Source organism: Streptomyces sp. NPDC104581, from assembly GCF_055583685.1.
This window is the reverse complement of the sequence record NZ_JBVJNN010000015.1, coordinates 39,726-97,396: the sequence shown is the minus strand read 5'-3', so window position 1 is coordinate 97,396 and position 57,671 is coordinate 39,726. Positions and strand designations below refer to the sequence as shown.

Genomic DNA, 57,671 nt, shown 5'->3' with positions numbered 1-57,671 from the left:
ACGCTGCTGCTGTGGCTGGCCACGGCGCTGCTGCTGGTGATGCTCGTGATGATCCGCAACGCGTACGGGGCGCTCACCGTCGTCGTGACGGGTGCGGCCTTCCTGCTGATCTCCTGGCTGACCGGGCCGACGGTGCAGGCCGCCTTCGCGTACGCGGCGGTGTGGTTCCTGCTCCTCGGCGGCGTACGGCCGGCGTTCGAGCTCCAGTCCAAGCGGCGGCACGGCGGAGCCCCCGACTCCGACGCCGACCAGCTCGCGCGGCTGACGCACGTGCCGGCCGCGATGTGGCTGTTCCTCTTCCACGCCGTCTCGCTGTGCTCACTGATCGGCGGGGGCAGCTGGCTGCTCGGCCTGTAGCGCCCGCGCCGGCGCGGAGGACGCGGCCGTGGGAGCCATCGGGACCGCGGGGCGGACGCGGCACTTCCGCGAGCCGGTCGACGCCCCCATACCACCTTCGTATTACGCCCCGATTTCAACGTATTTGATCGAGATCGGGGCCGTTGTACAGCCATTAAAGTAAAGGCCATGACCGAAAGCGCCGTGCACCCTGCCCCCTGGCCCGCCCCGTACGCGAGCGGGGCCGTCGATGCGACGGTCACCGTGCCCGGATCGAAATCGGTCACGAACCGCGGACTCGTGCTCGCGGCGCTCGCCGCCGAACCCGGCTGGCTGCGCCGCCCCCTGCGCTCACGCGACACGCTCCTGATGGCGGACGCCCTGCGCGCGATGGGCGTAGGCATCGAGGAGACGGTCTCCTCCAGCTCGGCCGCGGCGGGCTCAATGAACCCCGCGCGCGGCAGCGGGGACCCGTCCTTCACCGGCGAGGCGTGGCGGATCTTCCCCAACGGACTACACGGCCCGTCCACGGTCGACGTCGGCAACGCGGGCACGGTCATGCGCTTCCTGCCGCCCGTCGCGACCCTCGCCGACGGCCCGGTCCACTTCGATGGCGACCCCCGCTCCCACGTACGCCCGCTGGGCGGCGTCATCGACGCCCTGCGCGCCCTCGGCGCCCGCATCGACGACGAGGGCCGCGGCTCGCTCCCGTTGACCGTGCACGGCGGCGGCGCGCTGGACGGCGGCACGGTCGAGATCGACGCCTCGTCGTCGTCCCAGTTCGTCTCCGCGCTGCTGCTGTCGGCCCCGCGTTTCAACCAGGGCGTCGAGGTACGGCACGTCGGCGCCACCCTCCCGTCCCTGCCGCACATCCGGATGACCGTCGACATGCTGCGCCGGGTCGGCGCCCAGGTCGACGAGCCGGAGACGGGCGGCGAGCCCGATGTGTGGCGGGTCTCCCCCAGCGCGGTCCTCGGCCGCGACCTGACCGTGGAGCCCGACCTCTCCAACGCCCAGCCGTTCCTCGCCGCCGCCCTCGTGACCGGCGGCCGGGTGACGGTACGGGACTGGCCCGCCCGCACCACACAGCCCGGCGACGCGCTGCGCCGCATCTTCACCGAAATGGGCGGTTCCTGTGAACTGACCGAGCAGGGGCTGACGTTCACCGGCGGCGGCCGGATCCACGGCATCGACGTCGACCTGGGCGAGGTCGGCGAGCTGACCCCCGGCATCGCCGCGGTCGCGGCCCTGGCCGACGGCCCCTCCACCCTGAGCGGCGTCGCCCATCTGCGGCTGCACGAGACGGACCGGCTGGCCGCCCTCACCAAGGAGATCAACGAACTCGGCGGCGACGTCACCGAGACCGCCGACGGGCTCCACATCCGCCCGCGCCCCCTGCACGGCGGCGTCTTCCACACGTACGAGGACCACCGCATGGCGACGGCCGGATCGATCATCGGCCTCGTCGTCGACGGCGTGGAGATCGAGAACGTCGCGACGACCTCCAAGACCCTGCCCGATTTCCCGCTGATGTGGACCGAGATGCTCGCGGGAGCGGGAGCCTGACGCGATGCGCCGCTACGGCAAGAACCCGGACGAGGACGACATCCGCTCCCGCCCCAACCCCAAGGGCAACCGACCGCGTACGAACATCCGTCCCAAGCACGAGGACGCGGCCGAGGGCATGGTCCTGACCGTCGACCGGGGCCGGCTCACCTGTCTGGTGGGTGACACCGTCGTCCTGGCGATGAAAGCACGCGAACTCGGCCGCAAGGCCGCCGTGGTCGGGGACCGGGTGTCGCTCGTCGGCGACCTGAGCGGGAAGAAGGACACGCTCGCGCGCATCGTGCGGATCGAGAAGCGGCGCTCCGTACTGAGGCGCACCGCGGACGACGACGACCCCTTCGAGCGCGTGGTCGTCGCCAACGCCGACCAGCTCGCCGTGGTCACGGCGCTCGCCGACCCCGAGCCCCGGCCCCGGCTGATCGACCGCTGTCTGGTCGCGGCGTTCGACGCGGGTCTCGAACCCCTGCTGATCCTGACCAAGTCCGATCTGGCGTCGGCGGACGAACTGCTGGAGACCTACCGGCCGCTGGGAATCCGATACGTCGTCACGCGCCGGGACGAACTGGCGAGCGGCGAGGCGGCCGACCGCGTACGCGAACACCTCGAAGGACGGACGACCGCGTTCGTCGGCCACTCCGGTGTCGGCAAGACGACGCTCGTCAACGCCCTCGTACCGGACGACCGGCGGCGCACGACCGGGCAGGTCAACGCGGTCACCGGGCGTGGCAGGCACACCACCACCTCGGCGCTCGCGCTGCCGCTGGAGAAGGCGGACGGCTGGGTGATCGACACTCCCGGCATCCGCTCCTTCGGCCTGCACCACGTCGATCCCTCGCGCGTCATCCTGGCCTTCCCGGATCTCGTACCGGGCACGGAGAACTGCCCGCGCGCGTGCAGCCACGACGAACCGGACTGCGCGCTCGACGCGTGGGTGGCCGAGGGCCACGCCGACCCGTCGAGGCTGGACTCGCTGCGCCGGCTGCTCTCCACCCGGGAACGGCGCGAGGGCGACTGATCCCGCCCCGTTCTCCGCCCACAACCACCCTTAAGTGCATAAACTCACCACGTCCCGGCAAGCCCTGCCAAGGGTTGCCGAGGCGTGGAAGAGACGCGGTGGGCGATACGGGGAGACAGAGACGATGGCATGGGTGCTGGTCGTGGTCGCGGGGCTGCTCGAAACGGGCTTCGCCGTCTGTCTCAAGCTCTCCCACGGATTCACCCGGCTCTGGCCGACCATCGCCTTCGCCGTCTTCGCGCTGGCCAGCTTCGGTCTGCTGACCCTCTCCCTCAAGAAGCTGGACGTCGGACCGGCGTACGCGGTGTGGACCGGCATCGGCGCGGCGGGTACGGCGATCTACGGGATGATCTTCCTGGACGACCTGGTCTCCACGCTGAAGATTGTCTCGATCTCACTGGTCATCATCGGGGTCATCGGCCTCCAGCTCTCGGGGTCGTCGCAGCACTGACCGGCGCCATCGGCCCGGTGACGGCCGCGCGCACCAGACGTCCGACGGGCTCCCCGTCGGGCGCGACGACATGCGCCAGCGCGAGGCGTACGGCCAGCTCGCAGCGGAAGGCCAGCTCGGCGGACTCGTCCTTCGTACGGAGGGCGGGGTCGGCGGCGCGGGCCGGTGCGACGGAGCGGCCGTTCTCGGGCCGGAGGGGGTCGGACCGGAGCTGCTCGGGCCGGGCCCGCTCCGCTCCGGGGTGGGCAGGCGTACGCCCCTGCTCGGCGCGCGCCTGCTCCGCCCTCGCCTGTTCGGCGCGCGCCCGCCGCACCCGCCCGGCCTGCGCGCGCAGCGCGTCGGTACGCGGTGGGTCGCTCCTGAGCTGCTCCGTACGGCCCCGGCGGTCCGGCCGCGCCGGGTCCAGCGCGGCCACGGCCCGGTTCCGTACCGCCGCCACCAGCTCCGCGGGCGCGGGCGGCCCCGCGTCCGCGCGGCGCTGGGCGGGCGCGCCCCCCGGAGGGGCGGCAGGGCGCAGGGGACGCGGCGCCGGCTGGCGCTCGGTCCAGCCGTCGGTGAGCAGGGCGCGCAGCAGGGGTCTGGAGCGGGCCTCGGACACCGTCCACTCGGCGACCGACACCAGCCGGTCCACCGGGTCAGCCGGCTCGGCCAGCAGCCGCTCGACGCCGTACAGGTAGAGATCCGCCTCGCGCCGTACGAGCGCGCGGGCGAGACCGTCCTTGCTGCCGAACTCGTTGTAGAGGGTCTGCCGCGAGACCCCGCCGGCCGACGCGACGTCGACCATCCTGACGGCGGACCAGGACTGGTCCGTGAGCGCAGAAAGAGCGGCGTTGAGTAGGGCTTCACGCGCTGTAGGCATCGTCGCCTCCCGGGCCGTTCGGCTCCGCACTCAGAGTTGACGCAGCCTCGGGCGCTGTCAAGAGGACCGGATACGGGTCCGGCCGCCCGCCGGCCGGCCGCGGCAATGGCCCGTAGCCCGATCTCGGACGCTGTCGATACTGTGATGACCATGCCCGATTACCACGATGATCTGCGACTCGCCCATGTCCTCGCGGACGCGGCCGACGCCGCGACGATGGACCGGTTCAAGGCCCTCGACCTGAAGGTCGAGACCAAACCGGACATGACCCCGGTGAGTGAGGCCGACAAGTCGGCCGAGGAGCTGATCCGCGGCAATCTCCAGCGCGCGCGGCCCCGTGACGCCGTGCTGGGCGAGGAGTACGGCATCGAGGGCACCGGGCCGCGCCGCTGGGTCGTCGACCCGATCGACGGCACCAAGAACTACGTGCGCGGCGTGCCCGTCTGGGCGACGCTGATCTCGCTGATGGTGGCGGGCGAGGGCGGCTACGAACCGGTGGTCGGCGTGGTGTCGGCGCCCGCGCTGGCGCGCCGCTGGTGGGCGGCGAAGGGCGGCGGCGCGTACTCGGGCCGCAGCCTCTCCGCGGCGACCCGGCTGCACGTCTCGAAGGTCTCGCGCATCGGGGACTCCTCGTTCGCGCACTCGTCCCTGAAGGGGTGGGAGGAGCAGGGTCGCCTCGACGGGTTCCTGGATCTGACCCGGGCCTGCTGGCGCACGCGCGGGTACGGCGATTTCTGGCAGTACATGATGGTCGCCGAGGGTTCCGTGGACATGTGCGCGGAGCCGGAGCTGTCGCTCTGGGACATGGCGGCGCCGTCGGTCGTCGTCCAGGAGGCGGGCGGGCGGTTCACGGGCCTGGACGGGCGTCCGGGGCCGCACAGCGGCAACGCGGCGGCGTCGAACGGGGTGCTGCACGAGGAGCTGCTCGGCTATCTGAACCAGCGCTACTGACCGGCGCCCGCCGGCGCCGAGCCGAGATTTTACCGTCGGCGATAGGCCATCCGGGGGATGAGGAATCCTTGGGGCGCCGGGGGCGTACCGCTCCGATCATCGCGCGCCGGGTCCCTCGCCCCGTCCGCCCCCTTGTTGACTCACCGTGCCGGTGCCACTCTGAGACTACCCCCACTTGTGAACTTGTGAATCCGTTCTCCAGCAGAGGGACCGGATCACCTAGGAGGTGGCTCCATCCATGCTCGTCCGTGACGCCATGAGCACGGTGGTCCTCACCATCGGGCCCACCCACACACTCCGCCAGTCCGCCCAGCTGATGGCGGCACGCCGGGTCGGCGCGGCCGTCGTCCTGGACCCCGACAAGAGCGGCCTCGGGATCATCACCGAGCGTGACATCCTGATCTCGATCGGCGCCGGCCAGGATCCCGAGGAGGAACTCGCCGGGACGCACACCACCACCGAGGTCGTGTACGCCTCACCGGTCTGGACCCTGGAGGAGGCGGCCGAGGCGATGACGCACGGCGGCTTCCGTCATCTGATCGTCTGCGACGACCGGGAGCCGGTCGGCATCGTCTCCGTGCGCGACATCATCCGCTGCTGGGCCCCGGCGGCGCGGCGCCCCTCGGCACTGACCGGCTGAGATCACGGCGGGCCGGGAGACGCCGGCGGGACGGTGGTGGAAATCGGGTCCGTCCCGGAACCCGGCCTCCACCACCTCATCGGCGAGGGCCGTCAGCCGCGCAGTGCCTGGACCGCGCTGTCCAGCCTCTTGCCGAAGTCTCCGTCCGCCCGGCGGAAGTTGCCGATGGCCCGCTCGGCGATGTCGTCGCGCGAGACCTGGGAGATGAACCGCGCGAGGTTGTCGACGAGCCGGGCCTTCTCGGCCTCCGGCATCAGCCGGTAGAGATTGCCGGCCTGCACGAAGTCGTCGTCCTCCGCGTGGTGGGGCGCTTCGGTGCTGCCGGTGGTACCGGTGACCGGGAGGGGCTGCCAGAGCGGCCTGTCCGTCTGGAACGGGCCGCCGAAGCTGTTCGGCTCGTAGTTCTTGGCGCCCTTGTGGCGGCCGTCGTACAGGAAGCCGTCGCGGCTGTTCGTCCGCGCCTCGGTGGCGTGCGGACGGTTCACCGGCAGATGGTCGGCGTTGACGCCGACGCGGTAGCGGTGGGCGTCGCCGTACGCGAACAGCCGGCCCTGGAGCATCTTGTCGGGCGACGGGCCGATGCCGGGCACGAAGTGCGCCGGGCTGAAGATCGACTGCTCGACCTCGGCGAAGATGTTCTCCGGGTTGCGGTTGAGCTCCAGCTTGCCGATCTCGACGGGCGGATAGTCCTCGTGCGGCCAGACCTTGGTGAGGTCGAACGGGTTGAAGCGGTAGCCGGCCGCGTCCGCCGCGGGCATGACCTGGACCTGCACGGTCCAGGACGGGAATTCGCCGCGCTCGATGGACTCGCGGAGGTCGCGCTGGTGGCTGTCGGGGTCGGCGCCGGCGAGCGCGTTCGCCTCGTCGGTGGTGAGGTTCCTGATGCCCTGGTCGGTCTTGAAGTGGTACTTGACCCAGAAGACCTCGCCGGCCTCGTTGTTCCACTGGTACGTGTGCGAGCCGTACCCGTTCATGTGGCGCAGCGTGGCCGGGATGCCCCGGTCGCCGAAGAGCCAGGTCACCTGGTGTGTCGACTCGGGGCTCAGACCCCAGAAGTCCCATACGTTGTCGGCCTCCTGGCTGCCGGTGTACGGGTCGCGCTTCTGGGTGTGGATGAAGTCGGGGAACTTGAGGGCGTCCTTGATGAAGAACACCGGGGTGTTGTTGCCGACGAGGTCGTAATTGCCCTCCTCGGTGTAGAACTTCAGCGCGAAGCCGCGCGGGTCGCGGACCGCGTCGGCCGAGCCGAGGTTGCCGGCGACGGTGGAGAACCGCAGGAAGGTCTCGGTCCGCTTGCCGGCCTCGGAGAGGAACTTGGCACGCGTCCACCGCGACACGTCACGGGTGAGCGTGAACGTGCCGTACGCACCGGCGCCGCGGGCGTGCACGACGCGCTCGGGAACGCGCTCGCGGTTGAAGTGGGCGAGCTTCTCCAGAAGCGCCTGGTCCTGGACCAGAACGGGGCCACCGGCGCCGGCCGTCTCGCTGTTCTGGTTGTCGGCCACCGGCGCGCCGGCCTCCGTGGTGAGCGGTCCCTGCGTCACGTGCGCCTCCTGGTCTGCCTGCTGAACCCGTCCCCCGGCGGTTGTCTGTCACGATCCTACGGTGGACTTTGTCTAAGTCAAGCAGGGGTCCAACTCCACACTCGTTCAGGATCTGGGCGGCTTCACTGTTAAGCTGATCCTCATGAGTGACCTGTTGGAACGACTTCGCGAACGCGGCTGGCGGATGACCGCCCAGCGCCGTGTGGTGGCCGAGGTCCTCGACGGGGACCACGTGCACCTCACGGCGGACGAGGTGCACGCGCGGGCCGTCGCCCGGCTGCCCGAGATCTCCCGAGCGACCGTCTACAACACCCTGGGTGAGATGGTGGCGCTCGGAGAGGTCATCGAGGTCTCCACGGACCGCCGCGCCAAGCGGTACGACCCGAACGCCCACCGGCCCCACCACCATCTGGTCTGCGCGCGGTGCGGCACCATCCGCGACGTGCACCCGGTGGGCGACCCGCTGGCCGACCTGCCCGCGACGGAGCGCTTCGGCTTCGCGGTCTCGGACGTGGAAGTGACCTATCGGGGCACCTGCCCCAACTGCGCGCGGGCCTGAGCCCGTTGGCCCCGGCCGGGGCCGAGCGCACCGTCCGCCCCGGCGCACGACGAAGGCCCGGATCCTGGATCGGATCCGGGCCTTCGTCCTACTTCAGTAGCGGGGACAGGATTTGAACCTGCGACCTCTGGGTTATGAGCCCAGCGAGCTACCGAGCTGCTCCACCCCGCGTCGGTGAACTCGACATTACGTCACCCTGTCGACCAGCGCAAATTCCTTCGCGGCGGCGGGAGGACGGCGGTCGCCCGACGGCGACCGCCGCTCACGCGGTCAGCTCCTGGTGCAGCGCCTCGCGCAGCCGCGCGGCCCGCTCGGCCACCTCGGACGGCCCCAACTCCACGGCGCGGGCGCACCAGCGCTGCCCCTCGGCCAGCTCGCCCCGCCGGGCCGCGAGCAGCGCGAGCCGCAGGGCCGCGCGCCCGTGGCCGGCCTGCGCCGCGCGGGACCACCACAGCGCCGCCTCCCGCTCACTGCCCTCGCGGGCCAGCAACAGCCCCAGGTTGAAGGCGCCGTTGCGGCTGCCCGCCTCCGCCGCCTCCCGGTACCAGCGCGCCGCCTCCGGCACGTCGCCGCGACCGGCCGCGAGCATCCCGACCCGCACCTGGGCGCGCCGGTGACCGTGCTCGGCCGCCCGCTCGTACCACTGCTCGCACTCGGTCTTCTCCGGCTGCGACTCGCCGAGCGCGGGCGCGCCCGGCGGTGGCTGCCGCGCGTCCAGCACCGTCGCCAGCCGGAAGGCCGCCTCTGTGCTGCCGCCGCCGGCCGCGCACCGCAGATGCCGCTCCGCCGCCTGCTCGTCGCCGTCCCTGAGGCAGGCGATGCCGACCTGGAGGGCCGCTTCGGTGTGCCCGGCAGCCGCAGCCCGCTCGTACCAGACCAGGGCCGTACGGTCGTCGTCCCGGCCCGCGTGGAGGATGCCGAGGTTGAACGCGGCGTCCACGCTGCCCGCCTCGGCCGCCTTGGAGAACCACGGCTCGGCACCGGTCGGGTCACCGGCCTGGAGCAGCAGGACGGCGAGGGCGTTGGCCGCCTCGCGGTGGCCCGCGTACGCGGCCCGCCGGTACCACTGCTCGGCCTGTGCCGTACGGTCCTGGGCGGCGCAGAGCAGCCCGAGGTTGTACGCCCCGTTGACGTCGCCCGCGTCCATCGCGGCGCGGTACCAGCGCTCGGCGGTCTGCTGCTCGCCGCGCGCGGCGTGGAGCGCGCCGAGGGCGTTGGCCGCGTTGCCGTCGCCGTCCTGCGCGGCCCGCAGCCACCAGACGGCGGCGCTCTCCTCGTCGCCCGCGTCCCGCAGCAGGAAGCCCAGGGCGCAGGCGGCCCGCGCCTCGCCGTCCTCGGCGGAGGTGAGATACCAGCGCCCGGCCTCCTTCAGCTCGCCTCGGCTCTCCAGGATGGCGCCGAGGTGCAGCGCGGCCCGGCGGTGCCCGCGGGCCGCCGCCTGCCGGTACCACTGGGCGGCCTCGGCGAGGAGCGACTGCCCGGCGTCGGCCTCCGCGGCAGGGACCGCCGCGCCGACATGGGCGGCGGCCCGGCGGTCGCCCGGGGCCGAAGTGTCCCGGGCGCCGTCCCGTCTGCGGGTGATGACGGCGTGGACGCTGGTGCCGGTACGCGCGGCCTGGCGGGCCCGCCGCTCCAGGCCGCGTGCGAGGCGGTACGAGGCTTCCCGGTGCCCCTGCTCGGCGGCGGCCCGCAGCCAGCGCTCCGAACCGACGTCGCTGCGGTGCTCCAGGAGATCGGCGAGGGCGTACGCGCCCAGCGCGTGGCCCTGCTCGGCGGAGAGCCGCAGCCAGTACTCGGCGGCGGGCTCGTCGCCCTGCTCGCGGTAGTGGCGGCCGAGGGCGTGGGCGGCGGCGGCCGATCCGGCCACGGCGGCGACCCGCCACCAGCCGGCAGCCTCCTCGGTGTAACCGCGCTGGTGGAGGAGGACTCCCAGGTTGTTGGCGGCGGCGCGGTCGCCCGCGGCGGTGGCCTCGCGCAGGTACTTCTCGGCGGCGTCGAGATCGCCGCGGCGCAGCAGCAGCGCGCCGAGCACACTCATCGACGCGACGTCACCCGTGTCGGCGGCGCGCCGGTGGCGCGCCTCCGTCTCGGCGTCGGTGTTCTCCGTGGGGTCACCGGCGGCCGTGGCGGCGGCCGCGCCCCCGGAGTTCTCGGCGTCGGCGGGATCATTCACCTGTCGCGGCACAAACCGCCCTGTCTCCAACAGAGTTGCCCTGTCCCCCATAAAGTCCATCGTTGCACCACCTGTTACCCGCGTACACCCGGTATATCGCGGCCAGCAAGGTCACTTCAGCGTTTTGTCGACATGCCCACAGAGAGACAACCCAAACGCCTCTGAGGTCAACTCACCACTCCCACCGCCCACTTCACCGAACACACGGTCACGGACCGGCCACGAACAGATACGAAGACACCGCAAGGCGCGGCGAAGGCCCGGATCCTTGCCGGATCCGGGCCTTCGCCTGATAAGTAGCGGGGACAGGATTTGAACCTGCGACCTCTGGGTTATGAGCCCAGCGAGCTACCGAGCTGCTCCACCCCGCGTCGTTGTGTTCCAAACCGTATCACGACGCGGGGTGACCGCTGATCAGCTCTTGTCGTCGCTCCCGCCCGCCGGTGGTTCGGCGGGCTCCTCGGCGGACTTCTCCGCCTCCGCAGCCCGCCCCAGGGCGTCCTGAAGGTCCTCCTGGGCCTTGCCGTACGCCTCCCAGTCCTGCTTCGCCAGAGCGGCCTCACCGTCCGTGTACGCCTTCTGGGCGTCGGCGATGGCGTCCTTCAGCGCCGCGTCACCGGTGGCCGGCGGCGTCGTCGTGTCACCGTCGCCCGGTGGCGTCGTCTCCGGTGGCGGCTCGTCGCCGTCGACACCGAACACCGCGTTCAGCGCCTCGGACAGGCTGTCCTTGAAGACCGGCTTGCCTCCGTAGGAGACGGCCACCTTCTTCAGCAGCGGATAGTTCGCGCTGCCGCCGCGGGCGTACACCGGCTCGATGTAGAGGAAGCCCCCGTCGAGCGGGACGGTCAGGAGATTGCCGTACTCGATGTCCGAGTCGGTGCCTCTCATGTCACGGACGAACGTGGCGACTTCGGGTACGCCGTTCAGCTCGCTCTGCACCTGTTGCGGTCCCTGGACCGTGGAGGTCACTCTCAGGACTCTGATCGTGCCGTAGTCCTTGCTGGTGGCATCGGCGTCGACCGCCATGAACGCGCCCAGGTTGGGACGGCCGTTGGGTGTGAAGGTCGTCGTCAGCGAGAACTTCTGGGACGCCTGGCCCGGCATCTTCAGGCTCAGGTAGTACGGCGGGACCGCGCTGTTGTCCTTGTTCGTCGGGTCGTCCGGCACCTGCCACGCGTCGGAGCCGCTGTAGAACTGCGCGGCGTCCGTGACGTGGTACCGGGTGAGCAGCTCGCGCTGGACCTTGAACATGTCCTGCGGATACCGCAGATGGGCCAGCAGCTCCGGCTTTATGTCCGCCTTCGGCTTCACCGTGTCGGGGAACGCCTTCATCCAGGTCTTGAGCACCGGGTCCTTGGTGTCCCACTGGTACAGGCTGACCGATCCGTCGTACGCGTCGACGGTGGCCTTCACCGAGTTGCGGATGTAGTTGACCTGGTTCTGCTGGGCGACGACCGCGCGCTGGTTGTTGGTCAGCGAGTCGGCCGTGGTGTCGCCCAGCGTGGTGCGGGAGGCGTACGGGTAGCCGTTCGTCGTGGTGTAGGCGTCGACGATCCACTGGATCTTGCCGTCCACCACGGCCGGGTAGGCGTCGCCGTCGATGGTCAGCCACGGCGCGACCGCCTCGACGCGCTCCTTGGGCGTGCGGTTGTACAGGATCCGCGAACCCTCGCCGATGGCGCCCGAGTAGAGCATCTGCGGCTCGCTGAACGCCACGGCGTACGCCGCGCGGTTCACCGGGCTGGAGAGGTCGACGCCGCTCTTGCCCTTGTAGCTGGTGGTCCGCTCACCGTTCTTCTCGTAGTCGAGCTCCTTCTGCGGGCCGCCCACGATCGAGTACTGCTGGGTCTTCTCGCCGTAGTAGATCCGCTGCTCGTACTTGCCGAGCTGGCCGCTGGTCGGCAGGCCGGACTCGGTGAAGTCGGGGGCGCCGACCGTGCCGCTGTTGTCGTCGGTGACCGTTCCCGTGCCCTTGGACGCGATCGCTCCGTACCCATGGGTGTAGGTGAAGTGGTCGTTGATCCAGTTGCGCTTGGGGATACCGGCGATGTTCAGCTCACGCAGACCGATGACGGTGTCCTGCGGCTTGCCGTCCGCACCGGTGTAGCGGTCGACGTCCAGCGTGTCCGGGAACTGGTAGTACTTGCGTTCTTGCTGGAGCTGCTGGAAGGCGGGCGAGACCACGTTGGGGTCGACCAGCCGGTAGCTGGCGGCGGAATCGGCCGCCTTGCGCTGTTCGGCCTTTTTGTCCGACGCGCCCTTGCCCGAGTAGTCCGTCACATCGGCGTCGTCGATGCCGTACGCGGCGCGCGTGGCGTCGATGTTCTTCTCGATGTACGGCGCTTCCTTGGCCTGCTCGTTCGGCTGGACCTGGAACTTCTGCACGATCGCCGGGTACAGGCCGCCGATGAGGATGGCGGACAGGACCATCAGACCGAAGCCGATCACCGGCAGCTGCCAGGTGCGGCGCCAGAGCGTCGCGAAGAACAGCACGGCGCAGATGGCCGCGATGCAGAACAGGATCGTCTTCGCCGGCAGGTAGGCGTTGGCGTCCACGTACCGCAGACCCGTCCAGTTGCCGGTCGCCTTGAAGTCACTCGACTTCACGGCGAGCCCGTACCGGTCGAGCCAGTACGCGACGGCCTTGAGGGAGACGAACACGCCGAGCAGCACCGAGAGATGGCCGGTGGCCGCGCCCGTCGCACGCGCGCCGGGGCTGGTGACGCGCAGCCCTCCGTACAGATAGTGCGTCAGCGCGGCGGCGATCAGGGCCAGCACGACGGCGGCGAAGCCGAAGCCGAGCATGAAGCGGTACCAGGGCAGGTCGAACGCGTAGAAGCTCACGTCCAGGTCGAACTGCGGGTCCTTCTGCCCGAAGGGGACGCCGTTGATCCACATCAGCCAGGTGCGCCACTGACCGGCCGCGGACGCTCCGGCGATCAGCCCGACCAGGGCGGTGATCCCGAGCAGCACCCACTTCTTGTACGGGGCGATGCCCATCCGGTACCGGTCGAGGCTCTGCTGCTCCAGCGACATCGCGCTCAGCGGCGGACGCAGCCGGTGAGCCAGCCAGATGTTGACGCCGACAGCCGCCGCCATCAGCAGACCGAAGACCGCGAACAGACCGATCTTGGTCCAGAGGGTGGTGGTGAAGACGGACGAGTACTGCACCGAGCGATACCAGAGCCAGTCGGTCCAGAACCCCGCGAACATGACGAACAGCATGGCCAGGACGGCCAGGATGCCCAGTGTCATGAGCAGGGTCCGGGCACGTCTGGACGGCCGGCCCACTCTGATCCGTGGCCCGGTCGGGCCTCCGCCGCGGTCCGGCATCTGGAAAGCCAACGTGCGCACCTCGAAGTTCGCGGTCGTGTGAAGCAGCTGAATCAGCGTCTGTAAGCGGGCCCAAGCGATCGTAGGCCCCACCCATGCAACTTACTGAGGCTTTACCTAGTTCCCGCACGGGGGTCCGAAGGAGGCAGGATGTTGGCCATGTCCAACCTTTCCTCCTCCTCTTCCCCGGCCTCCTCGTCCGATCAGCCGTCCTCGGCATCGGGTCCGGTCGCCTCTACCCCCATCACCCGGGCGGTGCTGGAGATCGACGAATACGCCTCCGGCCTGGGCTGGGACCAGCCGGCCAGACTGTTCGCGCTCGTCGACACGGCCAGGCTGCGGGCCGACGAGCCGGAGCTGGCCACCCAGCTCGGTCTCGACGACGGCTCGACACCCGCCCCGCTCACGCCTGTCGAGCAGGACGAGATCCCGGCGGGTACGCCGCTCGACGAGTTCCTCGCCACGATCGCCTGGCCCGGGGCGGTGGCGGGCTGCGCGATCGCGGTGGAGCGGCTGATGCTGCCGCCGTCCGCGGAGGCGTCCGTACCCGAGGACCTCGACGAGTCCGCGCTCGTGGACTGGGTCGCCGCGCACCCGGACCGCCAGGAGGTACGGATGACGGTCGCCGTCCTGCGCGACGGGACCCGGGACTCGGCGCTGCGGCTGCGCGAGAAGGACTCACCGACCCAGGTGCTGACGGGCGCGGGCCTGGTGCCGGGACTCGCGGAGGCCCTTTCGGCGACGTTCGAGTCCTGACCCCTCACGCCGGACGGGCCCCTTCGAGCCCGTCCGGCGACCACCTCGGCCCGTCGGGCGACCGGGGGCGGGGACCGCCCGCGCCGGTCAGCTCGTCGAGCAGCTCGGCAGCCCCGCCGTGTCCCCGCTCCTGATCTTCTCCAGGGACGCCGTCGCGTCCTTGATGTTCTTCACCCGCACCAGCGTCAGACCGTCCGGAATGTCGGACGCCGCGGCCGTGCAGTTGTCGTCCGGCGTCAGGAAGTACCGCGCACCCGCGTCCCTCGCGCCGACCAGCTTCATCCCGATCCCCCCGATCGGCCCGACCTTCCCGTTGTCGTCGATCGTGCCGGTCCCCGCGACGAACTTGCCGCCCGTGAGATCACCCGGCGTGATCTTGTCGACGATCCCCAGCGCGAACATCAGTCCCGCGCTCGGCCCGCCCACATCGGCGAGCTTGATGTCGATCTCGAACGGGAAGGTGTGGTCGGTCCCGGCCTGGATCCCGACGATGGCACGGTCGTCGCCCTCGTCCGACTTCACCGTCCTGACCGTGACGTCCTCGCTGCCCTCGGGCTCCTTGCCGGCCTTCTCCGCCGCCTCGGCCACCTTCGCCGGGACGATGGTGAAGACGACGTCCTCACCCGGCTTGTGCTTGGTGACGATGTCGGCGACGTCCGGCGGCGCCACGACGGCCTTGCCGTCCACCGCCTTGATGACGTCTCCGGCGTGCAGGGCTCCCTGGGAGGGGCTGTCCTTGACGACCGCCGCGACGACGACCCGCGACGTGACGGGGATGTTCTCCTCCTTCAGCGCCGCGACCTTCGCGCTCTCCTGGGACTGGCTGAACTCCTCGGCGTTCTCCTGCGTCGACTGCTCCTCCGTCTTGCCGTCCGGATAGAGCGTGTTGTGCGGCACCACGATGTTGTCGTGCGACAGCCAGCCGTAGACGGCCTCGACGACATTCATCTTGTAATCCGCGCCGGTGACCCTGACGGTCGTCATATTGAGATGACCGCTCGTGGGATAGGTCTTACGGCCCTCGATGTGGAGCACCGGTTCGCCGTTCGCCTCGCCGAGTGTGTTCACCGTGGGACCGGGACTCATCTCCGCGTACGGAACGGGGATGAACACTCCCGCACAGAGCAGCGCGATGAGGACGAGAGTGGAGGCGAGCATCGTCGCGGTGCGGCGTGGCATGGAACGACAGTACGGGAAGGGTCTGTCGGCGCACCCCCGGGGCCGGTCCGTACGAGGCGGGTGCGCGGGGGCGCCTCAGACGGCGTCCGTGGTGCCGGGATCGGTCTTCGACATCGCGTCCCGGAAGCGCGCGTAGCCGGCCAGTTCGGCCATGTCCCCGATGGTTCGGTTCCTGGAGACCCAGCTCCCCCATATCGCCGCGCCGACCGCGGCGAAGAGCGGAATCAGCAACCAGGCAAGCGCGGCCATCCCGACCTCCTTACCCCATGTGTGTGTGAACCGATGATCAGCAGATTAGTCATCCGCTGCTCCAACGCTCCGGGCAGGGAGGCGGTTACGCAAATCGGGCCACATGGGAACAGAGGGCGACGGCAGGGTCGGGAAGGGGCCGTCAGCAGGCCCCGACCCACTCCTCCGTACCGTCGGAGAACGTCTGGTGCTTCCAGATCGGCACCTCGTGCTTGAGGTCGTCGATCAGCCTGCGGCACGCCTCGAACGCCTCCGCGCGGTGCGGGCAGGACACCGCGACGACGACCGCCAGGTCCCCCACGGCGAGGTCACCCACACGGTGGACGGCCGCGAGCGCGCGTACGGGGAAGTCCGCGACCACCTTCTCGGCCACCCGGCGTAGTTCTGCCTCGGCGGACGGGTGGCAGGAGTATCCGAGGGCGTCCACGTCGGCGCCGCCGTCGTGGTTGCGGACCGTCCCGACGAACAGGGCGGTACCGCCCGCCGCGTCGTCCCCGACGGCCCGGAAGATCTCGTCGACGGACAGCGGGGTCTCGCGTATCGCCAGCAGCCGGACGGGGTCCTGTGCCGCTCTCTCGCCCGGATGCTCCTCGATGCGTGCCATGCGGCCCATCGTGCCGTACGGCGCCGCCATCACGTAATGGCGCGTTCGGCCGGCGGCCGGGCCCGCCGTTCGGAGAGTCCTACGGCACGGCCTCCTACGGAGAGCGACCCTCCCGGGCGGCGCACCGGAACATCCGGGGCCCAGGTCCTGTCTTCGAACCGGCCTCCGGCTCACGGCGCCCGGCAGGCGCCCCCGCCGCGTTGCCGGAAGTCGCGCGAACACGTCCCGTACGAGGGCGATCCTGCGGCCTGCGGGCGGACGACGCCGGTTCGTGGACAGACCCTAGAGGCGCCGGCGTGCCTTGCGGGCGCGGCGCACCACCGCCGCCGCGCCGAGCAGGGCGACCGTCGCACCGGCGGCACCGGCCGCCGTGGCGTCCTTGCGGCCGAGGCGCCGGCCCGCGACGGTGTGCCGGCCCTCCACCTCTTCGAGAAGCGCGCCGAGGACGTCCTCGTTGGTCCACCGGGGCCGCCAGCCCGCGTCGTGGAGACGGCCGACGCTGACCACCCAGGGATGCATCGTGTACGCGAGGTCACCCGCCGGGGACGGCGTGAGGCCGATCCGGTGCAGCCGGGCGGCGGCGCCCAGCGCGACGGCGGACGGCAGCTCCATGCGGCGGATACCGCTCAGCTCCTCGATCTCCTCCTGTTCGAGCCAGCCGTCGCAGCCGACCGCGAACTCGCCGTCGACCTTCTCCAGCGCCGCGTACTCCAGGGCGCTGACGAGGTCGTCCACGTGACAGAACTGCCAGGTGGGCCGGGAGCCGGCCACGACCAGCAGCCGGGGTGACTCGAAGTAGCGGGTGAGAGCGGTGTCCGTGCCGCCGACGAGGACGGCGGGCCGGACGACCGTGACGTTCAGGCCGGGGTGCGCGCGCGGCGCGCGGCGGCCCAGGCGTTCGATCTCCAGGAGGTCGCCGACGCCCGTGGCCTCCGCGGTCGCGCGCAGCTCCGCGTCCTCCGACAGCGGGATGTCGTTGTCGGGCAGCGCGCCGTAGACCATGGCCGAGGTGCACAGGACGACCCGGTGCACGCCCGCGGCGGCGGCCGCGGTGAGCACGGTCTGGGTGCCCCGGACGTTGTACGCCGTACGGGCCGCCGCGTCCCGCTCCAGGTCCAGATCGAGGGCCAGGTGCACCACCACGTCCGCGCCGCGCAGCTTCTCGGCGATGGCCGGATCCCGTACGTCGAGGATGTGCCACTGCGCCTCGCCCACCTCCCCGCGGCGCTCGTCGATCGCGACGACCTGCTTGATCTCATCGGACGCCGCGAGGCGCCGGGTGAGCAGGTCTCCGACGCCGGATGCGGCTCCGGTGACGGCGACGACGGGGCCGCGCGGCGGGGTGGGGGTTGAGCGGTTTCGCGCTGCGCGAACCTGTGGATCTGGGGAACTCACCGGGCGTCTCCAGCGGTTGTCTTCAGTACGGACGTGTACGACACGTACGTACCAGGTGGCGTCCATCCTGCCGCAGGCCAAGCGTTGGCGGAGCACCGAGCCCGGATGCGGGCCCGGATGTCTACGCTGGGTGGTGTTGTCGGGCAGTCGCCGTCGGCGGATAAGCCGGCGGCCCAACGAGCCGAGGAAACCCGTGAGTGACACCCCATTCGGATTCGGCCTTCCGCCGGAGGAGCCAGAGGACGGCGACGGCAAGAAGAACGGCCCTGCCGGAGGTGGTCAGGGTGCCGGCGGCCAGGGCGGGGGCAACCCCTTCTCGGGGTTCGGCTTCCCCGGCGGTCCCGGTGGCCCCGGCGCCGCGGGCGGGGACAATCCGTTCGCCGCGATGTTCGGATCGATGAATCCGAACGACCTGGGCGCGGCCTTCCAGCAACTAGGGCAGATGCTGAGCTACGAGGGCGGTCCCGTGAACTGGGACATGGCCAAACAGATCGCCCGACGGCAGGTCTCGCAGGGCACGCCCGACGGCACGAAGGACTCCAGCGTGAGCCCCGGCGAGCGGACCGCCGTCGAGGAGGCCGTCCGCCTGGCGGACGTCTGGCTGGACGCCGCGACGTCCCTGCCGTCCGGCGCGGTGTCCACTGTGGCGTGGAGCCGCGCCGAGTGGGTCGAGGCGACCCTCCCCGCGTGGCAGCAGCTCGTCGACCCGGTGGCCGAGCGGGTGGGCGCCGCCATGGGGGACGTGCTGCCCGAGGAGATGCAGGCCATGGCGGGCCCGCTGATCGGCATGATGCGCTCCATGGGAGGCGCCATGTTCGGCCAGCAGATCGGGCAGGCCGTGGGCGTGCTCGCGGGCGAGGTGGTCGGTTCGACGGACATCGGGCTGCCGCTGGGCCCGGCCGGCAAGGCGGCGCTGCTGCCGCTGAACGTCGCGGCCTTCGGTAAGGACCTCGGTGTCCCGCAGGACGAGGTGCGGCTGTATCTGGCCCTGCGCGAGGCCGCCCACCAGCGCCTCTTCGCCCATGTGCCGTGGCTGCGGTCGCATCTGTTCGGCGCCGTCGAGGGGTACGCGCGGGGCATCAAGGTCGACTCGTCCAAGCTGGAGGACGCCGTCAGCCAGCTCGACCCGTCGAACCCCGAGCAGCTTCAGGAAGCGCTCCAGCAGGGCATGTTCCAGCCGGAGGACACGGCCGAGCAGAAGGCCGCCCTGGCCCGTCTGGAGACGGCGCTGGCGCTGGTCGAGGGCTGGGTGGACGCGGTGGTGCACGAGGCCGCCAAGTCCCGGCTGACCTCGGCGGACGCGCTGCGCGAGACGCTGCGCAGGCGGCGCGCCTCGGGCGGTCCGGCCGAACAGACCTTCGCCACCCTCATCGGCCTCCAGCTGCGCCCCAGGCGGCTGCGGGACGCCGCGAGGCTCTGGGCGTCGCTGACGGACGCGCGGGGCGTGGACGGCCGCGACGGGCTCTGGGAGCACCCCGACATGCTGCCGACCGCCTCCGACCTGGACGACCCGGACGGCTTCGTCCACCACGAGCACGCGGACTTCTCCGAGCTGGACAAGCTGCTCGGCGAGGCCGCCGACGGCAAGCCCACGCCGGAGAAGGACACCGGCACCGGCCGGGCCGACGAGGGCGCCACGGGCGGGGCGGGCGGCAAGGGCCAGGACGACGGGCGCGAGGCCGAGGGCAAGGACGAGGGCAAGGACGAGGGCAAGGACGACGGCGCCAAGTGAGTCTGCACGACGACGCCGTCGGCGTACTGGAGACGTACGACGGCCAGGACGGGCTGCGCCGCGCCTACCTGGACCACCTGGCGGCCCGTCCGGACGGGCTGTGGAAGTCCTGCGAGGCGGGGCACATCACGGCGAGCGCCCTGGTGATCGACCCCGAGCGGGGCCGTGCCCTGCTGACCCTTCACAAGAAGCTGGGCATGTGGCTCCAGATGGGCGGGCACTGCGAGCCCGGCGACACCTCGCTCGCCGCCGCGGCGCTGCGCGAGGCCACGGAGGAGTCCGGGATCCCGGGGCTGACGCTGCTGCCCGGCGGGCCCGTACAGCTCGACCGGCACGCCCTTCCGGCGCCCTGTCACTGGCATCTGGACGTCCAGTACGCCGCGCTGGCCCCGGCCGGCGCGGTCGAGGAGATCAGCGAGGAGTCGCTGGATCTGCGCTGGTTCGCCTACGACGAGGTGGCGGCGGTCGCCGACGGATCGGTCGTCGGGCTCCTGGAGCGCACGCGCGCGGCGCTCCCGGCGCGGGCGAAAGGCTGACGCGCCCGGCGTGACGTGACCGGGGGCAGGGGCGGCCTCCGAGGAGACCGCCCCTGACGTCCCGGGACCGACGACGGACCGGCGGACCGGCGGCGGACCCGGGTCAGCGGTTCCAGACGTTGTTCTGGTTCTGGGCGTGGGCGCCCTGCTGGCCCACGCCGAACTGCGCACGCGCGCCCTGGCCGATCTCCGCGTTCTGCGGCGGCATGACCTCGCTGGGCTGCACGAGCGCGAAGCCCTGGCCGAGGAAGCTCAGCTCCCAGCCCTCGCCGGTGTTGCCGCGCCTGCGCCGTACGCCCGACGAATGCGTCTGCGCCTGCATCTGCACCCGCAGCGCGGAGGACCACGCCACGATCGCGTCGGCGTCCACGCTGACGTACTTGTCCGGCGTCACGTGCATCATCAGCGGCTGCCCGGACGTCATCAGGGCGACCTTGCCCCGGCCCGAGATGTTGAGCTGGTACTTGCCGGAGCCTGAGATGCCGTACTGGCTGTCCACCGCGATGACCTCGATGTGCAGCGAGGAGTCGAGCGCCAGGACGTAGGCGCTGTCGACGGTCATGCCCTCCTGGTCGACGTCCACGACGTGCACGTACTGCGCGAGGTTGGCGAAGTAGACCGTGCCCTGACCCGAGCAGCGCATGAGATCGAGGCCCTCGCCGGTGTTGGCCCTGGCGCGGCGCTGCCCCGGTGACTGGTACTCACCGTCGAAGTCGATGAGTCCCTGGTAGGCGACCATCGCGCCCTTGCGGGCGAGGACGTCGTCGTGGCCGGTCAGCGCGACCCGCAGCAGCTGCGGGTTCTGTACGGCGTAACGGTCCTGGGACTGTGTCTCCGCGAGTCCGAAAAGCGGGCTCTGCATGATGTTCCCCTCCCCCTCAGCCCCGGACCCGCAGGCGGTCGGTGCTGTCCTCGCTGGGCTGTACGACGACGAGGCCCTGGCCCGAGAAGGCCATCTGGTAGGCCTCCCCGCTGCCCCGCCCGACGAGGGACGAGGCCTTGAAGCTCCGCTTGCCCTTCACCTTGAGCCCGGGTGACCAGGCGACGAGGGCGTCGGGGTCGACGTACGTCTCGTCCTCACCGCGGCCGCAGTCGACGACGATCGGCGTGCCGCGCGAGGTCAGGGCGACCCAGCCGGTGCCGCCGACCGTGATGTTCCACAGGCCCTGTCCGGCGAACTTGGCCAGCCCCTTCACCTTCTCGACGCCCCACTGGAGGTGGGCGTCGAAGGCCAGCAGGTTGGTGCCGTTGACCGAGATCGAGTCGTTGTTGAGATTGATCACGACGACGTCGGCGCCGTAGTCGGCGAGGTAGAGCAGGCCGTCTCCGGCGCACTTCATGATCGGTGTGCCCTCACCCGTCACCCACTGGCCGGCGATCTGGCGCACGGCGGGCGGATTGGGCTCGTACTGCACGAAGCCCTCGTACGCGACCATCGAGCCGGTGCGCGCGTAGAGGTCCTGCCCACTGGTCATGGCGACCTTGAGCATGGTGCGGCCGTGGTTCTCCATCCGGGCCGTGACGGGGGTCGGGGCGAAGCCCGCGAGTTGCTGGTTCATGTGCCGGGCTCCCTCAGACCTCGTACGGCTGGACGACGATGAAGTTTCCGGGGGCTCCCCGGAACTGGAGGTTCACGGTCTCTCCGCTGTGCCCCGGATACGCGTTGCGGCGCAGCCGGACCTGGCTGGAGAGGATCACCTGCGACGCGGCGGACCAGGCGACGACGGCGTTGCTGTCGGCGAAGGTCGTGGGCGTGACGGGCAGGACGACGGGGACGCCGTGGGTCTTCACGACGACGGTGCCGGTGCCCTGGAACAGCATGGTGAACAGGGCTCCACCGGGGATGCCGTGGCCCTCGATACGACGGACCTCGTACTGGAGGGACTCGTCGAAGGCGAGGACGTTCTCCGCGGAGACGCAGATTCCGTCGCCCTGGAGTTCGATCGGGTGCAGATGCGCGGCCTCCTCGGCGAGGAAGACCTGACCCCGGCCGGAGCAGCGCATCAGCTGCATCTCCTGCCCGGTCGCGTTGCCGACGATACGACCGGCGAAACCGGCGCCCTTGTAGCCGAAGTCGACCTTGCCCTGGTACATGACCATGCTGCCCTGCCGGGCGAGTACGGACGCGCCGCCCATGGCCAGGTCGACCCGCATGAGCTGCTGGTTCTGCGGGGTCCAGCGCTGGCCGGTGGCCGCCTCGCGGTAGGGCTGGAGCGCCGCCTGGAGACCGGCTCCGGCCTGCTGGCCGGGCTGCGGCATTCCGGGTGCACCCGGGGGCTGCCCTCCGTACGGAGGCGGCGTCGGCTGCCCGTACGGCGAGGGCGCGCCGGGCGGCTGGCCGTGACCGGGGAACTGGCCGGAGAACTGGCCCGGCGGTGCCTGTCCCGGAGCCTGGCCGGGGATCTGGCCGAACGGCGGCTGCTGCGGCGCCTGCGGCTGGCCGGGCTGCGCGTACGGCGACGGCGCGGGCGGCGCCATGGGCGCGGCGACGGTCGGCGCACCGTGCACCGGGTGAGGGGCGGGCGCCGGGGCCGGGGCCTGCGGCGGTGCGCCGAACGACGGCGCGGGCTGCGGGGCCTGGGGCGCGGCCGGGGCCCCGAATGCCGGGGCGGGGGCGGGGCCACCGGGCGGCGGGGCGAATCCGGGCGCGGCTCCACCGGCGGGCGGCTGGGCGGCGGGCTCCTCCTCGGCGACCTCGCCGCCGAAGTTCTTGAGCAGTGCGTCGAGACCGCCGTCGAAGCCCTGGCCGACCGCGGCGAAGCGCCAGACGTCCTTCAGATAGAAGTCTCCGAGCATCACCGCGCGTTCGGTGGTGAACTCCGAGCCGGTGAACGCGTATCGGACGACTTCCTCGCCGCCGGCGACTATCCGGATGTATCCGGGGCCCACTTGGGACATCTGTCCGGCGCCGTCGATGGTGGCGGTGAAGGAGAGCCGTTGGATGTTCGCGGGAATGCGGTCGAGCGTTACCCGGAATGACTCGGTGTCCCCGGACTGCGCGCCCAGCAACTGGACGGATTCCTCTGGGGACTTCGGCTGATTGAAGAAGATGAAATACCGGTCGTCCGAGAGCTGTTCATTGGCGTCGAGGCCGAAACAGCTGATGTCGAACGTCAAGCCGGGTGCCGTGATCTGCACACCTACGTACAGATCCGTCCCCTGCGTGAGGTCACTGATCTTGGCCTTGTGGCCGCGTTGGAATTCCCTCGCCATGCGTAACGACCGTCCCCCATCCCGAGCTGAACACGTCGCGTCAGGCTAACGGTTGCCTACGAGATTGGGCCAAGTCGGTACAGATTCGGTACACGACCGGTGAGGGTCGCCGTCACTCTCCGGGAGTGGCCGGCAGATGCGGCAGCCGCTCGCCGGCGACGACGCCTTCGAGGTAGCCGCGGGCCCTTTCGGTACGCGGATACGCCTCCAGCAGCTTCCAGAAACCCGGGCCGTGTCCGGGAACGAGCAGGTGCGCGAGTTCGTGCACGAGCACGTAGTCGACGACGTACTCGGGCATGCCCTGGAGCCGGTGGGACAGGCGGATGCTGCCCTCGGCCGGGGTGCAGGAGCCCCAGCGGGTGTTCTGGTTGGTGACCCACCGGACGGACGCGGGGCGGGCCCGGCCCTCGAAATACAGCTCGGACAGCCGCTTGGCCCGGTCGGTCAGATCGCCGTCGCCGAGGATGCGCTTGCTCTCCTGCGCGGCGAGTTTGTCGAGCATCACCGTCACCCAGCGCCGCTCCTCGGCCTCCGACATCCGGGCCGGAATGAGCACGATGGTGCGGTCGCCCTCGCGGTAGGCCGAGACCGTCCTGTTGCGCCGGGCGCTCCTGCGGACCTCGACGGCGCTCGTCGCCGGACCGCGCTGCGGGCGGCCGGTCACGCCGCGTTCCTCGCTTCCGGCGCCGTGCGGTGGGGATTCCCCCGCATCAAGGCGAGGGGAAGGTTCGGCGGACACGCTTCGACGTTACCCGCTGCCGGTCGGGGACGTCCCGTCGCGGGAACTCTCTGATCTTGATCCACTCCATGCACCCGTCATTTGAACGGCTAATTCCCCACGCCTGTGGATAACTCTCCGCATGTCTCACCGGTTCCCTGCATTCTGGATTCCGATCGCGGGACAGGCACACGGGGGAGACGAATATGCATCCAATGGTGAAGCCGGCGCTGCGACGGGCTTGGCGGGAGCGGCAGACGGTGCAGTTCGGAATCACGCCCGCGCACGCGGTCGTGGTGGGCCCCGTCGACACGACGACGGGAAGTTTTCTCGATCTGCTCGACGGCACGCGAGGACTTCCGCTGTTGCGGGAGGAAGCGCGGACGATGGGACTGCCCGATGGCAAGGCCGACGCGCTCGTGGACCGGCTCGCGGCGGCCGGGCTGCTCGACGACAGCACCGCGGGCGGGCGGGCCGCCGAAGCGTTACGGAATCGAAAGGTCGAGCTGGACCGGTTGCGCGCGGATCTGGCGTCACTGTCGGTCACCCACCGTGAGCCGGGAGCGGCGATCGACCGGCTGGCGGCGCGGCGGACGATGCGTGTGCAGGTGCGCGGGGCGGGCCGCGTCGGCGCCGTCGTCGCCTCGGCTCTCTCGGCCGCCGGGGTGGGCCGGGTGGATGTGCTGGACAGCGGGATCGCCGAGGCGTGGGACGTGGCGCCGGGCGGGCTGCCCGCGGAGTCAGTGGGTGAGCGCAGGGACGTGGCGGCGCGGCATCTGGTGCGGCGCTCGGCACCGGGCCGGGCCGGCAGAGCGGGGCCCGGTGCGGGGGAGGCCGGGACCGGGGCCGTCGACGACTCGTCGGCGGGCGGGCGGGGGGCCGGGAGGCACGAGCGGGCCGACGAACGGGCGGCGCGGGTGAGTGTCGGCGGCGGGGCGGGGCTGTCGTTGGTGATCGTCGCGCCACGCGACGGGCTGGCGGCCTACGCGCCGGATCCGGCGTCGGCCGAGCGCTGGATCGCCACCGGGACTCCTCATCTCTACGCGGGAGTTGTGGAGGCCACGGGTGTGGTGGGTCCTCTGGTGCTTCCCGGCGGCACGGCGTGCGCGGGCTGTCTGACCGAGGAGCGGGTCGGCCGGGAGCCGGGGTGGCCGCTGATGCTCGCGCAGTGGCGGTCGGGGCGCCGGGCATCGGTCACACCGGCGTGTGATCTGGGTCTCGCCACCACCGTGGCCGGTCTCACCGCCGCCCACGCGCTGTCCTTCCTGGACGGGCAGTTGCCGGCGAGCACGGGAGCGCGCTGGGAGATCACACTGCCCCTGCTCGACTGGCGTTCCGAGCGGATCGTGCCGCATCCGGCCTGTCCCTGCGGGGCCGCCGGAGAAGCTGAGGGAGAGGGCATGACCGTGCCAGGGGCGCCGCAGGACACAATGGTGCGGTAACCGCCATAGGCGGCCCGGCTGTCTGGGAATTGGAGGGGCGTATGTCTGATCTTCCCCGGAAGGCGGTCACTCGAACTGCCAAGTTGGCCGCGCTGCCACTGGGGTTCGCCGGTCGTGCCACATGGGGTCTGGGCAAGCGGATCGGCGGCAAGTCCGCGGAGATCGTCGGCCGCGAGCTCCAGCAGCGCACGGCGGACCAGCTCTTCAAGGTGCTCGGTGAGCTCAAGGGCGGGGCCATGAAGTTCGGCCAGGCCCTGTCCGTCTTCGAGTCCGCGCTGCCCGAGGAGGTGGCGGGGCCGTATCGGGCGGCGCTCACCAAACTCCAGGAGGCGGCCCCTCCGATGCCGACGAGCACGGTGCACAAGGTGCTGACGGAGCGGCTCGGCGAGGACTGGCGTGAGCTGTTCCTGGAGTTCGAGGAGAAGCCGTCGGCCGCCGCCTCGATCGGCCAGGTGCACCGGGCGGTGTGGCACGACGGGCGGGATGTGGCCGTCAAGGTCCAGTACCCGGGGGCGGGCGAGGCACTGCTGTCCGACCTCGCGCAGCTCAGCCGGTTCGCCCGGCTGCTGGGACCGCTGATCCCGGGCATGGATGTGAAGCCCCTGATCACGGAGTTGCGCGACCGCGTGTCGGAGGAGCTGGACTACGAGCTGGAGGCGCGGGCCCAGCGGGAGCACGCGGAGGAGTTCGCGGACGATCCCGATGTGGTGGTGCCCGATGTGGTGCACCAGGGCGAGCAGGTGCTGGTCACGGAGTGGATCGACGGCATACCGATGGCGGACGTGATCGCCGACGGCACCGACGAGCAGCGCGATCGCGCGGGCCAGTTGCTGGCGCGTTTCCTCTTCTCGGGACCGGCTCGTACGGGGCTGCTGCACGCGGATCCGCACCCGGGCAACTTCCGGCTGCTGCCGCCGGCAGGCGCCGGGGACGACGGTATGGACGCCGAAGGTGAACTGCGGCTCGGTGTACTGGACTTCGGCACCGTCGACCGGCTGCCGGGCGGGCTGCCCGAGACGATCGGCGAGTCGCTGCGGCTGACGCTGGAGGGCGACGCCGAGGCGGTCTACGCACTGCTGTGCGCGGAGGGCTTCGTCAAGGAGTCGATCGATCTGGACCCGGACGCGGTGCTGGAGTATCTGGTGCCGATCATCGAGCCGGCGGAGGCCGAGGAGTTCACCTTCAGCCGGGGGTGGATGCGCACCCAGGCGGCCCGGATAGCCGATCCGCGGTCCCCTGCCCATCAGCTGGGGAAGCAGTTGAATCTGCCGCCCGCCTATCTGCTGATCCACCGCGTCACCCTGAGCACGATCGGGGTGCTCTGCCAGCTCAACGCCACGGTGCGGCTGCGCGAGGAGTTGGAGGGGTGGCTGCCCGGTTTCCTGCCGGAGGAGTTCGCGTACGAGGAGGAGCCCGAGGTCGAGGCGGGCGCCTGACACCGGGCCGTGTCCCGTGGCCGGGAACGCGCCGCGGGGGCCGGTCCCTGAGGACCGGCCCCCGCGGCAGAGAAGGGAGCCTGTGGCGTCGTGCCGCCCGGCCGAGGCGGTCAGTGCATGACCGCCATGGCCAGCGCGCGGCGGGCGCGCATCGACACGCGCTCGGCGCGGCGCTGCATCCGCCGCGCGGCGACCAGGCGCACGGCCTGGCGTTCCGCGTCGGCTTCCTGCCGTCGCTCGGCCATATGCGCGCGTGCCATGGCTTCTGGAATGAGTTGCATCTCGCGGGTCCTGTTCTGGCGCGAGTCGCTCGCGCCGGTGGTACTGACGGCTGTGGTGGCGGAGCCGGACGGCTCACGCAGGGAAGAGGTCATCGGAGCCTGCTTCTTGGGGTCGTGCGTGAAAGGGCGGTCGATGGTGCCGGTGGCGTTCATGCGGCGACCGGGTTCTTGCGCGGACGGCCACGGGGCCGCTTGCGGGCCACGACCACGCCCTGGATGAAGAGTTCGCCGCCCCAGACACCCCACGGCTCACGCCGCTCCTTGGCGCCGGCGAGGCATGCCTCCATCAGCGGGCAGGTACGGCAGAGGGACTTGGCGTACTCGACGTCGGCCGGGGACTCCGCGAAGAAGACCTCCGGGTCGTAGGCACGGCACGGAACGGGTACGCCGAGGTTCTCGATGGCGTCGTCGAGCGCGGTGAGCGCGGTGAGCGGGGTCAAGGTGGAGTCCTCCGTGAGGCCGGGCGGGGTGATCGTTTCGGAAGGCGGTACGGACGGGGCGTGCGCTTCGAGTTGCACGGTGGTGTCTTCCTCGTCTTTTCGGTCCGGCCTGTTGGCCGGTTGTCGGTTGGTACCGGGTGGTTCTCTTCCCGAGGCCCCTTCGCTCCGCCTGTCCCGTTCGGGACAAACAGAAGGGCCGCGGATCCCGGGTGGGGTTCCGCGGCCCTGAAGGCGCCGGCCTGATCAGATCAGGCTGGATCACTCCAGGGGTCAGGCCCACGGAAGGCCCACATCATGTGGTGCTGCTTGGTCTGCTTCTTGGCTTCCGCACCGGCCGCGGCGACCGCATAGGCCTTGGCCTCCGCTGCCGCTACTTCTGCCGCCAGTGCCTTGGTCGGTCGCTCATTGCCGCCCGTGACAGGAAGAGCCACGGGGTTGATCCGGCCGGCGCGGACGCCCGACAGACCGGTGGCGGCGAACGAAGATCCATCGGTGGCGAGCAGCCCGGACAGCGAGACGTCGAACGAGCAGGCGGAAGCGACCGAGCGATCGGTCATTTCGGCGGTGCTGATGAAGCTGCTGGTGATGCTGATCACTGGAATCGCCTCCTCTCGGCGTATCGAAATCCGGATACCACTTCGGACAAGTAGAGCACGGGGACCGGGCTTCGGAGAAGCCCGCTGTTCCCGTGGTTAAGAACCTATGGTGATTCGCGGGGCGCGCGCAAACTATTTTCTCGACGAGTTTGTATCAGCTCTCCCCGTCCTCCCCGACAAGCTCCTCACCTGCGCAGATGGCGAGGACATCGGCCCCGAACCGCTCCAGCTTGCGGCCGCCGACGCCCGAGATCCGGGACAGCTCGCCGTCGTCGCCGGGCACGGACTCGGCGATCGCCATCAGCGTCTTGTCGGTGAACACGCAGTAGGCGGGCTGACCCAGTTGTTTCGCCTGGTCCGAACGCCACTCTCGCAGCCGCTCGTAGAGCCCCTCGTCCATGTCCGACGGGCAGCCCTCGCAGCGCATCAGCTTCATCTCGCCCGCGTCCGTCAGCGTCGTGCCGCAGACACGGCACAGCACCGGGCCGCGCCGCTTGCGCCGGCCGCGCTCGGACGCGCCGCCGCCCGCCGCGCCCGCGCCGCGCGTTCCCGGGGCGGAGGAGCCCGGTCGCAGCCCGCTCAGGAAGCGGGTGGGGCGCCGGGAGGCCCGGCCGCCGGGGGCCCGGGAGAGCGCCCACGACAGGGAGATGTGCAGCCGGGCGCGGGTGACCCCGACGTAGAGGAGCCTGCGCTCCTCCTCGACCTGTTCGTCGGTCTTGGCGTACGTGATCGGCATCATCCCCTCGGTCAGGCCGACCAGGAACACCGCGTCCCACTCCAGGCCCTTGGCCGCGTGGAGCGAGGCGAGGGTGACGCCCTGGACCGTGGGGGCGTGCTGGGCGGCGGCGCGCTCGTCCAGCTCGGTGACCAGATCACCGAGGGTCGCCTCCGGCCTGGCCCGTACGAAGTCCTCGGCGAGACGCACGAGGGCCGCCAGCGATTCCCAGCGGTCGCGCACCGCGCCGGAGCCCGTGGGCGGTTCGGTGGTCCAGCCCTTGGTGGAGAGCACGGCCCGCACCTGGGACGGCAGGTCCACCACGTCGTCCAGCAGCGAGTCGTTGCCGCCGAAGCGGGCCGCGCCGCGCAGGGCGGCTCCCGCCTCCCGTACCTCCTGGCGCTCGAAGAATCGCTCCGCGCCCCGGAGTTGGTAGGGCACCCCGGCGTCGGCGAGAGCCTGTTCGTAGACCTCCGACTGGGCGTTGATCCGGTACAGCACGGCGATCTCACCGGCCGGGACGCCCGCCGCGACGAGGTCGCGGATCCGGCGCGCGGTGCCCTCCGCCTCGGCCGGCTCGTCCGCGTACTCCGTGTAGACGGGCTCGGGGCCCGGATCGCGCTGGGAGATGAGTTCCAGCCGGTGTTCGGCGGCGCGGCCCCTGGCCTGATTCAGCAGGCCGTTGGCCAGGTGCACGACCTGGGGGGTGGAGCGGTAGTCCCGGACGAGCTTCACCATCGTCGCGCCCGGGTGGCGGGTGCGGAAGTTCAGCAGATGGTCCGGGGTGGCTCCGGTGAACGAGTAGATCGTCTGGCTGGCGTCGCCGACGACGCAGAGATTCTCCCGGTCGCCCATCCACAGTTCGAGCAGCCGCTGCTGGAGCGGGCTCACGTCCTGGTACTCGTCCACCACGAAGTGCTGGTACTGGCGGCGGATCTGGTCGGCGATGTCGTGCCGGTCCTGGAGGATGCCGACGGTGAGCAGCAGGACGTCCTCGAAGTCGATCACCGACCTGTCCCGTTTCAGCTGTTCGTACATCGCGTAGATCTGGCCGATTTCCGCGGGGTCGCGCGGGGCGTCGCGGTGGGACTTGGCGACCGCCGCCGGATAGTCGCCGGGCACGGTCTGGGTGACCTTGGCCCACTCGATCTCGCCGGTGACGTCCCTCAACTCGTTGCGGTCGAGCCGGATCCGGCAGCGCGCGGCCGACTCCGCGACCAGCTGGACCTTGCGTTCGAGCAGCCGGGGCAGCTCACCGCCGACCACCTTGGGCCAGAAGTACTGGAGCTGGCGCAGCGCCGCCGAGTGGAACGTACGCGCCTGGACGCCGCCCGCGCCCAGCTGGCGCAGCCGCCCGCGCATCTCCCCCGCCGCCCGGTTGGTGAAGGTGACGGCGAGGACGCTGGCGGGCTGGAGGATGCCGGCCCGCACGCCGTACGCGATGCGGTGGGTGATGGCCCGCGTCTTGCCCGTGCCGGCGCCGGCCAGCACACACACCGGACCGTGCAGCGCCGTCGCGACCTCGCGCTGCTCGGGGTCGAGCCCGTCGAGCACCGCGTCGGCGTCGCGCGGCGGTTCCACGAACTGGCTGCCGTCGGGATCCTGCGGGAAGAGTGAGGAGTGCGTTGCTGCTGTCACCCCGCCATGCTGCCAGGTCCGGTGAGGCCGGTGCGGCGGTTGTCCACAGGGGAGTCACGTCGGTCGTACAAGTACGGGAATGGTGACCAGGTCACGTACGTTCTTCTGTCAGCGAAGACTTTCCGAGCCTGCCAGAGGAGCGCGAGAAGACATGCCGGGGACCGTGACGATGTACAGCACCACGTGGTGCGGCTACTGCCGTCGGCTCAAGGGCCAGATGGACCGCGAAGGCATCGCGTACACCGAGATCAACATCGAGCAGGACCCGGATTCGGCGGCGTTCGTCGAGAAGGCGAACGGCGGCAACCAGACGGTCCCGACCCTGCTCTTCGCCGACGGGTCGACGTTGACGAACCCGTCCCTGGCGCAGGTCAAGCAGAAGGTCGGCGCCTGAGCGCACGTGCGGCGCGCCGCACGACGGACGAGACACCGTGGGAGCCCCCGCCGGCCGGCGGGGGCTCCCACGCGCTCATGTCAGTTCAGGGGCTTCGGCAGCGGTTTCCCATACCAGAGCTCCGTCAGACGTGCCGCGATCGAGATGCCCGTCGGGGGCAGGACCTCGCCCGCCTCGATCGCGGTCCGCAGGTCGTCGCGCGAGAACCAGCGCGCCTCCTGGATCTCGTCACCGTCCACGTTGATGTCGAAGGAGGTGGCGCGGGCCATGAAGCCCAGCATCAGGCTGGAGGGGAAGGGCCAGGGCTGGCTCGCGACGTACTCGACGGCGCCGATCGCGATGCCCGCCTCCTCGAACACCTCGCGGGCCACGGACTGTTCGATCGACTCCCCCGGCTCCACGAAGCCCGCCAGGGTCGAGAACCGCCCCTCCGGCCAGTGCACCTGACGGCCGAGGAGCGCGCGGTCCCGCTCGTCGGTGACGAGCATGATCACGGCGGGGTCGGTACGCGGGTAGTGCTCGGCGCCGCACGCGGGGCAGCGGCGGATGTGGCCGGCCGCCGCGATCACCGTGCGCTCGCCGCAGCGGGAGCAGAAGCGGTGCAGCCGCTGCCAGTTCTCCAGCGCGACGGCGTGGACCATCAGGCCCGCGTCGCGCGGGGAGAGCAGCAGCGCGGCCTCGCGGAGCCCGGCGGGGCGTGCCGACTGGTCCATGCGGCCCGGCAGCGTGTCCTTCTGGAGAGCGAAGTAGCTGACTCCGTCGGCGTCCGTACCGAGGAAGTAGCGGTGGGTCTCGGTGAGGGGCGCCTCGAAGGACGGGGTCATGACGAGTTCGGTACGGCCGTCCGGGGTGTCGTCTATCAGCGCCTGGCCGGCGGAGACCACGAAGACCCGCGTCGTCGGGTGACTCCACGCGGCGGCCAGCCACGCCTCGTCGAGGCGGTGGTGCGCGGCCCGGTCGATGCCGCTGTCGGAGGTCAGGACGATCGGCCGGTGTGCGGCGGTGTCCCCGCCGCTGGTGGTGGTGCTCACTGGTACTTCCAACTCCCCCGGATGGATGGGTGTCTGTTCAGCGGAGAGCGGCGGCGAGATCGCTCCAGAGGTAGGCGGTCGTCTCCACGCCCTTCATGAGGAGGTCGATCTCGACCTTCTCGTCGGGCGCGTGCCAGCCGTCGGACGGTACGGAGATACCCAGGAACAGCACGGGTGCGCCGAGCACGTCCTGGAGGTCGGCGGCCGGTCCCGAGCCGCCTTCGCGGGTGAAGCGGATCTTCTGCTCGAAGGCGCGGCCCATGGCGCGGACGACCGACTGGAGCGCGGGATGGTCCAGCGGGGTCAGACAGGGGCGGGTGGCCGCGGCGAAGGTGGTCTTGTGGCGGACACCGGCCGGGATCCTGGCGTCGATCCAGTCACCGACGGCGCGCTCGATCCGGTCCGGGTCCTGGCCGCCGACGAGCCGGAACGACAGTTTCAGCCGGGCGGACGACGGGATGATCGTCTTGCCGCCGGGGCCCTGGTAGCCGCCTCCCATGCCGTTGACCTCGGCGGTGGGGCGGGCCCAGACGCGCTCCAGCGTGGAGTAGCCCGCCTCGCCGAGCGTGCCGTGCGACTTGGCCGTACGCAGCCACGCCTCCTCGTCGAAGGGCAGCTCGGCGATGAGCGTGCGCTCGGCGTCGGTGAGCGGGGGGACGCCGTCGTAGAAGCCGGGCACCGTGACCCGCTCGTCCTCGTCGTGCAGCGCGGCCACGAGTCGGGCGGCGACGGTGGCCGGGTTGGGCACCGCGCCGCCGAACGAGCCGGAGTGGATGTCCTGGTCGGGCCCGTACAGCTCCACCTCGCACTCGGCGAGCCCGCGCATGCCGGTGCAGACGGTGGGGGTGTCCGCGGACCACATGCCGGTGTCGGAGACGATCACCGCGTCGGCGGCGAGACGGGCGGCCCGCTGCTCGACCAGCGCGCGGAAGTGCGGGGAGCCGGACTCCTCCTCGCCCTCGACGAGCAGTTTGAGATGGACGGCGGGGTTGTCACGGCCGGTGGCCGCGAGATGCGCCCGGACGCCGAGTGTGTGGAAGAACACCTGTCCCTTGTCGTCGGCGGCGCCGCGCGCGTACAGCCGCCCGTCCCGGACGACCGGTTCGAAGGGGTCGCTCCGCCAGCCGTCCTCACGGGCGGCGGGCTGGACGTCGTGGTGGCCGTAGACCAGGACGACCGGGGCGGCCGGGTCGTCGGACGGCCACTCGGCGAAGACGGCGGGGGCGCCGGGGGTGTCCCAGATCTCCGCGACCGGGAAGCCGGTCTCGCGGAGTTTCGCGGCGAGCCAGTCGGCGCTGCGCCGTACGTCCGCGTCGTGGTCGGGCCGCGCCGATACGGACGGGATGCGCAGCCACTCGGAGAGGTCGTCGAGGAAGGCCGCGCGGTGGGACCGGATGTAGTCACGGGTGTGCGTACGGACGGCGCTGTCCGGGGTCTCGCTCATACATCGAGCCTATCCGGCTCCGGGGGTGGTCTCGTCTGCCGTTCCCCGTTCGGGACGCTGTTCCGGCACGAGCTCGCCGGGGGCGGCGGCGGAGGTCTCGTCGGCGGTGTGGTCGGTGCCGTGCCCGGTGCCGTACAGGAGGATGCGCTCCAGCCCGGCGCGGCCGGGCAGCCCCTCGGGACGCACGGCCGCACCGCTGCGCACGTAGAGGAAGGTGGCCGTGACCGCGTCCGGGGCGATGCCGTGCTGCTCGGCCCAGGCCAGTCGGTAGACGGCGAGCTGGAGCGGGTCACCGGTGCGGCCCCGGCTGGTCTTCCAGTCGACGATCTCGTACGTGACGGTGCCCGTCAGCGGGTCGGTGTCGCGGTAGACCGCGTCGATACGGCCCCGGATCACCCGGCCGGCGAGGGTGAGCTGGAAAGGCGCCTCGACGCGGTACGGCGTGCGCCGGGCGTACGGGGTGCGGTCGAAGGCCTCCTTGAGCGCCGCCAGATCACGCTCGTCGGCGATCTCCGGCTCGTCCGCGGCTCCGCCGGGCAGCTCGTCGGGACCGAGCATCGGGAGCGGCAGCTCCTCGAAGCGGGACTCCACCCAGGCGTGGAACCGGGTGCCGCGGCGCGCCGCGCGCTGCGGCGGGCGGGGCATGGGACGGGCCAGTTCCTGGGCGAACGCGTCGGGGTCGGCGGCCAGACGCAGCAGCTGGGAGGCGGACAGGGAGGGCGGTACGGGGACGTCGCGGACGCGCGCGCGGGCACGCAGGAGCTCTCCGGAGAGGGCGTCGAGGTCGCGGTCCCAGGAGGCGAGTGTGCGGCGTTCCTCGGGGGTGAGCCGCGCCTCCCCGGCCGGCGGCCGGGGACCGGGCAGCCGCGGCGGGTCCGCCCGCGCCGGTACGTCCGCCGGGTCCGCCCGGTACTCGGGGCCCTCGGCGTGCTGGGGGTGCTCGGCGTGCTCCGGATTCCCCGGCGTCGGCGGCTGCCCGCGTTCCGTCTCCCAGTCGTCCCAGTCCGCCAGGTCGTCGTGCTCCCCGTCGCCGGCGGGGCCCGGCCCGTACTCCGTCGGGTCGTACGGGTCGTACGGGTCATGGGTGTCGTCGGGGTCCTCGGGCTCCTCCGGGTCGTCGTACACACCGCCGGGGTACGCGTCGTCCGGCGGCGGGGCGTCCGGCGGCGGGGCGTCCTCCTCAAAAAGAGGCTCGTCGTAGGGCCGGTCCGTCGCCCCGGCGGAGACCGTCAGCGCGTCCAGGTGCGCCAGGACCGCGTCCGCCGCCGTACGGCGGCGGGCCAGTGAGTCCGGGTCCAGCGGCAGGGGCCACGCCCGCGCCGTATCGGCCGCGAGCAGCGCGGGGTTCTCCGCGGACTCCGGGGGCTCGTCCGCCCACACCTCGATCTCGCCGAAGCCGGCCGCGCAGTGCTCGTGGAGGGCGTGGAGGAAGTCCGAGGGGCCCCGGGCGCGCTTCTGCGTCGGCCCCCACCAGTGGCCGGAACCGAGCAGCAGCGAGCGCGGGCGGGTGAAGGTCACGTAGCCGAGGCGCAGTTCCTCCGTGTGCTGGTGGGCGCGCATCTCGTCCTTGAAGCCTCTGAGGCCACGGGCGTCCCACTCGGCGACGTCCGGGAGCGTCGGGGCGTCGCCGCGCAGGGCGTGCGGCAGGACCTTCGGCTGGGACGTCCAGGACTCGCGCGCCCTGCTGTTGGGGAACTGTCCGGTGACCAGGCCGGGGACGGCCACGACGTCCCACTCCAGCCCCTTGGACTTGTGCGCGGTCAGGACCTTCACCGTGTTCTCGCCGCCGGGCAGCGCGTTGTCCAGGCCCTTCTCGTACTGGGCCGCCGTCCTGAGGAAGGCGAGGAAGGCGAGGAGTGTGGCGTCCCCGTCGAGCGCGGCGAAGGAGGCGGCCGTGTCGAGGAAGTTGCCCAGGGTCTCGCGGCGCCGCGCGGCCAGGGCGTGGGGGGACGCCGAGAGTTCGACCTCCAGGCCGGTGGTGGCGAGGACCCGGTGCAGGACGTCCATCAGCGGGTCGGCCAGCGAGCGGCGCAGTTCGCGCAGTTCGGCCGCGAGCCGGGCGAAGCGCACACGCGCGGCGGCGGAGAACGGCAGACCGTCGTCCTTGCCTCCGGCCGACTCCAGGAACGTGTCGAGCGCGTCGGCGAGCGAGGTCACCTCGGCGGGGTCGGTGCCCTCGACCGCCGCCGCCAGTCGTTCGTCGGGATCGGCCGGTTCGTCGCTGGAGCCGTCCTTCGTACGGTGGACGAGCAGTCGGGCACGGCGGCCGAGGAGGGCCAGGTCGCGGGGGCCGATGCGCCAGCGCGGGCCGGTGAGCAGCCGTACCAGGGAGGCGTTGGCGCCGGGGTCCTGGAGGACCTCGCACATCGCCACGAGGTCGGCGACCTCCGGGAGATGGAGCAGCCCGGCCAGGCCGACGACCTCCACGGGCACGTCGCGGGCGACGAGCGCGCCCTGGATCGCGGGGAAGTCACCGGCGGTGCGGCAGAGCACCGCGATCTCGGCGGGCTCCTTGCCGGTGCGCACCAGATGCGCGATGGAGTCGGCGAGCCAGTCCAGCTCCTCGGCATGGGTACGGAGGAGGGCGCAGCGCACGATCCCGTCGCGCTCGGCGCCGGGTGCGGGCCGCAGCGCTTCGACACCTTCGTGCATGGCGCGCAGCGGCCCGGCGAGACCGTTGGCGAGGTCGAGCAGCCGGCCGCCGCTGCGGCGGTTCTCGCTGAGCGAGAAGCGGGCGGCCGGGGTGCCGTCGGCGCCCGGGAAGTGGGCGGGGAAGTCGTCCAGGTTGGCGACCGAGGCGCCGCGCCATCCGTAGATCGCCTGGCAGGGGTCGCCGACGGCCGTCACCGGATGGCCGGTGCCGGAGCCGAAGAGGCCCGACAGGAGCAGGCGTTGGGCGACCGACGTGTCCTGGTACTCGTCGAGCAGCACGACCCGGAACTCGTCGCGCAGGATGCGGCCGACCTCGGGCCTGGTCAGGGCCAGTTCGGCCGAGAGGGCGATCTGGTCGCCGAAGTCGAGCAGGTCGCGGGCGCTCTTGGCCGCGCGGTAGCGCCCCACCAGATCGAGCAGTTCGCGGCGGGCGCCGGCGGTCTCGGGCACCTTGCGCAGGTCGGCGTTGCCGAGCCGGACGCCTTCGAGGACGCCGAGCAGTTCGCTGTCGTACGCGGCGAGTGCACCGGTGGGCACGAGATGCTCGGCCAGTTCGGCGTCGAGCGCCAGCAGATCGCTGACCAGGGCGGGGAACGACCGGGTCAGTGCGGGGTACGGGCCAGGGGCCTCCTTCAGCACCCGCGCGGCGAGTTGGTAGCGCGTGGCGTCCGCCAGCAGCCTGGCTGTCGGCTCCAGCCCGATCCGCAGCCCGTGGTCGGTGAGGAGCTGTCCGGCGAAGGCGTGGTAGGTGGAGATGCGGGGCTCGCCCGGCGGGTTCTCCTGGTCGAGCAGATCGGGGTCGGTCACCCCGGCCCGTACGAGCGCCTTGCGCACCCGCTCGGCCAGTTCGCCCGCCGCCTTGTTGGTGAAGGTGAGGCCGAGGACCTGCTCGGGGGCCACCTGGCCGGTGCCCACGAGCCACACGACGCGCGCGGCCATCACCGTCGTCTTGCCGGAGCCCGCGCCGGCCACGATCACCTGCGGGGCGGGCGGTGCGGTGATGCACGCCGTCTGCTCCGGGGTGAACGGAATGCCGAGGAGTTCGTTGAGCTGCGCGGGGTCGGTGATACGAGCGGACACTTCAGAGAGGCTATCGGGGACCACTGACAGGAGAACGCCGGACAGATCCGGCGGAACGGGACGTCACGGGTGTCGGGTGCCGGACGTCACCGTCGTCGGTGGTCCCCGCGCTTCGGGTCCGGGGCGGTTACCGCTGGACGTCCCGCAGGTCGACGACGTCGGCGGCGGGCGGCGCGGTCGCGCTGACGGGTACTCCGAAGTCCCGGAAGAGGACGGTGCCGGGATCCGCGCCGCCCTCGCTGACCGACTTCAGCAGGTACGGGGCACCTTCGGCCGCGACGAACGTCGTGTTCGTCACTCCGTCCTGCCGCTTCACCAGAGTGACCGCCTTCCGGCCGTCGACCTCGGCGGCGGCGCCCCGGGTCAGCCCGTCCGCCCCGGCGGTGTCGAGCCGGCCGAGCATCGCGTCCAGATCGCAGGCGCCGCCCAGCGCGCGCCCGGCGGCGTCCTCGCCCGCCGGAATCCTGAGCCACTTGCCCCGGAGCAGTTCGGCCAACCCGTCGGCGCTGCCGGTTCCGGCGCTCGGGTCGTCGGGGCCGGCGGTCGGGTCGGTGGTCCGGCCGGGATCGGTGGTCGGGCCGGTGCTCCCGCCGTCCGGTCTCCCGCCGGCGCCGACAGCCCGCCAGAACTCGTCGTCGCCCTTGAGATACGTGACGCCGTCCATCACCGTGAACTCGGCCTCGCTGTCGTCGCGGCGCAGACCTCCCGTGCAGGTGCCCCGCTCGTCCAGCGAGAAATCGACCTTGAGGACGCGGCCGTCCTTGGTGCCCTCCGCCGTCAGCCGCAGGGACTTGGCGCCCTTGGTCGCGGCCAGGGCCTCCTGGGCGATGCGCGCGGCGTCGAGGCCCGCGAACGGCCCCGCGGACGGCGCTCCCGTCGAGGGCGCCGCCTGCTTCGCGGCGGCCCCGGCGGCGTCCGTGCCCGGCGCCACCTCGGTGGCGCCGCCGGTGGAGCAACTCGCCAGAGCGGCCACCGTGACCGCGCTCATCAGCGCGGGCGTCAGGAACTTCCGTTGGATCGCGGTCATCTGTCGTCTCTCCTCGCACATCTGGCACATCCGCCACGTCGGGCGCGGTCCGGCACGTCCCGGGGACCGTGCCGCCTGACGTGCCGTTCCCCTTCCGGCCGGGTGGGGAGCCGCGAAGGGTGCATGTGCACGAGGGGATTCATACGGGAGGGGCACTCACTCCACGATCTGCCGGCCCTCCGGCCGGGCGCTGCACGAGGCGCGGAACGAGCAGTGCGCGCAGTGCTGGCCGGTGCTCGGTGTGAAGCGTTCGTCCAGCACGCGCCCGGCCGCCGTCGCGAGCAGATCGCCGACCCACTCGCCCGCGAGCGGCTCCTGCGCCTGGATCCTGGGCAGGTCGTCGCCGCCCTCCTTCTTGGGGGCCGCCTGCCGCAGCTGTACGAGTTCGGCGCCGCCCGCCTCCGGCCGCCGCCCGTCGAAGACCTCGTCCACCGCGCCCTCCCCCACCGCGAGCTGGTACACGGCGAGCTGCGGGTGGTGCGCGACCTCCTCCTTGGTAGGAGCCGCCTTCCCGGTCTTGAAGTCGACGACGTAGGCACGCCCCTGGGCATCCCGCTCCACACGGTCCATGGAGCCCCGGATGCGCACCTCGTAGGAACCGGCCTCAAGGGTGACGTCGAAGGCGTGCTCGGTGGCCGCCGGTGTGCGCCCGACGCGGTCCATCACGTGCCACCGCAGGAAGCGTTCCAGGGCCACACGCGCGTGCTGCTTCTCCTGCTGGGACTTCCAGGGCGCGTCGAAGGCGAGCGAGTCCCAGACGGAGTCCAGCCGCTCCATGAGGACGGCGAGATCGGCGGGGGTACGGCCGGAGGCCACCTCGTCGGCCAGGACATGGACGACGTTGCCGAAGCCCTGGGCGGCGGTGGGCAGTTCGTCCGCCTTGACCTCCCGCCCCAGGAACCACTGGAGCGCGCAGGTGTTGGCGAGCTGGTCCAGCGCGCTGCCGGAGAGCGCGACGGGCTGGTCCCTGTCGCGCAGGGGCACGGCGCTGTGCGTCGGCTCGTACAGGCCCCACCAGCGGTGCGGGTGAGCGGCGGGGACCAGCGGCTGGCCCTCCTCGTCGCTGAGGGCGGCGAGCCGGGCGAGCCGGCGGGCCGCGGCGTCGCGCAGCGCGGGCGCCGCCTGGGGGTCGACGGTCGTGGCGCGCAGCTCGGCGACGAGCGCGGCGACGGCGAGCGGACGGCGTGGCCGGCCGGAGACGTCCTTGGGGTCGGCGCCCAGTTCGGTGAGGAAGCGGGACGGCTGGTCGCCGTCGTCGGCGGGCGCCCTGACCGCCGTGACGACGAGCCGTTCGCGGGCGCGGGTCGCCGCCACGTAGAAGAGGCGGCGTTCCTCCGTGAGGAGGGCGCCGGGAGTGAGGGGTTCGGCCAGACCGTCCCGGCCGATCCTGTCCGCCTCCAGAAGAGAGCCGCGCCGGCGGAGGTCGGGCCACAGCCCCTCCTGGACCCCCGCGACGACGACGAGCCGCCATTCGAGACCCTTGGAGCGGTGCGCGGTCATAAGACGGACGGCGTCGGGCCGTACGGTCCTGCCGCCGAGCGTGTCGGCGGCGATGTCCTGCGCGTCGATCTCCTCAAGGAAGTTGAGGGCGCCGCGCCCGCCGGTGCGTTCCTCGGCCCGCGCGGCGGCGTCGAACAGGGCGCACACGGCGTCCAGGTCACGGTCCGCGTTACGGCCTGCGGCGCCGCCCCGCAGGGCGGAGCGCTCCAGCCGGGCCGGCCAGGGCGTGCCGTCCCACAGCTCCCACAGCGCCTCCTCCGCGGTGCCGCCGCCCGCCAGCAGATCACGCGCCTTGGCGAGCAGCGCGCCGAGCCGCTGCGCGCCGCGCGCGTGGGCGGGGTCGTGTGTGACGAGGCGCTGCGGTTCGGCGAGGGCGCGTGCCAGCAGCGTGTCGGAGGGCGGCGGTACCCGGTTGCCCGCGGCCCGCTCCTCGTCGCGCAGCGCCCGGCCGAGGCGGCGGAGGTCGGCGGCGTCCATACCGCCGAGGGGCGAGGTGAGCAGGGTGAGCGCGGTCTCGACGTCGAGCCAGTCGCTCTCGCCCCCGGGGAGGGCGCCGGCCGCGACGGCGCCGGCGTCCTCCGCCGGGTCCTCGCCCACGCCCCCCGACGCGGCACCGGCCCCGGCTTCACCCCGGATCTCACCCCCGGCCCCGTCCCCGGCTTCCGGCTCCGGCTCGCCGTGCGCCGGCCTCACCGCCGCCGTCGCGACCGCGCGCAGCGCCGTCAGCAGCGGGGACACCGCCGGTTCATGACGCAGCGGCACGTCGTCGCCGTCGATCTCCAGGGGAACGCCCGCCGAGGTCAGGGCCCGCCGCACGGCGGGGATGGTCCGGCCGCCGGCCCGTACCAGCACCGCCATCTCACTCCACGGCACGCCCTCTTCAAGATGCGCGCGCCGCAGGATGTCGGCGATGTTCTCCAGCTCGGTCGAGGCGGTCGGGTAGGTGTACGTCTCGACGCGGCCGCCCTCGCGGACCGCCGCCAGCTCGCGGTGCGCCCGCACCTTCCCGGCCGGGAGCCGGTTGAGCGGCATCCGGCGGGTGAGCAGCCGGGTCGCGGCGAGCAGGCCCGCCCCGGAGCGCCGGGAGGTCGTCAGGACCTCCACCGGGGCCGGACGGCCGTCGGCGCGCGGGAAGGCCTCGGGGAAGTCGAGGATGCCGTTCACGTCGGCGCCCCGGAACGCGTAGATCGACTGGTCGGGGTCGCCGAAGGCGACCAGCGTCCGGCCGTGCCCGGCGAGCGCCCTGAGCAGCCGGACCTGCGCCGGGTCGGTGTCCTGGTACTCGTCGACGAAGACCGCGTCGTACCGGTCGGCCAGCCGCTCGGCGATCTCCGGCCGTTCCGCGAGGAGCACGGCGCGGTGCACCAGTTCCGCGTAGTCCAGGACGCCCTGCATGTCCAGGACGTCGAGGTACTCGGCGAGGAAGGACGCCGCCGCCGTCCAGTCGGGGCGCCCGGTGCGCCGCGCGAAGACGGACAGGGAGTCCGGTCCGAGCCCCAGCTCCCTGCTGCGGGCGAGCACCGCTCGCACCTCGTCGGCGAACCCGCGCGTGGTGAGGCAGGCGCGCAGCTCGTCGGGCCAGCGGATGTGCGCCAGCCCTTCGCGCTCCAGGTCGAGCTGGCCGGCGAGGAGTTCCCGTACGGCGACGTCCTGCTCGGGGCCCGACAGCAGCCGCAGCGGCTCCGTGAAGAGGTCGGCCTCCTGGTGGGCGCGGATCAGGGCGTAACAGAATGAGTGGAACGTGGTCGCCTGCGGCCCCTGCGCACCGCCCAGCCGGACCGCCGTACGGTCGCGCAGTTCCACCGCCGCCTTGCGGCTGAAGGTGAGGACGAGCATCCGTTCCGGATCGAGGCCGCGCGCGACCCGCGCGGCGACACTCTCGACCAGCGTGGTCGTTTTCCCGGTACCGGGACCGGCCAGGACGAGCAGCGGTCCCCGGTCGTGGTCAACCACCGGACGTTGGGCTGCGTCCAGCACAGGGGGGTCCACCGGAGCCGGCGTCGTACGCACCAGTCGGTACGCACCGGAGGTCCGCTGCCGTACGCGACGGTGCGGGGTACGTCCGGTGAAGGAGGAGGAGCTCACGTGGATCGCCGGTCCTGGAGGGGGTGCTGGTGTTGACGGGGCCTTCTGGGGTGTCTGTGCCGCGAGCTGACGAGGCTACGCCGTGGGACGGCGTGGACGCGGGGAGTCCGCCCGATGGTCCGGCGGCCTTCACGGTCTTCACGGTCCGCACGGGCACCGTGGTCGCGGCAGTCGTCCAGGTCACCGTGTCCCGTTGTCATCCGTACGGTCCCCAGCGAACTCGCAGGACCTCCCGCGACACGGCGGAATGTCAGAAACTGTCAGATGTGAGCAGCATCGCCCGTATCAGCGCCCGTTTCCGGCGGTCGGCCGTCCCATCGCGCCCGTCTCATATCGAGACGTGGCACATGCCCCTCGGTGGCGCGCGACGCCTCCCGCAGCGGGGTGCCCTCCTCGCGGTAGTGGGCCAGGGCCCGCAACTCGTGGCCGGCCAGCAGCACACCGTCCGAGCGGACCACACGCCACCAGGGCACCGCCCCGCCGTACAGCGCCATCGCGCGGCCGACCTGGCGCGGACCGCCCTCGCCCAGCCACTCGGCCACGTCCCCGTACGCCATGACCCGGCCCGGCGGGATCAGGTCGGCGACATCGAGCACCCGCTCCGCGTACTCGGGCAGGTCTCCGGACACCTCGTCGGGCTCGTCGCTCCTCATCCGCCCCATCCTGCCGCACGGCACCGACAGCCGGCCGGACCGCTCGGCCCCGCCGGGCTCCCCGTCCCGCGCACACGGCGCGGTGTCCCTCGATGCACCCTGATACCCCCCTCCGTCACGCCGACGTGCCACCATCGTGCGGGCGGTGACTGGTGATACGAGATCAAGAAGACACGGACTCGACGAAGGAGCAGGGCGTGCAGCCTCCGACGGTGGCGGGCAGCCCTGCGGCCGAGCCACGCCCCGATCCGGCCCCCGACGACGCCGGGGCGGCCGAAGCCGCGTCCGGCACCGCCACCGGACGCGGACCCGGCACCGCGCCCGAACCGCCCGAGTCCCCCGAAGCCAGTGAGCGCCCCGGCACCGGCGCCGAGGAGGACGGGACGGGCCCCGGCACCGGCGGCGGGTCCCGCCGGGACGTCCCCCCCGGCAGCCACGCCGACCCGCTCTCCGGGGACGAACCGCTGCTCGCCGCCCGCGTGCACCGCCCGTCCGACCTGCTGCGCCTGCTCATCGGCATCCTGGCCATCGCGATCGTCCTCGGCCTCTCCGCCTTCGCCCACGGCACGACGTCCGGTCTCGAACAGGACATCAGCAAGGGCACCGGCCAGGCCCCCGACCTGCTCGTCAAGGTCGCCGGCCTGATCTCCAGCATCGCCGTGCTGCTCGTCCCGGTCGCGTTCGCGATCGAGCGGCTGATCAAACGCGACGGCCTGCGCATCGCCGACGGCGTCCTCGCCGCCGTCCTCGCCCACGGTGTGACGCTCGCGACCGATCTCTGGGTCGCCCGCGCGGCGCCCGGCTCCATCCAGGACGCGCTGACGCGCGCTCAGCCCGGCGAGGGGCTCACCGACCCCGTCCACGGCTATCTCGCGCCCGTCATCGCCTATATGACGGCCGTCGGGATGGCGCGCAGACCGCGCTGGCGCGTGGTCCTGTGGGTGGTGCTGCTGCTCGACGCGTTCGCGATGCTGGTGGCCGGCTACACCACACCGTTCTCGATCATCCTCACCGTGCTGATCGGCTGGACCGTGGCGTACGGCACGCTCTACGCGGTCGGCTCGCCCAACGTACGGCCCACCGGCCAGACCCTGATGGCGGGTCTTCGCCATGTGGGTTTCCGCCCCGTCAGCGCGATGCGCGCCGAGCCCGACGAGACCGCCGACACCGCGGAGCAGGGCGAGCGGGGCCGCCGGTATCTGGTGACGCTCGACGACGGCCCCCCGCTGGACGTCACCGTCGTCGACCGGGAACAGCAGGCACAGGGCTTCTTCTACCGGGTCTGGCGCCGTCTCACCCTGCGCACCATCAGCACCCGCCGCTCGATCCCCTCCCTGCGCCAGGCCCTGGAGCAGGAGGCGCTCCTCGCGTACGCCGCCATCGCCGCCGGCGCCAACGCGCCCAAGCTGATCGCCACTTCGGAGCTGGGCCCCGACGCCGTCATCCTCGTGTACGAGCACACGGGTGGGCGCTCCCTGGACTCGCTGCCGGACGACGAGATCACCGACGAGCTGGTGCGCGGCGCCTGGGAACAGGTCAAGGCGCTCCAGTCGCGCCGTATCGCCCACCGCAGGCTCACCGGCGACGCGCTGCTGGTCGACCGGGACGGCAGGGTGATCGTCACCGATCTGCGCGGCGGCGAGATCGCCGCGGGCGACGTCGTGCTGCGCATGGACATCGCGCAGCTGCTCACCACGGCCGGACTGCGGATCGGTGCCGAACGCGCGGTGGCCACCGCCGTGGACGTCCTCGGCCCCGACACCGTCGCCGACTGTCTGCCGCTGCTCCAGCCGATCGCGCTCAGCCGCTCCACGCGCGCGACGCTGCGCCGGCTCGCCCGTGAGCGGTCCCAGCGCGAGCGCGAGGCGGTGCTCCAGGCGTCCCTGGAGGCCAAGCGCTCCCGTACGCCGGAGGCGAAGGCACCGGTCACGGACGCCGAGCGCAAGGCGGCCCGCAAGTCGCTGCGCGCCGAGAAACAGGCCGAGAAGAGGGCGCTGGACGACGCGCAGGAGGGCGCCCGCGAGGAGGACCTGCTCTCCCAGATCCGCGCGCAGGTGCTGCTCATCAGGCCGCAGGCACCCGTCGAGCCGGTCCGTCTGGAGCGGATCCGACCGCGCACGCTGCTCAGCTTCATCGCGGGCGCGGTCGCCGCGTACTTCCTGCTGTCGAGCCTCGCCGGGATCGACTTCGGCACGGTGGTCTCGGAGGCGCACTGGGGCTGGGTCGCCGCGGCCGCCCTGTTCTCCTCGCTCAGCTACTTCGCCGCCGCGATGAGCCTGCTCGGCTTCGTGCCGGAGCGGGTGGGCTTCCTGCGTACGGTGGTCGCCCAGGTCGCGGGCTCCTTCGTCAAGATCGTCGCCCCGGCGGCGATCGGCGGTGTGGCGCTCAACACCCGTTTCCTCCAGCGCGCGGGCGTACGCCCGGGACTGGCCGTGGCCAGCGTCGGCGCCTCGCAGCTGTTCGGACTCGGGGCGCACATCCTGCTGCTGCTCCTCTTCGGCTATCTCACCGGTACGGAGAAGACCGCCTCCCTCACCCCGTCGAGGACGGTGATCGCGGGACTGCTGACGGTCGCCGTACTGGTGCTGGTCGTCACCGCGATCCCGTTCCTGCGCAAGTTCCTGGTGACGCGGCTGCGTTCGCTGTTCGCCGGGGTCGTGCCGCGCATGCTCGACGTGCTCCAGCGGCCGATGAAACTCGCCACCGGCATCGGCGGCATGCTGCTGCTGACCGGCCTGTTCGTGATGTGTCTGGACGCGTCCGTACGGGCCTTCGACAAGGGCGACCACGGACTGAGCTACGCGAGCGTCGCGGTCATCTTCCTGGCGGGCAACGCGCTCGGATCGGCCGCTCCGACACCGGGCGGCGTGGGGGCCGTCGAGACCGCGCTGACCGTGGGTCTGGTGGTGACCGGCGGGGTGCCCTCCGAGGTGGCGGTCCCCGCGGTGCTCCTGTACAGGACGCTGACGCTCTGGCTGCCGGTGCTGCCCGGGTGGATCTGCTTCAACCACCTCACCCGCAAGGGAGCCCTCTGACGGTCCCCGGACCGGGTCACCACCCGGCTGGCCCCCGGGCCGCGCGGCGCTCCCCGCCACGACGCACCATGGGGAGATGCCGATGCCCTTCTTCTCCGCCTCCACCGTTTCCGCCGGGCGTCGCCGCCCGGCGCTGACCGCCGTCACCGCCGTCACCCTCGCCACGCTGCTGGCCGCCGCCGGATGCTCGGGCTCCGACCCGGGCTCCGGCGGCGAGCAGGGCGGGCAGAACAGCCGGACCGACCAGGACGGCCAGAACAGAGCCGGCGAGAGCGCCGCCCCCGGCAAGCTGACGTCCCAGAAGCTGGACTGGAAGACGTGCCCCACCCCGTCGGCGGCCGAGGGCGGCGGCACGGCTCCGTCGCCGCTGCCCGGCGGCACCAAGTGGGAGTGCGCCACGATGACCGCCCCGCTCGACTACGCGAAGCCCGGGGGAGCCACGATCCCGCTGGCCCTGATCCGGGCGAGGACCAGCGACCCGGACAAGCGCATCGGCTCACTCGTCTTCAACTTCGGCGGGCCCGGCGGTTCGGGGGTGACCGGGCTGCCCTCCTTCGGCAAGGACTACGAGAAGCTGCGCACCCGCTACGACCTGGTCAGTTTCGACCCGCGCGGGGTCGGCCGCAGCGAGCCGGTGGAGTGCAGGGACGACAAGCAGCTCGACGCGTACTACGCCCGGGACATGACCCCGGACGACGGTGCCGAGGAGCGGGCGTACGTCGACGGACTCAAGTGGTACGCGGGCGGCTGCGAGCGCAGGTCCGGCAAGGAACTCCCGTACGTCGGCACCGTCAACGCCGCGCGCGACATGGAGCTGATGCGCCAGGTCCTCGGTGACGACAAGCTGAACTACTTCGGTATCTCCTACGGCACCGAACTGGGCGGCGTCTACGCCCACCTGTATCCGAAGTCGGTCGGCCGCACCGTCTTCGACGCCGTCGTGGACCCGACCGAGAGCTCCGAACAGGGCTCGCTCGGCCAGGCCAAGGGCTTCCAGCTCGCCCTGACCAACTTCGCCAAGGACTGTGTGAGCCGCGGCGACGCGTGCACGCTGCCGGGCAGCACCCCGCAGGAGATCGAGGACTTCGTCGTCGAGCTGCTCGACCGGCTCGACAAGAAGCCGGTCAACGGCTTCGGTGGCCGCGACCTCACCGAGACGCAGGCCACCAACGGCATTGCCCAGGCGCTGTATTCGAAGGAGTACTGGCCGCTGCTCGAACAGGGGCTGGACGAGGCCGACGGCGGCAGCGGCGCGCTCCTGCTGGTCCTGTCGGACGCGATGAACGGCCGTGACGAGAAGGGCCGGTACAGCAACATCCAGGCGGCCAACGCGGCCGTCAACTGCGTGGACTCCAAGCAGCGTTACACGCTCGCGCAGACGAAGGCCAAGCTCGCCGAGTTCCGTGAGGTGTCACCGGTCTTCGGCGACTTCCTCGGCTGGGGCCTGCTGGGCTGCTCCGAGTGGCCGGTGCCGGGTGAGTGGGACAAGCCCGACGTCAGCGCGCCGGGCGCGGCCCCGATCCTGGTCATCGGCAACACCGGTGACCCGGCGACGCCCTACGAGGGCGCGCGGGCGATGGTGAAGGCGCTCGGCAAGGGCGTCGGCGTCGAGCTGACGTACGAGGGGCAGGGGCACGGCGCGTACAACAGCGGCAGCTCGTGCGTGCAGAACACCGTCAACGGCTATCTGCTGGACGGCAAGGTGCCGAAGAACGGAACGGTCTGCAAGTGAGCCGGACGGGCCTCGCGGGCCCGTACACGCGGGAGGCCGGTCCACACGAGGTGTGGACCGGCCTCCCGCACATCGCGGTGGATCTCAGTAGACCGGCTTCTCCGGCTCGATCTGGTTGACCCAGCCGACGACCCCGCCGCCGACGTGCACGGCGTCCGCGAAGCCCGCCGACTTCAGCACCGCGAGCACCTCCGCACTGCGGACACCCGTCTTGCAGTTCAAGACGATCTTCTTGTCCTGCGGCAGGTCCTGGAGCGCGTTCCCCATCAGGAACTCGTTCTTCGGGATCAGCTTGGCGCCCGGGATGGAGACGATCTCGAACTCGTTCGGCTCCCGCACATCGATGAGTTCGATGCTCTCGCCGTCGTCGAGCCACTCCTTGAGCTGCTTGGGAGTGATCGTCGAACCGGCCGCCGCCACCTGCGCCTCCTCGGACACGACGCCGCAGAAGGCCTCGTAGTCGATGAGTTCGGTGACGGTCGGGTTCTCGCCGCAGACCGCGCAGTCGGGGTCCTTGCGGACCTTGACCTGGCGGTACTGCATCTCCAGCGCGTCGTAGATCATCAGACGCCCGAGCAGCGGCTCACCGATGCCCGCGAGGAGCTTGATCGCCTCGTTGACCTGGATGGATCCGATCGACGCGCACAGGACACCGAGGACGCCGCCCTCGGCGCAGCTCGGGACCATGCCGGGCGGCGGCGGCTCCGGGTACAGGCAGCGGTAGCAGGGACCGTGCTCGGACCAGAAGACGCTCGCCTGGCCGTCGAAACGGTAGATCGAGCCCCAGACGTACGGCTTGCCCAGCAGCACGCACGCGTCGTTGACCAGATAGCGGGTGGCGAAGTTGTCGGTGCCGTCCACGATCAGGTCGTACTGGGAGAAGATCTCCATCACGTTCTCGGACTCCAGCCGCTCCTCGTGAAGGACGACCTCCACCAGCGGGTTGATGCCGAGGACGGAGTCACGCGCGGAAGCGGCCTTGGAGCGGCCGATGTCCGCCTGGCTGTGGATGATCTGCCGCTGGAGATTCGACTCGTCGACCTCGTCGAACTCCACGATGCCGAGCGTTCCGACACCGGCCGCGGCCAGATACATCAGCGCGGGCGAGCCGAGCCCGCCCGCGCCGACGACGAGCACCTTCGCGTTCTTCAGCCGCTTCTGCCCGTCCATCCCGACGTCCGGGATGATCAGGTGACGGGAGTACCTGCGGACCTCGTCGACGGTGAGCTCGGCAGCGGGCTCGACCAGGGGTGGCAGCGACACAGGGACCTCAACAGGGGATTGGTCGGTTGGTCAGTACGTTTGTTCCTTCAGTAACACTGCCACGCGCCTTCTCATTCCGAGACACCTGGTCCGATCTGCGAGACGATTTCGTCCCAGTAGCCGGGCAGGGCCGCGAATGGACTACTTTGTCCCGTTCTGTCGTCGTGGTCGGTCCGGTCGGTGAAGAAGATCGTGCCCGCGCCCTGCCAGCGCGCGATCCTCATCGCCTCGTCGAGATGGCTGCGCGGCACCCCGTGGACGAGGTGCGCGAAGCGCTCGGGCGGGTGGTCGGCCGTCCAGTCGGCCGCCTGTGACCAGCGGTAGTCGGTCCACGGCCCGCGGAAGGTGACCAACTGGTCGGCGATTCCCGCGTATCCGGGGTGCGGATGCGTGCCGTGACCGAGGACCAGATGCCCGCGGTGGGCGACCGTGTCGAGCGTCGCCGCCGTACGCCTGACGTCGGGGAGGTACAGGGCCCCCGCCGGACACCGGTCGAGGTAGAAGCCGTCGACGCGGTACCAGTCGTGGAAATCGTGCGCGTCGGAGACGATCTCGCCGAAGCTCCGTGCGCCGTGGGCGAGATCGAGATGCCCGAGCACCCGCACGCCCGCGTTCCTGAGCCGGCCCGCGGCCTCCAGACAGTGCGGGTCCGGCATGGTGCCGGGCCCGTTGGCGACGTTGAGCACGGCCCAGTGCAACGGCGTGCCGGGGCGCGTGAGTTCGGCCCATTCGACCGGGGCGAGCAGCGGGTGCGCGTAACCGGGGACGCCGAAGCCCAGCCCGGCGGCCCCGGTGGCCGGCCGGCTGCCTCCGGCGGTCGTCACATGCGACATGCCGCCTCCATCCAGATGTCGGCGAGCGACTCCTCCAGATTGATGCGGGGCCGCCAGCCGAGCCGGTCGCGTGCGGTGCGCACATCGGCCTGCTGCCAGCCGCCGCAGCCGTCGGGGTACGGGAACGGGCCGGCGCCCAGCTGCTCCGCCGGGTGCTCGCCGCGCGGCGGGCCGAGGGTGGCGTGCGGGGGGCGCGGGGGGCCGGGGGGCGCGTCGAGTTCGTGCAGGGCGCCGCCGTATCCGGCGACCCTGGCGAGGACGGCGGCGGCGTCCCTGAGCCGCACCGCCCGCCCCGTCCCGATGTTGACGATGCCCTGTGCCGCCGAGAGCGAGGCGGCGTGCACGGCACGGGCCACGTCCCTTACGTCGACGAAGTCGCGCTGCACGCCGAGGCCGCCGAGCTTCAGCTCGCCGTCGCCGGACTGCATGGCGCGCCGCATGGTCTCGGCGAGCCTGCCGAGCGGGGAACCCGCGGGCGTGCCGGGGCCGACGGGCGAGAAGACCCGCAGGACGACGGCGTCGAGCCCGGCGCCGAGCACCAGCTCACTGGCGGCCAGCTTGCTCACGCCGTACGGGCCGCCGGGCCGCGGCACGGCGTCCTCGGCGGTGGACGAGCCGGGCTGCGAGGGCCCGTACTCGGAGGAGCAGCCGAGCTGGACCAGCCGGGCGCCGCAGCCGCTGCGGCGCAGCGCCTCGCAGACGGTGGCGACGGCGACGGTGTTGTGCCGGGTCAGGTCGCGGGCGCCGCCCCGGGTGGCGCCGGCGCAGTTGATGACGACTCCGGGGTGGACGGCGTCCAGGAAGCGGGTGAGGGCTCCGGGACTGCCGTTGGCGAGGTCGAACCGTACGTCGGCGTCGTCGCCTCGGCCGAGTGCGGTCAGATGGACGGCGGGATCCGCGAGCAGCCGGTCGGCGACGAAGCGCCCGAGGAAACCGTTGGCACCGAGCAGGAGGACCCTCATCGCGCGGCCCCTTGGTTCCGACGTGTCGGTGCTGGGGGTTGACGGGTCATGTTCTGTCTTCTCCTTAGAGGGTGTTGCGGTGTGCTTCGGGTTGCGCCCGCGGCGTCGGCTCCGCGGGAGGTCTGTGGGTCCGGGGGCGGCCCGGAGGGGCGTGCGCCGGAGGTCGGTGGTCCGCCCGTCAGGTGTGGGCCGAGGCCCGGGACAGGACGACGGTGGCGTGGGTCAGGAGGCCGAGCGCGGCGGCGCCGCAGGCGGCGGCCGGTACGGCGCCGGCTCCCGCGGCGTCGACGAGGGCACGGACGGGGGCGGAGACGGGTTCGAGACCGGGGACTCGGCCCGCCGTCGCGAGGACGAGGGCCAGCGCCTCGGCGGCGCAGGCGGTGCCGAGGCCCGCCGCCGCGGCCTTCGGGAAGCCGTGGACGGTGAGCAGCCGGGCGAGGAAGAGCAGTCCGCCCAGCGCGACGGTCGCGGCGGGATGGCCGGCGCTCGCGCCCCGGCCGCCGACGGCGAGTTCGGCGAGGACGGCCAGGGCCGTCAGTGCGAGGAGGTACAGCGCGAGCAGGCCGAGCAGCGGTGGCCGGGTCCGGGAGGCGAACTCGGCCAGTCCCCGGCTGTCGGCGAGAGCCCTGCGTGCCTGTACGGAGAGCAGATGGGCGCACCAGGCAGCGGGGGCCACGGCGAACGCCAGGGCCAGGAGCGGCGCCGCGGCGTCGGTGAGGGGCGATGTCCCGTGCGGGCCGCCGCCGGAGGGGCGCAGCAGCCCGTCCCCGTACAGCAGACAGGCCAGCAGCCCGCACACCCACAGTCGGGAGAGGCGCGCGGTGCGGTCTTCGACCCGCAGCGGGCCGCTCCGGAGGGCGACGGTGAGCGCGGCGGCGAGGGCGACGGCCCCCGCCACTCCTGTCGCTGCTCGCGCTCCCCCGCCGGCGCCGCCCCCGGCGTGGTGCAGGGCGGTGACGGCGACGGCGCACACGGCGCCCGGGAGCAGGGTGCGCAGCGCCCACCCGGCGCGCGGTTCGCCGGAACGCGCCGGAGACGGCGCGCAGTCGTCGGTTTCGGCGGCGCGGGGCACGCGCGCGTACAGCTCCTCGGCGAGGGAGAAGACGTCCCGGTGCCGGAAGCGCGCGGCGGCCCGGTCGGTGACGCCGTGCGCCTCCAGACCGGCGGCGATCTCCAGCGGGTCGACGGCGCGCTCGCAGAGTTGGCGGTGGCTGTGCATCAGCGTCCTGACGGGGTCGGCCGGTCCCCTTCGCCCGGCCGGCCGGGCCGTCCCCGCGGCTGCGGTGCTCGTCTCAGACATCGCTCTCCCCCCGGGCCTGTCCGGCGCCCGCGCCGACCGCCTCCGCGGGACGCGACGGGGGCCGTGCGCTCGGGGAGGCGGGCGCGGGCCCGGTCGTGGCGCCGGGCCGCGGGGGCAGCGGCATCGACACCGGAGGCACCATCGGTACGGGGGGCGGCAGCGGTACGGTCCTGGCCCGCCCCGCGGTCCAGTGGCCGGGTACGTACGCCTCCGCCGGGTTGGCGAACGGCAGCGGCCCGCCGTGCGCGTCCAGGCCCTCGGCCGGGCGGCGGACCGGTGTGTGCGAGATCAGCTCCAGGTAGATGGCGCGGAACGCCGCCAGGTTCTGTTCGACGGTGAAGAGTTCGAGGGCGCGGGCCCGCGCGGCGGCGCCCAGCCGTGCGCGCCGCTCCGGGTCGCGCAGCAGCGCGAGACAGGCGTCGGCGAGCGCCCGCGGATTGCGCGGGGGCACCACGAGCCCGGTGCCTCCGATGACCTCGACGACCGCGCCGACGTCGGTGGAGACCGTCGCGCGCCCGCAGAACATCGCCTCGACGAGGCTGACCGGGAAGCCCTCGACGATGCTGGACAGGACGACCACCGCGCCCGCCGTGTACGCGTCCACCAGCTCCGGCGCGCCGGGCCCGCCCGCCTCCTCGAAGGAGACGCAGTTGTCCCCCACGGCGTGCGCGTCGGTGGCCTCGTCGGGGAACAGCTGGGCGGCCAGCGCGCGGCAGTGGGCGAGATACGCCGTCGCCTCCGCGCCCCGCCCGGCGGCGCCGATGATCCTCAGCCGGGCGCCGGGCTCCTCCTTGCGGATGTCGGCGAAGGCGTGCAGCAGGGAGATGAGGTCCTTGGCGGGCTCGATCCGGCCGACCCAGACCAGCGTGTCGGGATCGCCGACGTCACCGCCCGCCCCGGGGCCGCCGTTCCCTTCGCGTTCGCCCACCGCCGCGAAGCGCGCCGTCTCCATGCCGGGGTAGACGGTGCGCAGTTTGGCGCGGTCGGCCCCGCAGCGCTCCTGCCAGCGCCGGGCGTGGGTGTTGCCGGGCGTGATGACGGCGGCCTGGCCGTAGATCTCGGCGGCGAGCCGGCTCCGGAAGGCCGCGAGCAGGGCGCGTACCGGCGCGCGCGGGGGCGCGTCGCCGCCGGGTCCGGCGGCCAGGTAGTGGGCGCGGAGTTGGACGCCGTACTCGGTGACCAGCAGCGGCACACCGAAGAAGCGTTTGGCCACAAGCCCCGGCAGGGCGGCGGAGCCGCCCGTCGTCGCGTGACAGAGGTCGACACCGCCGAGGCCGTCGTCGTCGTACCAGTCCAGGGAGAGGGGGCGCAGGGCACGTTCCAACTGGTCGGCGAGGACCAGGTAGTCGGGGACGGTGGCGCCGCGCACGCTCCGGCGTGCGCCGGGTGCGTGGCAAGCGGCCTCCAGGACTCGTACGGCGGCTTCCGAGCGCAGGGCTCTCGCGAGCCCGCCGCGCTCGTGCGCCAGTTCGGCGAGCCCGTAGAGCCCATCGGCGAAGACATTCGCGCGGTGCGCGTCGTCGCCGCCCGCGCTCTCCGCGGCTGCCCCGTCGGGGGCGCAGACGGCGGTGATCAGATCCCCGAAGTGCCCTACGAAGCGCCGTCGTTCACGCCGGCCGTACGCCCTTCCGTCACGCCGCGCGGACCAGGGCGCCGCCGTACGCACCCGCCGTACGGAGGGCGGCAGCTGGATCCAGCCGGACTCCTCCTGATGGGCGCTGCGACTGAGCGCGTGGATGTCGAACTCGTGCTGCGTGAGCCCGCGCACGAGCCGGTCGCACCACAGTCTGGACTCACCCGTCGCATACGGGTAGCCACCGTCCGTGAGCAGTCCGATCCGCACGAGCACACCCCGTTCCGCCTTGTGGGAAGCCGCCGGTGGACCGGCGACTCACAGCGGGACGACCGTAAGCGGACATGACGGTGGAACGACGGACGGTTGTCCGTCGCACCACCGGAAGGGGTGAATGCACGTGACTTTCCCACCGCGGTGGCGTTCCGTGGCGGTAAGAGACCCTTTCGGTCACGCTGTGTGAAATTGTGCCCGATGCCTCAACTACCCGGGAACACCCAGGGGTTGGGCTTGCACTTCACGCCGTCGAGATCGAGCGTCTTGGTCTGCTGCTGCATCACGGGGGCGAGCGAGCCCGGCGTCCGGCAGCTCACGTGGTCGTGCCCGAGCCGGTGCCCGACCTCGTGGTTGATCAGCATCTGCCGGTAGGCGAGCATCGCCTTGGCGCCGTACGTCTTGGCCCCCCGCGCCCAGCGGTACGCGTTGATCATGACGCGGTCGGTCGCGGCGGAGTCGCAGGACACGTTGTCGACGGTGGTGTCCAGTCCGGACTTGGCGCACCAATCCGCCGTGGTCCCGGGACTCGCGAGGGTTATCACGAAGTCGGGCGAGCCACCGGCGATCCGCTCGAAGGTCATGGCCCCGTCGTGGGCCCAGCTCCGGTCGTCGTTCAGGGTCTTGTGCACGGCGTCGGCGAACAGGTCCCGGTCGAGGCCGAGCCCCTTCTCCACATCGATCCGGTAGCGGATCTTGCGGCCCTCGCCCGGCGCCCTGTCCAGTCCGGGCACCGCCTCGAACTCGCCCGAGCCCTTCAGATCGGCGGCCAGCGGGAACTGCCTGGCCATCAACTGACTGTAGGTGGGCGGCAGCGCGGGAGCGTCGGCGGCGGGATCCTTCGGCGTCGGCCTGCCGTCCGAGCGCGAGGCGGCGCCCTCGCCGTCACGGGCGAACCCGTCGGAGGGCTGCGCGCCGGCCCGCTGTTCGCCGCCGTCGGTGACCTGACCGGCCACCACCACGACGAGCACCGTGGTCACAGCCGCCGCGGCGATGCCGGTGAAGGTGCGGCCCATGGCGCCCCTGGGGGGCCGCTCCCCGCCGGCGTCCGGGGCGGCCCCGCGGTCGTCGTCCCGGTCGGAGCCGCGGCCCGAGCCGTCGCGGGAGACGGCGCGGGGCCGGCTGTTCTCGTCGTCCCAGTCCGTGCCGGGGGCGTACGGATCGGGCCGCCACCGCGCGGAGTCGACGTCCCCGCCGCCGGTGCCGGACCCGTACGGAGAGGCCGGCGCGTCGAAGGCCTCGATGAACTCACGGCGCGGTCCCGGCACTTGGCGCTGCCCGGTCGGCGCCGGGCGCGGCTGCCCGCCCTGCGGCTGCCGCGGGTCCCGGGGCCCTGGCGCTCCACCGCCCTGCCGGTCCTGGTGGCGCTGCCGGCCCCAGCCGCCGCCCGGCTCCCGGTGCTCGGGATGCCCCCCGCGCACCTGGGGCACGCCGTGCGCGGGGGTGCCGTACGCGGCGGGGTCGGCATGGTCCCGCCCACCGGGAGCGGGCGTGGCGGGCGCGGCGGGTTGACCGGCGGGTCGGCCGCTTCCGCCGGAAGCGCGCTTCCTGGCGTCGGATCCCTGGGGTGCGGGGCCTTTACGGCTGTGTCGTCCCACGCCCAGGATCAGCTCCCGCCACTGTCGTTGTCGCTGTCGTCGCCGGTTCCGGCGCCGTCGTTCCCGGCCGCGACCGCGCCGGCTCTACCGTAACTACGGTCGGCGCGGTCGTTCGTCTCACCCCGTGTCCCGCCCGTCGCCCCGCCGGACTCCCGGATGAGAGCGCGCGTGGCCCCGGCGACCACCTCGGGGTACTCCATCATGGCAACATGCCCGGCGTCCGGAAGCGTCAGGAGCCGCGAATCCCGGAACGCGAAGGACGCCTTTCGCGCCATGCGGTACGAGACGAGCTGGTCCCGCCCTCCGTAGACGAGGAGCGTCGGCGCGAGGACCCGCTCGGCCTGCCGCCACAGCCCCTGCTGGCCGCCCAGGGTGTACGCGTCGACGATGCCCCGCGCGGAGCGGGTCATCGCCTCCCAGAAGTGCGGAAGACGCTGCCGCCGCTCCATCTCCTCCACGGCGTGCCGCAGCCCTTCCTCGGAGACCCGCCCGGGGTCTCCGTAACAGAGGGCCATCACTCCGCGTGTGCGCTGCTCGGCCGTCCACTCGCGGGTCATCCGTCCGAACAGCGCGGCGACACCCGGCACGGCCAGCAGGGCGGTCGGCAGGGCGTTGCGCTGCACGCGGATCTCGGGAAGCGCGGGCGAGACGAGGGTGAGGGTGCGCACCAGGTCGGGGCGGGCGGCGGCGACCCGGGTCGCGACCGCGCCGCCCAGCGAGTTGCCGAGCAGGTGCACCGGGCCGTGCCCGCTCGCGTCGAGGAGCCGGATCACGGCCCGCGCGTGGGCGGTGACCGAGTAGTTGCGGTCCTCCGGCGGCGGGGAGTCCCCGAAGCCGGGCAGGTCGACCGCCTCGCCGTCGACCACGTCGGCCAGCAGCGGCATCAGGTCGGACCAGTTCTGCGAGGAGCCGCCGAGGCCGTGCACGTACAGGGCGCGCGGCAGTCCGGCACGCGTCGGGGGCCGTGAGCGCACGTTCAGGGTCAGCCCCGGCAGGGCCACCGTACGCAGTCGCTCTCCCTCGGCGACCCGGACGGCGCTCACCCGCGGGACGGCGGCGGCGAGGGTTTCCGGCAGCTCGGTCGAAGACATGCGGGCAATGTTACGAGACGATCACGCATCGATTCGCGTGTTCGGCGTCACAGGAGGCGTAGCGTCCCGGGTCCGCAGCTCCTACCCTCGTAAGGAGGCGTCGCCATTCGCCCCATTTCGCGAATGGAGGGCGGAAGACGACCGGAGAAGGAAAGGGCGCCCCATGCCGGCGGACCCGAACGACCCGGACACATTCCCGGACGGCACCGACGAGGAGGAACGGCCCGGCGGGAGGGATTCCGGCGGACCCGGAGAAATCGACGCGGAGACCCCGGAGGCCGACGCCGCCGAGCAGCACAGGGACGTCCGGCCGGAGGGCGACGATCCGCCCGCCCGCATCGATACGACCGAGGCCGACGAGGCGGACGCCGCCGAGCAGGCGCGTATCGTCTCCCTCGACGAGGACGACTACCGCTGAGCGAGTGCCCGGGACCGGGTCCGCCTTTTGTCAGCATTGGATACATTTCTCCGCCGCCGCTTACGGGGCCGGACGGATATCCGGCTCACCGATCGTCCGGTCCGTGAAATTCTGCGACCTGACCACGCACAGCCGGGATAGCCAAAAGTACGATGGCAAGGCGGCGCACAGCGCGCACGGAACGATTCTGGGAGGCGGCGTGACAGCCATAGAGCAGACCGAGGCGGCGCGCCCGCGAGGCACGCGCCTGCCCCGCCGCGCTCGACGCAATCAGCTTCTGGGCGCGGCTCAGGAAGTCTTCGTCGCACAGGGTTACCACGCCGCGGCGATGGACGACATCGCGGAGCGGGCCGGAGTCAGCAAGCCCGTCCTCTACCAGCACTTCCCCGGGAAGCTGGACCTCTACCTAGCGCTCCTGGACCAACACTGCGAGGCCCTGCTGCACGCGGTGCGCACGGCCCTGGCGTCGACGACCGACAACAAGCTCCGGGTCGCGGCCACGATGGACGCGTACTTCGCCTACGTCGAGGACGAGGGCGGCGCGTTCCGGCTGGTCTTCGAGTCCGACCTGACGAACGAGCCAGCCGTGCGCGAGCGCGTCGACCGGGTCGCGCTCCAGTGCGCGGAGGCGATCTCCGACGTGATCGCCTCGGACACGGGCCTCTCCAAGGAGGAGTCCATGATGCTGGCCGTCGGGCTCGGCGGTGTCTCCCAGGTGGTGGCCCGCTACTGGCTCTCCAGTGAGTCGGTCATCCCCCGCGAGAAGGCCGTGGAGCTCCTCACCTCGCTGGCATGGCGCGGCATCGCCGGCTTCCCGCTGCACGGCAGCGAGCAGCACCCGGGCGCCTGACCCGGTCCGTGTTCGCTGCGGGCGTGCCCCGCCACCGTCCTGAGCCTCGTCCCGCCGGGCTAATGTGTGCTGCGTACCGCGCGGTTGACCGCGCAAACGCACCGACCGTTCGGAGGGACATAGCGGTGGAGGTCAAGATCGGCGTGCAGCACACGCCCCGCGAGATCGTTCTGGAGAGCGGGCAGTCCGTCGAAGAGGTCGAGAGCGCCGTCGGCGACGCACTCGCCGGCAAGGCGAAGCTGCTCAGCCTCACGGACGAGAAGGGGCGGAAGGTGCTCGTACCGGCCGAACGCATCGCGTACGTGGAGATCGGCGAGCCGACGACACGGCGAGTGGGCTTCGGCACTCTCTAGGCGGCCCGGTCCGGGACGGCCGGACAGCACCACGGCGACACGAGGAGTGGGGGGGGGGGGGGGGGGGGGGGGGGGGACCTTTTTTTCTTTTTTTTTTGCTGTGGGGTTGGGGTGGTGTCTGAGGGGTTGATGGAGGGCGGACAAAACACACCACAGCAAGCTTATGG

The 57,671-nt window shown here is 72.1% G+C and carries 46 protein-coding genes, 2 tRNA genes and 1 pseudogene (1 of these 49 only partly in view); 18 read left to right on the top strand and 31 right to left on the bottom strand.

Going from position 1 to position 57,671, the window contains the following annotated elements; translation table 11 throughout:
* From ACZ61E_RS15070 to ACZ61E_RS15055, 4 genes are all read left to right on the top strand, one after another.
* Positions 1–357, top strand: partial view of a M50 family metallopeptidase gene (locus tag ACZ61E_RS15070; RefSeq protein WP_469700071.1) — the 3' portion only. Its footprint begins 381 nt before the window's first position; 357 of the gene's 738 nt are visible here — the last part of the coding sequence; its start codon lies beyond the left edge, outside the window; its stop codon occupies positions 355–357.
* Between the two features lie 168 nt (positions 358–525).
* Positions 526–1,902 (top strand): 3-phosphoshikimate 1-carboxyvinyltransferase, encoded by a 1,377-nt coding sequence (aroA, locus tag ACZ61E_RS15065; RefSeq protein ID WP_469700070.1) that lies wholly within the window; start codon positions 526–528, stop codon positions 1,900–1,902.
* 4 nt (positions 1,903–1,906) lie between these two features.
* The gene (gene rsgA, locus ACZ61E_RS15060; RefSeq protein ID WP_469700069.1) at positions 1,907–2,917 is read left to right on the top strand and encodes a ribosome small subunit-dependent GTPase A; all 1,011 of its coding nucleotides are present in this window, start codon (positions 1,907–1,909) and stop codon (positions 2,915–2,917) included.
* A gap of 124 nt (positions 2,918–3,041) precedes the next feature.
* Positions 3,042–3,368 carry a DMT family transporter gene (locus ACZ61E_RS15055; protein ID WP_147873948.1) on the top strand — a complete coding sequence of 109 codons (327 nt, stop codon included), beginning with the start codon at positions 3,042–3,044 and terminating at the stop codon, positions 3,366–3,368.
* A gap of 403 nt (positions 3,369–3,771) precedes the next feature.
* On the opposite strand, the pseudogene ACZ61E_RS15050 reads toward ACZ61E_RS15055, so the two are convergent.
* Positions 3,772–4,227: pseudogene (locus ACZ61E_RS15050) on the bottom strand (TetR/AcrR family transcriptional regulator); the annotation flags it as partial.
* A 150-nt stretch (positions 4,228–4,377) separates the two neighbouring features.
* Between ACZ61E_RS15050 and hisN the strand changes: the two are divergent.
* Complete coding sequence (hisN, locus tag ACZ61E_RS15045) at positions 4,378–5,178, top strand: histidinol-phosphatase (protein WP_469700068.1); 801 nt, start codon at positions 4,378–4,380, stop codon at positions 5,176–5,178.
* A 238-nt stretch (positions 5,179–5,416) separates the two neighbouring features.
* Entirely contained in the window at positions 5,417–5,818 is a 402-nt protein-coding gene (locus tag ACZ61E_RS15040) for a CBS domain-containing protein (RefSeq protein ID WP_469700067.1), read from the top strand.
* 92 nt (positions 5,819–5,910) lie between these two features.
* Here ACZ61E_RS15040 and ACZ61E_RS15035 read toward each other — a convergent pair whose 3' ends face one another.
* On the bottom strand, positions 5,911–7,362 hold the full coding sequence (locus tag ACZ61E_RS15035; protein WP_469700066.1) for a catalase: 1,452 nt from the start codon (positions 7,360–7,362) through the stop codon (positions 5,911–5,913).
* Positions 7,363–7,504: 142 nt separating this feature from the next.
* Between ACZ61E_RS15035 and ACZ61E_RS15030 the strand changes: the two genes are divergently transcribed.
* The gene (locus tag ACZ61E_RS15030) at positions 7,505–7,921 is read left to right on the top strand and encodes a Fur family transcriptional regulator (protein WP_469700065.1); all 417 of its coding nucleotides are present in this window, start codon (positions 7,505–7,507) and stop codon (positions 7,919–7,921) included.
* A gap of 97 nt (positions 7,922–8,018) precedes the next feature.
* On the opposite strand, the gene ACZ61E_RS15025 is transcribed toward ACZ61E_RS15030, so the two are convergent.
* The 4 genes from ACZ61E_RS15025 to ACZ61E_RS15010 all read right to left on the bottom strand — a co-directional run bounded on the left by ACZ61E_RS15025 (position 8,019) and on the right by ACZ61E_RS15010 (position 13,427).
* Positions 8,019–8,092: transfer RNA gene (locus tag ACZ61E_RS15025), tRNA-Met, on the bottom strand.
* A gap of 91 nt (positions 8,093–8,183) precedes the next feature.
* Positions 8,184–10,154 carry a tetratricopeptide repeat protein gene (locus ACZ61E_RS15020; protein ID WP_469700064.1) on the bottom strand — a complete coding sequence of 657 codons (1,971 nt, stop codon included), beginning with the start codon at positions 10,152–10,154 and terminating at the stop codon, positions 8,184–8,186.
* A gap of 237 nt (positions 10,155–10,391) precedes the next feature.
* Positions 10,392–10,465, bottom strand: a tRNA-Met gene (locus ACZ61E_RS15015).
* Positions 10,466–10,508: 43 nt separating this feature from the next.
* A complete protein-coding gene (locus ACZ61E_RS15010; RefSeq protein ID WP_469700115.1) occupies positions 10,509–13,427 on the bottom strand; it encodes a UPF0182 family membrane protein in 2,919 nt (972 codons plus the stop codon).
* A gap of 159 nt (positions 13,428–13,586) precedes the next feature.
* Here ACZ61E_RS15010 and ACZ61E_RS15005 point away from each other — a divergent pair, with 159 nt between their 5' ends.
* The gene (locus tag ACZ61E_RS15005; protein WP_469700063.1) at positions 13,587–14,183 is read left to right on the top strand and encodes a PPA1309 family protein; all 597 of its coding nucleotides are present in this window, start codon (positions 13,587–13,589) and stop codon (positions 14,181–14,183) included.
* Positions 14,184–14,270: 87 nt separating this feature from the next.
* Here ACZ61E_RS15005 and ACZ61E_RS15000 read toward each other — a convergent pair whose 3' ends face one another.
* The 4 genes from ACZ61E_RS15000 to ACZ61E_RS14985 all read right to left on the bottom strand — a co-directional run bounded on the left by ACZ61E_RS15000 (position 14,271) and on the right by ACZ61E_RS14985 (position 17,610).
* Positions 14,271–15,362: a YlbL family protein gene (locus ACZ61E_RS15000; protein ID WP_469700062.1), complete on the bottom strand. Its 1,092-nt coding sequence runs from the start codon at positions 15,360–15,362 to the stop codon at positions 14,271–14,273.
* Positions 15,363–15,437: 75 nt separating this feature from the next.
* Complete coding sequence (locus ACZ61E_RS14995) at positions 15,438–15,611, bottom strand: hypothetical protein (RefSeq protein WP_469700061.1); 174 nt, start codon at positions 15,609–15,611, stop codon at positions 15,438–15,440.
* Between the two features lie 142 nt (positions 15,612–15,753).
* Positions 15,754–16,215, bottom strand: coding sequence for a molybdenum cofactor biosynthesis protein MoaE (locus ACZ61E_RS14990; RefSeq protein ID WP_469700060.1), 462 nt, complete (start codon positions 16,213–16,215; stop codon positions 15,754–15,756).
* Positions 16,216–16,497: 282 nt separating this feature from the next.
* Complete coding sequence (locus ACZ61E_RS14985; RefSeq protein ID WP_469700059.1) at positions 16,498–17,610, bottom strand: SDR family oxidoreductase; 1,113 nt, start codon at positions 17,608–17,610, stop codon at positions 16,498–16,500.
* 193 nt (positions 17,611–17,803) lie between these two features.
* Here ACZ61E_RS14985 and ACZ61E_RS14980 point away from each other — a divergent pair, with 193 nt between their 5' ends.
* Positions 17,804–19,342, top strand: a complete 1,539-nt coding sequence (locus tag ACZ61E_RS14980) for a zinc-dependent metalloprotease (protein WP_469700058.1) — start codon at positions 17,804–17,806, stop codon at positions 19,340–19,342.
* A complete protein-coding gene (locus ACZ61E_RS14975) occupies positions 19,339–19,878 on the top strand; it encodes an NUDIX hydrolase (RefSeq protein ID WP_469700057.1) in 540 nt (179 codons plus the stop codon). Before ACZ61E_RS14980 ends, ACZ61E_RS14975 begins: the two co-directional genes overlap by 4 nt.
* Before the next feature lie 103 nt (positions 19,879–19,981).
* On the opposite strand, the gene ACZ61E_RS14970 is transcribed toward ACZ61E_RS14975, so the two are convergent.
* The 4 genes from ACZ61E_RS14970 to ACZ61E_RS14955 form a co-directional block, all read right to left on the bottom strand.
* Positions 19,982–20,740 carry an AIM24 family protein gene (locus ACZ61E_RS14970; protein ID WP_469700056.1) on the bottom strand — a complete coding sequence of 253 codons (759 nt, stop codon included), beginning with the start codon at positions 20,738–20,740 and terminating at the stop codon, positions 19,982–19,984.
* A gap of 16 nt (positions 20,741–20,756) precedes the next feature.
* A complete protein-coding gene (locus ACZ61E_RS14965) occupies positions 20,757–21,437 on the bottom strand; it encodes an AIM24 family protein (protein ID WP_469700055.1) in 681 nt (226 codons plus the stop codon).
* A gap of 13 nt (positions 21,438–21,450) precedes the next feature.
* Positions 21,451–23,091 carry a TerD family protein gene (locus ACZ61E_RS14960; protein WP_469700054.1) on the bottom strand — a complete coding sequence of 547 codons (1,641 nt, stop codon included), beginning with the start codon at positions 23,089–23,091 and terminating at the stop codon, positions 21,451–21,453.
* Between the two features lie 112 nt (positions 23,092–23,203).
* A complete protein-coding gene (locus ACZ61E_RS14955) occupies positions 23,204–23,830 on the bottom strand; it encodes a M48 metallopeptidase family protein (RefSeq protein ID WP_469700053.1) in 627 nt (208 codons plus the stop codon).
* Positions 23,831–24,015: 185 nt separating this feature from the next.
* On the opposite strand from ACZ61E_RS14955, the gene ACZ61E_RS14950 reads away from it, so the two are divergent.
* The gene (locus ACZ61E_RS14950) at positions 24,016–25,251 is read left to right on the top strand and encodes a TOMM precursor leader peptide-binding protein (protein WP_469700052.1); all 1,236 of its coding nucleotides are present in this window, start codon (positions 24,016–24,018) and stop codon (positions 25,249–25,251) included.
* 41 nt (positions 25,252–25,292) lie between these two features.
* Positions 25,293–26,687 carry an ABC1 kinase family protein gene (locus ACZ61E_RS14945; RefSeq protein ID WP_469700051.1) on the top strand — a complete coding sequence of 465 codons (1,395 nt, stop codon included), beginning with the start codon at positions 25,293–25,295 and terminating at the stop codon, positions 26,685–26,687.
* Between the two features lie 110 nt (positions 26,688–26,797).
* Here ACZ61E_RS14945 and ACZ61E_RS14940 read toward each other — a convergent pair whose 3' ends face one another.
* The 4 genes from ACZ61E_RS14940 to ACZ61E_RS14925 form a co-directional block, all read right to left on the bottom strand.
* Positions 26,798–27,121, bottom strand: a complete 324-nt coding sequence (locus ACZ61E_RS14940) for a hypothetical protein (protein WP_469700050.1) — start codon at positions 27,119–27,121, stop codon at positions 26,798–26,800.
* The gene (locus ACZ61E_RS14935; RefSeq protein ID WP_329035607.1) at positions 27,118–27,486 is read right to left on the bottom strand and encodes a WhiB family transcriptional regulator; all 369 of its coding nucleotides are present in this window, start codon (positions 27,484–27,486) and stop codon (positions 27,118–27,120) included. The genes ACZ61E_RS14940 and ACZ61E_RS14935 overlap by 4 nt, the downstream gene beginning before the upstream one ends.
* 170 nt (positions 27,487–27,656) lie before the next feature.
* Positions 27,657–28,004, bottom strand: coding sequence for a hypothetical protein (locus tag ACZ61E_RS14930; RefSeq protein ID WP_469700049.1), 348 nt, complete (start codon positions 28,002–28,004; stop codon positions 27,657–27,659).
* A gap of 154 nt (positions 28,005–28,158) precedes the next feature.
* Positions 28,159–30,357, bottom strand: a complete 2,199-nt coding sequence (locus ACZ61E_RS14925; protein ID WP_469700048.1) for an ATP-dependent DNA helicase UvrD2 — start codon at positions 30,355–30,357, stop codon at positions 28,159–28,161.
* Positions 30,358–30,508: 151 nt separating this feature from the next.
* Here ACZ61E_RS14925 and ACZ61E_RS14920 point away from each other — a divergent pair, with 151 nt between their 5' ends.
* Positions 30,509–30,751, top strand: a complete 243-nt coding sequence (locus ACZ61E_RS14920; protein ID WP_364651091.1) for a mycoredoxin — start codon at positions 30,509–30,511, stop codon at positions 30,749–30,751.
* An 80-nt stretch (positions 30,752–30,831) separates the two neighbouring features.
* On the opposite strand, the gene nudC is transcribed toward ACZ61E_RS14920, so the two are convergent.
* The 6 genes from nudC to ACZ61E_RS14890 all read right to left on the bottom strand — a co-directional run bounded on the left by nudC (position 30,832) and on the right by ACZ61E_RS14890 (position 42,223).
* Positions 30,832–31,782: an NAD(+) diphosphatase gene (gene nudC, locus ACZ61E_RS14915; RefSeq protein ID WP_469700047.1), complete on the bottom strand. Its 951-nt coding sequence runs from the start codon at positions 31,780–31,782 to the stop codon at positions 30,832–30,834.
* Between the two features lie 37 nt (positions 31,783–31,819).
* Positions 31,820–33,226, bottom strand: coding sequence for a dipeptidase (locus ACZ61E_RS14910; protein ID WP_469700046.1), 1,407 nt, complete (start codon positions 33,224–33,226; stop codon positions 31,820–31,822).
* 9 nt (positions 33,227–33,235) lie between these two features.
* Entirely contained in the window at positions 33,236–36,958 is a 3,723-nt protein-coding gene (locus tag ACZ61E_RS14905; protein WP_469700045.1) for a UvrD-helicase domain-containing protein, read from the bottom strand.
* Positions 36,959–37,085: 127 nt separating this feature from the next.
* Positions 37,086–37,985, bottom strand: a complete 900-nt coding sequence (locus tag ACZ61E_RS14900; RefSeq protein ID WP_469700044.1) for a hypothetical protein — start codon at positions 37,983–37,985, stop codon at positions 37,086–37,088.
* Between the two features lie 156 nt (positions 37,986–38,141).
* The gene (locus tag ACZ61E_RS14895) at positions 38,142–41,570 is read right to left on the bottom strand and encodes an ATP-dependent helicase (protein WP_469700043.1); all 3,429 of its coding nucleotides are present in this window, start codon (positions 41,568–41,570) and stop codon (positions 38,142–38,144) included.
* Between the two features lie 260 nt (positions 41,571–41,830).
* A complete protein-coding gene (locus tag ACZ61E_RS14890) occupies positions 41,831–42,223 on the bottom strand; it encodes an MGMT family protein (protein ID WP_469700042.1) in 393 nt (130 codons plus the stop codon).
* 197 nt (positions 42,224–42,420) lie between these two features.
* Here ACZ61E_RS14890 and ACZ61E_RS14885 point away from each other — a divergent pair, with 197 nt between their 5' ends.
* Both ACZ61E_RS14885 and ACZ61E_RS14880 read left to right on the top strand, forming a co-directional pair.
* A complete protein-coding gene (locus ACZ61E_RS14885) occupies positions 42,421–45,258 on the top strand; it encodes a lysylphosphatidylglycerol synthase domain-containing protein (RefSeq protein WP_469700041.1) in 2,838 nt (945 codons plus the stop codon).
* 82 nt (positions 45,259–45,340) lie between these two features.
* Complete coding sequence (locus ACZ61E_RS14880) at positions 45,341–46,990, top strand: alpha/beta hydrolase (RefSeq protein WP_469700114.1); 1,650 nt, start codon at positions 45,341–45,343, stop codon at positions 46,988–46,990.
* Between the two features lie 84 nt (positions 46,991–47,074).
* Here ACZ61E_RS14880 and moeZ read toward each other — a convergent pair whose 3' ends face one another.
* The 7 genes from moeZ to ACZ61E_RS14845 form a co-directional block, all read right to left on the bottom strand.
* Entirely contained in the window at positions 47,075–48,253 is a 1,179-nt protein-coding gene (moeZ, locus tag ACZ61E_RS14875) for an adenylyltransferase/sulfurtransferase MoeZ (RefSeq protein WP_469700040.1), read from the bottom strand.
* Between the two features lie 71 nt (positions 48,254–48,324).
* Positions 48,325–49,086 (bottom strand): spherulation-specific family 4 protein, encoded by a 762-nt coding sequence (locus ACZ61E_RS14870; RefSeq protein WP_469700039.1) that lies wholly within the window; start codon positions 49,084–49,086, stop codon positions 48,325–48,327.
* Positions 49,074–50,048 carry an NAD-dependent epimerase/dehydratase family protein gene (locus tag ACZ61E_RS14865; protein WP_469700038.1) on the bottom strand — a complete coding sequence of 325 codons (975 nt, stop codon included), beginning with the start codon at positions 50,046–50,048 and terminating at the stop codon, positions 49,074–49,076. Before ACZ61E_RS14865 ends, ACZ61E_RS14870 begins: the two co-directional genes overlap by 13 nt.
* 178 nt (positions 50,049–50,226) lie before the next feature.
* Positions 50,227–51,348, bottom strand: coding sequence for a hypothetical protein (locus tag ACZ61E_RS14860; protein WP_469700037.1), 1,122 nt, complete (start codon positions 51,346–51,348; stop codon positions 50,227–50,229).
* Complete coding sequence (locus ACZ61E_RS14855) at positions 51,341–53,191, bottom strand: DUF3492 domain-containing protein (RefSeq protein WP_469700113.1); 1,851 nt, start codon at positions 53,189–53,191, stop codon at positions 51,341–51,343. The genes ACZ61E_RS14860 and ACZ61E_RS14855 overlap by 8 nt, the downstream gene beginning before the upstream one ends.
* Positions 53,192–53,400: 209 nt before the next feature.
* Positions 53,401–54,792, bottom strand: coding sequence for a DUF3152 domain-containing protein (locus ACZ61E_RS14850; protein ID WP_469700036.1), 1,392 nt, complete (start codon positions 54,790–54,792; stop codon positions 53,401–53,403).
* Between the two features lie 8 nt (positions 54,793–54,800).
* Positions 54,801–55,883: an alpha/beta fold hydrolase gene (locus ACZ61E_RS14845; protein WP_469700035.1), complete on the bottom strand. Its 1,083-nt coding sequence runs from the start codon at positions 55,881–55,883 to the stop codon at positions 54,801–54,803.
* 163 nt (positions 55,884–56,046) lie between these two features.
* Between ACZ61E_RS14845 and ACZ61E_RS14840 the strand changes: the two genes are divergently transcribed.
* The 3 genes from ACZ61E_RS14840 to ACZ61E_RS14830 all read left to right on the top strand — a co-directional run bounded on the left by ACZ61E_RS14840 (position 56,047) and on the right by ACZ61E_RS14830 (position 57,504).
* Complete coding sequence (locus tag ACZ61E_RS14840; protein WP_469700034.1) at positions 56,047–56,301, top strand: hypothetical protein; 255 nt, start codon at positions 56,047–56,049, stop codon at positions 56,299–56,301.
* A gap of 199 nt (positions 56,302–56,500) precedes the next feature.
* The gene (locus ACZ61E_RS14835) at positions 56,501–57,151 is read left to right on the top strand and encodes a TetR/AcrR family transcriptional regulator (protein WP_405612685.1); all 651 of its coding nucleotides are present in this window, start codon (positions 56,501–56,503) and stop codon (positions 57,149–57,151) included.
* Positions 57,152–57,276: 125 nt separating this feature from the next.
* The gene (locus ACZ61E_RS14830) at positions 57,277–57,504 is read left to right on the top strand and encodes a DUF3107 domain-containing protein (RefSeq protein ID WP_469700033.1); all 228 of its coding nucleotides are present in this window, start codon (positions 57,277–57,279) and stop codon (positions 57,502–57,504) included.
* Positions 57,505–57,671 lie beyond the last annotated feature (167 nt).

Excerpts from the sequence above, each read along its gene's own strand:
- aroA (WP_469700070.1), top strand. The coding sequence starts at position 526 with ATGACCGAAAGCGCCGTGCACCCTGCCCCCTGGCCCGCCCCGTACGCG.
- rsgA (WP_469700069.1), top strand. The coding sequence starts at position 1,907 with ATGCGCCGCTACGGCAAGAACCCGGACGAGGACGACATCCGCTCCCGC.
- ACZ61E_RS15055 (WP_147873948.1), top strand. The coding sequence starts at position 3,042 with ATGGCATGGGTGCTGGTCGTGGTCGCGGGGCTGCTCGAAACGGGCTTC.
- hisN (WP_469700068.1), top strand. The coding sequence starts at position 4,378 with ATGCCCGATTACCACGATGATCTGCGACTCGCCCATGTCCTCGCGGAC.
- ACZ61E_RS15040 (WP_469700067.1), top strand. The coding sequence starts at position 5,417 with ATGCTCGTCCGTGACGCCATGAGCACGGTGGTCCTCACCATCGGGCCC.
- ACZ61E_RS15030 (WP_469700065.1), top strand. The coding sequence starts at position 7,505 with ATGAGTGACCTGTTGGAACGACTTCGCGAACGCGGCTGGCGGATGACC.
- ACZ61E_RS15020 (WP_469700064.1), bottom strand. The coding sequence starts at position 10,154 with ATGGACTTTATGGGGGACAGGGCAACTCTGTTGGAGACAGGGCGGTTT.
- ACZ61E_RS15010 (WP_469700115.1), bottom strand. The coding sequence starts at position 13,427 with ATGCCGGACCGCGGCGGAGGCCCGACCGGGCCACGGATCAGAGTGGGC.
- ACZ61E_RS15005 (WP_469700063.1), top strand. The coding sequence starts at position 13,587 with ATGTCCAACCTTTCCTCCTCCTCTTCCCCGGCCTCCTCGTCCGATCAG.
- ACZ61E_RS15000 (WP_469700062.1), bottom strand. The coding sequence starts at position 15,362 with ATGCCACGCCGCACCGCGACGATGCTCGCCTCCACTCTCGTCCTCATC.
- ACZ61E_RS14995 (WP_469700061.1), bottom strand. The coding sequence starts at position 15,611 with ATGGCCGCGCTTGCCTGGTTGCTGATTCCGCTCTTCGCCGCGGTCGGC.
- ACZ61E_RS14990 (WP_469700060.1), bottom strand. The coding sequence starts at position 16,215 with ATGGCACGCATCGAGGAGCATCCGGGCGAGAGAGCGGCACAGGACCCC.
- ACZ61E_RS14970 (WP_469700056.1), bottom strand. The coding sequence starts at position 20,740 with ATGCAGAGCCCGCTTTTCGGACTCGCGGAGACACAGTCCCAGGACCGT.
- ACZ61E_RS14965 (WP_469700055.1), bottom strand. The coding sequence starts at position 21,437 with ATGAACCAGCAACTCGCGGGCTTCGCCCCGACCCCCGTCACGGCCCGG.
- ACZ61E_RS14960 (WP_469700054.1), bottom strand. The coding sequence starts at position 23,091 with ATGGCGAGGGAATTCCAACGCGGCCACAAGGCCAAGATCAGTGACCTC.
- ACZ61E_RS14950 (WP_469700052.1), top strand. The coding sequence starts at position 24,016 with ATGCATCCAATGGTGAAGCCGGCGCTGCGACGGGCTTGGCGGGAGCGG.
- ACZ61E_RS14945 (WP_469700051.1), top strand. The coding sequence starts at position 25,293 with ATGTCTGATCTTCCCCGGAAGGCGGTCACTCGAACTGCCAAGTTGGCC.
- ACZ61E_RS14940 (WP_469700050.1), bottom strand. The coding sequence starts at position 27,121 with ATGAACGCCACCGGCACCATCGACCGCCCTTTCACGCACGACCCCAAG.
- ACZ61E_RS14920 (WP_364651091.1), top strand. The coding sequence starts at position 30,509 with ATGCCGGGGACCGTGACGATGTACAGCACCACGTGGTGCGGCTACTGC.
- ACZ61E_RS14910 (WP_469700046.1), bottom strand. The coding sequence starts at position 33,226 with ATGAGCGAGACCCCGGACAGCGCCGTCCGTACGCACACCCGTGACTAC.
- ACZ61E_RS14900 (WP_469700044.1), bottom strand. The coding sequence starts at position 37,985 with ATGACCGCGATCCAACGGAAGTTCCTGACGCCCGCGCTGATGAGCGCG.
- ACZ61E_RS14890 (WP_469700042.1), bottom strand. The coding sequence starts at position 42,223 with ATGAGGAGCGACGAGCCCGACGAGGTGTCCGGAGACCTGCCCGAGTAC.
- ACZ61E_RS14880 (WP_469700114.1), top strand. The coding sequence starts at position 45,341 with ATGCCCTTCTTCTCCGCCTCCACCGTTTCCGCCGGGCGTCGCCGCCCG.
- ACZ61E_RS14870 (WP_469700039.1), bottom strand. The coding sequence starts at position 49,086 with ATGTCGCATGTGACGACCGCCGGAGGCAGCCGGCCGGCCACCGGGGCC.
- ACZ61E_RS14865 (WP_469700038.1), bottom strand. The coding sequence starts at position 50,048 with ATGAGGGTCCTCCTGCTCGGTGCCAACGGTTTCCTCGGGCGCTTCGTC.
- ACZ61E_RS14860 (WP_469700037.1), bottom strand. The coding sequence starts at position 51,348 with ATGTCTGAGACGAGCACCGCAGCCGCGGGGACGGCCCGGCCGGCCGGG.
- ACZ61E_RS14845 (WP_469700035.1), bottom strand. The coding sequence starts at position 55,883 with ATGTCTTCGACCGAGCTGCCGGAAACCCTCGCCGCCGCCGTCCCGCGG.
- ACZ61E_RS14840 (WP_469700034.1), top strand. The coding sequence starts at position 56,047 with ATGCCGGCGGACCCGAACGACCCGGACACATTCCCGGACGGCACCGAC.